The sequence below is a fragment of the Bradyrhizobium sp. UFLA05-112 genome, from assembly GCF_053572325.1.
On record NZ_JBANBK010000003.1, the window covers coordinates 170,043 to 214,642 of the forward strand.

The 44,600-nt window shown below is 65.8% G+C and carries 43 protein-coding genes and 3 riboswitches (1 of these 46 only partly in view); of the genes, 15 read left to right on the forward strand and 28 right to left on the reverse strand.

What is annotated here, in order from left to right; translation table 11 throughout:
- From SO180_RS03260 to SO180_RS03285, 6 genes are all read right to left on the reverse strand, one after another.
- Nucleotides 1-144: the beginning of an ABC transporter substrate-binding protein gene (locus SO180_RS03260; RefSeq protein WP_449377374.1), read on the reverse strand. The gene continues 1,143 nt to the left of window position 1, outside the view; 144 of the gene's 1,287 nt are visible here — the first part of the coding sequence; it begins with the start codon at nucleotides 142-144; its stop codon lies beyond the left edge, outside the window.
- A gap of 60 nt (nucleotides 145-204) precedes the next feature.
- A complete protein-coding gene (locus SO180_RS03265; protein ID WP_449377375.1) occupies nucleotides 205-1,377 on the reverse strand; it encodes an ROK family transcriptional regulator in 1,173 nt (390 codons plus the stop codon).
- A gap of 145 nt (nucleotides 1,378-1,522) precedes the next feature.
- Nucleotides 1,523-2,653, reverse strand: a complete 1,131-nt coding sequence (locus tag SO180_RS03270) for an iron-containing alcohol dehydrogenase (RefSeq protein ID WP_449377376.1) — start codon at nucleotides 2,651-2,653, stop codon at nucleotides 1,523-1,525.
- Nucleotides 2,654-2,670: 17 nt separating this feature from the next.
- A complete protein-coding gene (gene pdxA, locus SO180_RS03275) occupies nucleotides 2,671-3,702 on the reverse strand; it encodes a 4-hydroxythreonine-4-phosphate dehydrogenase PdxA (protein ID WP_449377377.1) in 1,032 nt (343 codons plus the stop codon).
- Nucleotides 3,699-4,814 (reverse strand): four-carbon acid sugar kinase family protein, encoded by a 1,116-nt coding sequence (locus SO180_RS03280; protein ID WP_449377378.1) that lies wholly within the window; start codon nucleotides 4,812-4,814, stop codon nucleotides 3,699-3,701. Before SO180_RS03280 ends, pdxA begins: the two co-directional genes overlap by 4 nt.
- Nucleotides 4,811-5,713, reverse strand: coding sequence for a dihydrodipicolinate synthase family protein (locus SO180_RS03285; protein ID WP_449377379.1), 903 nt, complete (start codon nucleotides 5,711-5,713; stop codon nucleotides 4,811-4,813). The genes SO180_RS03280 and SO180_RS03285 overlap by 4 nt, the downstream gene beginning before the upstream one ends.
- A 232-nt stretch (nucleotides 5,714-5,945) precedes the next feature.
- On the opposite strand from SO180_RS03285, the gene SO180_RS03290 reads away from it, so the two are divergent.
- The 6 genes from SO180_RS03290 to SO180_RS03315 all read left to right on the forward strand — a co-directional run bounded on the left by SO180_RS03290 (nucleotide 5,946) and on the right by SO180_RS03315 (nucleotide 12,849).
- Nucleotides 5,946-6,743: an IclR family transcriptional regulator gene (locus tag SO180_RS03290; RefSeq protein ID WP_449377380.1), complete on the forward strand. Its 798-nt coding sequence runs from the start codon at nucleotides 5,946-5,948 to the stop codon at nucleotides 6,741-6,743.
- A gap of 222 nt (nucleotides 6,744-6,965) precedes the next feature.
- Complete coding sequence (locus SO180_RS03295; RefSeq protein ID WP_449377381.1) at nucleotides 6,966-8,402, forward strand: sodium:solute symporter family protein; 1,437 nt, start codon at nucleotides 6,966-6,968, stop codon at nucleotides 8,400-8,402.
- Nucleotides 8,399-9,586 carry a sialidase family protein gene (locus tag SO180_RS03300; RefSeq protein WP_449377382.1) on the forward strand — a complete coding sequence of 396 codons (1,188 nt, stop codon included), beginning with the start codon at nucleotides 8,399-8,401 and terminating at the stop codon, nucleotides 9,584-9,586. Before SO180_RS03295 ends, SO180_RS03300 begins: the two co-directional genes overlap by 4 nt.
- 4 nt (nucleotides 9,587-9,590) lie before the next feature.
- On the forward strand, nucleotides 9,591-10,271 hold the full coding sequence (locus SO180_RS03305) for an SDR family NAD(P)-dependent oxidoreductase (protein ID WP_449377383.1): 681 nt from the start codon (nucleotides 9,591-9,593) through the stop codon (nucleotides 10,269-10,271).
- Nucleotides 10,272-10,352: 81 nt separating this feature from the next.
- On the forward strand, nucleotides 10,353-12,305 hold the full coding sequence (locus SO180_RS03310; RefSeq protein WP_449377384.1) for an alpha/beta hydrolase domain-containing protein: 1,953 nt from the start codon (nucleotides 10,353-10,355) through the stop codon (nucleotides 12,303-12,305).
- 118 nt (nucleotides 12,306-12,423) lie between these two features.
- Nucleotides 12,424-12,849: a response regulator transcription factor gene (locus tag SO180_RS03315; protein ID WP_449377385.1), complete on the forward strand. Its 426-nt coding sequence runs from the start codon at nucleotides 12,424-12,426 to the stop codon at nucleotides 12,847-12,849.
- 3 nt (nucleotides 12,850-12,852) lie between these two features.
- On the opposite strand, the gene SO180_RS03320 is transcribed toward SO180_RS03315, so the two are convergent.
- Nucleotides 12,853-13,515, reverse strand: coding sequence for a response regulator transcription factor (locus SO180_RS03320; RefSeq protein WP_449377386.1), 663 nt, complete (start codon nucleotides 13,513-13,515; stop codon nucleotides 12,853-12,855).
- Nucleotides 13,516-13,924: 409 nt separating this feature from the next.
- Nucleotides 13,925-14,809 carry a LysR family transcriptional regulator gene (locus SO180_RS03325; RefSeq protein WP_449377387.1) on the reverse strand — a complete coding sequence of 295 codons (885 nt, stop codon included), beginning with the start codon at nucleotides 14,807-14,809 and terminating at the stop codon, nucleotides 13,925-13,927.
- A 132-nt stretch (nucleotides 14,810-14,941) separates the two neighbouring features.
- Between SO180_RS03325 and SO180_RS03330 the strand changes: the two genes are divergently transcribed.
- Together SO180_RS03330 and SO180_RS03335 are read left to right on the forward strand one after the other, a co-directional pair.
- Entirely contained in the window at nucleotides 14,942-15,880 is a 939-nt protein-coding gene (locus SO180_RS03330; RefSeq protein WP_449377388.1) for a ring-cleaving dioxygenase, read from the forward strand.
- Nucleotides 15,880-16,533, forward strand: a complete 654-nt coding sequence (locus tag SO180_RS03335; RefSeq protein ID WP_449377389.1) for an alpha/beta hydrolase — start codon at nucleotides 15,880-15,882, stop codon at nucleotides 16,531-16,533. Before SO180_RS03330 ends, SO180_RS03335 begins: the two co-directional genes overlap by 1 nt.
- Nucleotides 16,534-16,539: 6 nt before the next feature.
- Here the strand turns inward: SO180_RS03335 and SO180_RS03340 are convergent, their stop codons facing one another.
- Both SO180_RS03340 and SO180_RS03345 read right to left on the reverse strand, forming a co-directional pair.
- On the reverse strand, nucleotides 16,540-17,988 hold the full coding sequence (locus SO180_RS03340; RefSeq protein ID WP_449377390.1) for a PepSY domain-containing protein: 1,449 nt from the start codon (nucleotides 17,986-17,988) through the stop codon (nucleotides 16,540-16,542).
- A gap of 12 nt (nucleotides 17,989-18,000) precedes the next feature.
- Nucleotides 18,001-20,367 (reverse strand): TonB-dependent receptor, encoded by a 2,367-nt coding sequence (locus SO180_RS03345; RefSeq protein ID WP_449377391.1) that lies wholly within the window; start codon nucleotides 20,365-20,367, stop codon nucleotides 18,001-18,003.
- Between the two features lie 117 nt (nucleotides 20,368-20,484).
- A riboswitch (cobalamin riboswitch) is annotated at nucleotides 20,485-20,684 on the reverse strand.
- Nucleotides 20,685-20,759: 75 nt separating this feature from the next.
- Here SO180_RS03345 and SO180_RS03350 point away from each other — a divergent pair.
- Nucleotides 20,760-21,332: a histidine phosphatase family protein gene (locus tag SO180_RS03350; protein ID WP_449377392.1), complete on the forward strand. Its 573-nt coding sequence runs from the start codon at nucleotides 20,760-20,762 to the stop codon at nucleotides 21,330-21,332.
- Nucleotides 21,333-21,338: 6 nt separating this feature from the next.
- Here SO180_RS03350 and cobT read toward each other — a convergent pair whose 3' ends face one another.
- The 8 genes from cobT to cbiE all read right to left on the reverse strand — a co-directional run bounded on the left by cobT (nucleotide 21,339) and on the right by cbiE (nucleotide 28,572).
- Nucleotides 21,339-22,397, reverse strand: coding sequence for a nicotinate-nucleotide--dimethylbenzimidazole phosphoribosyltransferase (gene cobT / locus SO180_RS03355; protein WP_449377393.1), 1,059 nt, complete (start codon nucleotides 22,395-22,397; stop codon nucleotides 21,339-21,341).
- 35 nt (nucleotides 22,398-22,432) lie between these two features.
- A complete protein-coding gene (gene cobF, locus SO180_RS03360; RefSeq protein ID WP_449377394.1) occupies nucleotides 22,433-23,182 on the reverse strand; it encodes a precorrin-6A synthase (deacetylating) in 750 nt (249 codons plus the stop codon).
- 46 nt (nucleotides 23,183-23,228) lie between these two features.
- Complete coding sequence (locus SO180_RS03365; RefSeq protein ID WP_449377395.1) at nucleotides 23,229-23,906, reverse strand: energy-coupling factor ABC transporter permease; 678 nt, start codon at nucleotides 23,904-23,906, stop codon at nucleotides 23,229-23,231.
- Between the two features lie 37 nt (nucleotides 23,907-23,943).
- Nucleotides 23,944-24,163: riboswitch (cobalamin riboswitch) on the reverse strand.
- Nucleotides 24,164-24,211: 48 nt separating this feature from the next.
- The gene (cobA, locus tag SO180_RS03370; RefSeq protein ID WP_449377396.1) at nucleotides 24,212-24,940 is read right to left on the reverse strand and encodes a uroporphyrinogen-III C-methyltransferase; all 729 of its coding nucleotides are present in this window, start codon (nucleotides 24,938-24,940) and stop codon (nucleotides 24,212-24,214) included.
- Nucleotides 24,937-26,247, reverse strand: coding sequence for a cobyrinic acid a,c-diamide synthase CobB (locus SO180_RS03375; RefSeq protein ID WP_449377397.1), 1,311 nt, complete (start codon nucleotides 26,245-26,247; stop codon nucleotides 24,937-24,939). Before SO180_RS03375 ends, cobA begins: the two co-directional genes overlap by 4 nt.
- On the reverse strand, nucleotides 26,247-27,029 hold the full coding sequence (gene cobM / locus SO180_RS03380; RefSeq protein ID WP_449377398.1) for a precorrin-4 C(11)-methyltransferase: 783 nt from the start codon (nucleotides 27,027-27,029) through the stop codon (nucleotides 26,247-26,249). The genes SO180_RS03375 and cobM overlap by 1 nt, the downstream gene beginning before the upstream one ends.
- A complete protein-coding gene (locus SO180_RS03385; RefSeq protein WP_449377399.1) occupies nucleotides 27,026-27,394 on the reverse strand; it encodes a cobalamin biosynthesis protein in 369 nt (122 codons plus the stop codon). The genes cobM and SO180_RS03385 overlap by 4 nt, the downstream gene beginning before the upstream one ends.
- Complete coding sequence (gene cbiE / locus SO180_RS03390) at nucleotides 27,391-28,572, reverse strand: precorrin-6y C5,15-methyltransferase (decarboxylating) subunit CbiE (RefSeq protein ID WP_449377400.1); 1,182 nt, start codon at nucleotides 28,570-28,572, stop codon at nucleotides 27,391-27,393. Before cbiE ends, SO180_RS03385 begins: the two co-directional genes overlap by 4 nt.
- Here cbiE and SO180_RS03395 point away from each other — a divergent pair.
- A complete protein-coding gene (locus tag SO180_RS03395; RefSeq protein ID WP_449377401.1) occupies nucleotides 28,571-29,317 on the forward strand; it encodes a cobalt-precorrin-6A reductase in 747 nt (248 codons plus the stop codon). The genes cbiE and SO180_RS03395 overlap by 2 nt on opposite strands.
- Here SO180_RS03395 and cobJ read toward each other — a convergent pair.
- The 7 genes from cobJ to SO180_RS03430 are packed head-to-tail and all read right to left on the reverse strand — an operon-like array spanning nucleotide 29,293 to nucleotide 37,215.
- On the reverse strand, nucleotides 29,293-30,027 hold the full coding sequence (gene cobJ / locus SO180_RS03400) for a precorrin-3B C(17)-methyltransferase (RefSeq protein WP_449377402.1): 735 nt from the start codon (nucleotides 30,025-30,027) through the stop codon (nucleotides 29,293-29,295). The two genes, SO180_RS03395 and cobJ, sit on opposite strands and share 25 nt — an antisense overlap.
- Nucleotides 30,024-30,755, reverse strand: coding sequence for a precorrin-2 C(20)-methyltransferase (locus SO180_RS03405; protein ID WP_449377403.1), 732 nt, complete (start codon nucleotides 30,753-30,755; stop codon nucleotides 30,024-30,026). Before SO180_RS03405 ends, cobJ begins: the two co-directional genes overlap by 4 nt.
- A gap of 2 nt (nucleotides 30,756-30,757) precedes the next feature.
- Complete coding sequence (locus tag SO180_RS03410) at nucleotides 30,758-31,387, reverse strand: precorrin-8X methylmutase (protein ID WP_449377404.1); 630 nt, start codon at nucleotides 31,385-31,387, stop codon at nucleotides 30,758-30,760.
- Nucleotides 31,387-32,550, reverse strand: a complete 1,164-nt coding sequence (gene cobG, locus SO180_RS03415; protein ID WP_449377405.1) for a precorrin-3B synthase — start codon at nucleotides 32,548-32,550, stop codon at nucleotides 31,387-31,389. The genes SO180_RS03410 and cobG overlap by 1 nt, the downstream gene beginning before the upstream one ends.
- Nucleotides 32,547-35,795, reverse strand: coding sequence for a cobaltochelatase subunit CobN (gene cobN / locus SO180_RS03420; RefSeq protein ID WP_449377406.1), 3,249 nt, complete (start codon nucleotides 35,793-35,795; stop codon nucleotides 32,547-32,549). Before cobN ends, cobG begins: the two co-directional genes overlap by 4 nt.
- Entirely contained in the window at nucleotides 35,795-36,844 is a 1,050-nt protein-coding gene (gene cobW, locus SO180_RS03425; RefSeq protein WP_449377407.1) for a cobalamin biosynthesis protein CobW, read from the reverse strand. Before cobW ends, cobN begins: the two co-directional genes overlap by 1 nt.
- Nucleotides 36,841-37,215, reverse strand: a complete 375-nt coding sequence (locus SO180_RS03430) for a DUF1636 family protein (RefSeq protein WP_449377408.1) — start codon at nucleotides 37,213-37,215, stop codon at nucleotides 36,841-36,843. The genes cobW and SO180_RS03430 overlap by 4 nt, the downstream gene beginning before the upstream one ends.
- A gap of 93 nt (nucleotides 37,216-37,308) precedes the next feature.
- A riboswitch (cobalamin riboswitch) is annotated at nucleotides 37,309-37,526 on the reverse strand.
- Nucleotides 37,527-37,566: 40 nt separating this feature from the next.
- Between SO180_RS03430 and cobO the strand changes: the two genes are divergently transcribed.
- Both cobO and SO180_RS03440 read left to right on the forward strand, forming a co-directional pair.
- Nucleotides 37,567-38,202, forward strand: coding sequence for a cob(I)yrinic acid a,c-diamide adenosyltransferase (gene cobO, locus SO180_RS03435; protein ID WP_449377409.1), 636 nt, complete (start codon nucleotides 37,567-37,569; stop codon nucleotides 38,200-38,202).
- Nucleotides 38,203-38,209: 7 nt separating this feature from the next.
- On the forward strand, nucleotides 38,210-39,658 hold the full coding sequence (locus tag SO180_RS03440; RefSeq protein WP_449377410.1) for a cobyric acid synthase: 1,449 nt from the start codon (nucleotides 38,210-38,212) through the stop codon (nucleotides 39,656-39,658).
- Between the two features lie 3 nt (nucleotides 39,659-39,661).
- On the opposite strand, the gene cobD is transcribed toward SO180_RS03440, so the two are convergent.
- Nucleotides 39,662-40,627: a threonine-phosphate decarboxylase CobD gene (cobD, locus tag SO180_RS03445; RefSeq protein WP_449377411.1), complete on the reverse strand. Its 966-nt coding sequence runs from the start codon at nucleotides 40,625-40,627 to the stop codon at nucleotides 39,662-39,664.
- Nucleotides 40,628-40,636: 9 nt separating this feature from the next.
- The gene (cbiB, locus tag SO180_RS03450) at nucleotides 40,637-41,575 is read right to left on the reverse strand and encodes an adenosylcobinamide-phosphate synthase CbiB (protein WP_449377412.1); all 939 of its coding nucleotides are present in this window, start codon (nucleotides 41,573-41,575) and stop codon (nucleotides 40,637-40,639) included.
- A 123-nt stretch (nucleotides 41,576-41,698) separates the two neighbouring features.
- On the opposite strand from cbiB, the gene cobU reads away from it, so the two are divergent.
- From cobU to bluB, 3 genes are read left to right on the forward strand one after another with little or no spacing between them, the layout of a single operon-like run.
- The gene (gene cobU / locus SO180_RS03455) at nucleotides 41,699-42,202 is read left to right on the forward strand and encodes a bifunctional adenosylcobinamide kinase/adenosylcobinamide-phosphate guanylyltransferase (protein ID WP_449377413.1); all 504 of its coding nucleotides are present in this window, start codon (nucleotides 41,699-41,701) and stop codon (nucleotides 42,200-42,202) included.
- Between the two features lie 4 nt (nucleotides 42,203-42,206).
- The gene (cobS, locus tag SO180_RS03460; RefSeq protein WP_449377414.1) at nucleotides 42,207-42,986 is read left to right on the forward strand and encodes an adenosylcobinamide-GDP ribazoletransferase; all 780 of its coding nucleotides are present in this window, start codon (nucleotides 42,207-42,209) and stop codon (nucleotides 42,984-42,986) included.
- Nucleotides 42,987-42,988: 2 nt separating this feature from the next.
- Complete coding sequence (bluB, locus tag SO180_RS03465) at nucleotides 42,989-43,621, forward strand: 5,6-dimethylbenzimidazole synthase (protein WP_449377426.1); 633 nt, start codon at nucleotides 42,989-42,991, stop codon at nucleotides 43,619-43,621.
- A gap of 9 nt (nucleotides 43,622-43,630) precedes the next feature.
- Here bluB and SO180_RS03470 read toward each other — a convergent pair.
- A partial coding sequence (locus tag SO180_RS03470; protein ID WP_449377415.1) for a LacI family DNA-binding transcriptional regulator occupies nucleotides 43,631-44,600 on the reverse strand: 970 nt, incomplete at its 5' end.

Here is a 44,600-nt window from a genome sequence, read left to right on the forward strand (position 1 = left end):
GGCCGCCCCATCGCTACCGGCGGACCATTGCGAGATCGCTGTCAGGCGCGGCTTGACCGCGCCTTGCGCACGAGCAAACGCCGGCAGGGCCAGCGCGGCAGCGGATCCAGCGAGCAGACGACGCCTTGTTGTTGTAATCGGCATAGCAAGTTCCTCCCGGGTGCGAACTTTTTTTGGCACGAGTGAGCCGTGGCTCAAGACATTTCAGGCAGCCTCCGTCGATGCGGCCGGCATGCCGCCGCGGCACGCGAGACAACAGGCGGCAAAGGCGAGCGCGGCATTCGGATCGCTTCCGTTCGAAGGCGGCACGAAAGCGAGTGACACCTCGGCGAGCTTGCGGCCGCCGAGCAGGCTGGTATCGATCCCGTCGATCACGGCCTTGCGATCGTCCTCGCTAAGAAGGGACGGCCAGCCACTGATGACGACGCCAGGACTGGGCTTCACGTTCAGCGTATTGCCGATCGCAAGGCCGAGCCGGAACAGCCGGCGGCGCAACTCCTGGCGCACGCGCGCGGGAAACGGGATTGCATTCATCCAGAGGTCGCCGAGTTGCAGCAAGTCGGATTCGCTGACACCAAGAAGCTCGGCCAGCGCAGGCAGCGAGGTATAGGCCTCGACACATCCATGATGGCCGCAACGACAGCGCGGACCGCCTTCGCCGAACACCATGTGGCCGAGCTCAACCGGCCGCGAGGCATTTGCCTCGATCGCGTCGTCCACCCACGCGCCTGCGACACCCTGGCCGACGAACACGAACAGATGGGCGCCTGTAAGCGGATAATCTTCGGTGCGGCAGCGATGAAACATCGCATGCGCCACGACCGAGTTCGTGAACTCGACAGTTGCGTCCGCGAACGTCTCGCTGAACATGTCGCGAACCATGGCGACGTCACAGGGAATGATCGGATTGTGCAACTCACTCAACCGGCCGAGCCCCGGAACCGAAACGCCGATCTGCGCGAGGCCGTCTCCTCGCCGCCGCGTCCAGTTCCGAAGCAGGTGCAGTGCGTCGCGAAAGACCCCGCCGACGGTGTCGGCGGTCAGCGCCTTCGGCAATGGCAGACGCTCGACGTAGCTGAGCTCGCCCGAAAGCGTGCCGACGCCGACGCTCAGCCGCTGTGTGGTCAGCTCGAAAGCCGCCAGCGCCACGGACCTGTCGAGCGACACCAGGCCGGTCGGGCCACCGAAGTAAGGCGCAGGTCGCCTCACTTCTTCGATCAAGCCTTCGGCCTTCAGGTCAAACAAGATGCGCGACAGGCTCGCCTCGGACAGGCGCACCGCCTTGGCCAGAGGAGGCCGAAACATGCCGCCCGACTTGAGCAGGTGCCCAAGAATGGCCGCACGCGTCTGCCGCCGACTTCGCGGCTGCTCCGACATTTCCGTCCCTGTCGTCATTCTTACTTAGTGTAAGAATGTGCGAGGAGCGTTTCGCCTGTCAAGGCGCCCGCTGGCTAGACGTTGGACTTAGTGTTGTGCGAGGCAGCAAAGTTTCAAGCAACGGACTCGTCTTCCCACGAAACAGTCAGAATGCCGCCTGGTACATCTTGAGGATCGCATCGCGGCCGAGATCGCGCGGATTGTTGTCGAGAAGACGGCGAATTGCGTGGGCCTCGTCGACCATCGCGCCAAGGTCATCCGCGGGCACGCCGAGCGCGGACAACTTCATCTCGATGCCGAGATCCGCGCAGAACTTGTAGGCCGCCTCGAACGCAGCCGCAGGGTTCCTGGTCGCGGGCGCACCGAGCCCCTCCAGCACGCCCTCCGTCTTTGCTTCCACCGCCGGCATGTTGAACGCCAGCGTATGCGGGAAGATCACCGCGCAGGCGAGGCCATGGGCGATGTGATGGCGGGTGCCGAGCGGATAGGCCACCGCGTGGCCCGCGGTGGTGTTGACTGGCCCAAGGCAGAAGCCGCCATAGAGCGATGCCAATGACAGCGCGGCGCGCGCCTCGCGATCCGCACCATCCTTGACCGCGCGCGCGAGATAGCGGCCGACGAGGCGGATGCCTTCGAGCGCATAGAGATCAATGGCCGGATGTGCCTTGCGGCTGGTGAAGGCTTCAGTGCAGTGCGCGAGCGCATCGACGCCCGTCGCGGCCGTTACCTGCGGGGGAACAGTCATGGTGAGGTCGGGATCGACGACCGCGAGATCGGCCAGCATGAAGCGGCTCTGCACGGCGAGCTTGTTGCGGGTCGCGGGATCCGTGACGAGTGCGCGGATGCCGCCCTCGCTGCCGGTGCCTGACGTGGTCGGCACCTGGATCAGCGCGACGGCGCGACCCGCCACCTTGTCCGGACCGACGACATCGGCAAGCTTCTGCTCGCCGGTGCTGAGCACGGCGACGAGCTTGGCGAGATCCATCGCGCTGCCGCCGCCGAAGCCGACCACGAGATCCGGCCGCGCCGCGTGGGCCACGCCGAGCGCCTTCTCCAGATTGGGAACGTCCGGCTCCGGCTTGACCTCGCCGAATACGGTCACCTCGCCCGGCAGCGCGAGCAGGTCGACGCGCGCCGCGTTGAAGGCATCGGCGACGACGAGCGGACGCCGCACGCCCTTCCCGCGTGCGAACCGCGCCACCGCGGCGATAGTGCCGGATCCAAACTCGATCACTTCAGGGCGAATGATTTCGATCGACGCAGAAAGGTTGGTCATGGTTCTCTTTCCCGGACTCAGGCGCGCGTCGCGCTGGCGGCAAGACGTTCGGCATATTCGATCGCCTCGATCAGGCTGCGCTCATTGGCGATGCCCTTGCCGGCGATGTCGAAGGCGGTGCCGTGGTCGACGGAGGTGCGGATGATCGGCAGGCCGAGCGTGATGTTGACGCCGGACAGCTCCTGCCAGCGGCCGGTGGCAGGATCAACCTCGAAGCCGAGCAGCTTGACCGGGATGTGTCCCTGGTCGTGATACATCGCGATCACGGCGTCGTACTGGCCGGCGCGCAGTTTCACGAACACGGTATCGCCCGGCACCGGGCCGACGATGTTCAGCCCATCGGCGACAGCCTTCGCGATCGTCGGCTCCGACACGTCAATGTCCTGGCGGCCGAACAATCCGCCCTCGCCGGCGTGCGGATTGAGCGCGGCCACGGCGATCTTCGGCTTGTCCAGGCCAAGGCCGCGCAGCGCCTTGTCGGTGAGATCGATGACATAGCGCAGGCGTTCCGGCGTCAGCCGCTTCGGCACGTCCTGAAGCGCGACATGGGTCGAGACATGGCTGACCCGCATGTTGCCATGGGCGAGCATCATCACCGATCCCTTGACGCCGGTAAGCTCGGCCAGCATCTCGGTATGGCCGGGATAGTGGTAGCCCGCCTTGTTGAGCGCTTCCTTGTTCAAGGGCGCGGTGACGATCCCGCCGATCCGCCCGGCCTGTGTCAGGCGCACGCCCTGCTCTACCGCCTTGAACGCGAAGCGGCCGCCGTCGGCCGTCAGAACGCCGGGCTTGATCGGCTCGCCTTCGTCATCGGCCTGGAGAAAGCACAGATTCGGCCAGTCCTTGTCGGACGTGTGCACCTCGGGGATATCGAGTTTCGCGGCCAGTTGCGCGGCCGCATTCTTCAATGCTGCGCCGCTGCCGATGATCAACAGCCGGAGATCACCTGCTTCGATCCGCGATCGCAGCTTCTCGCAGGCCTTGATGATGATCTCCGGACCGATCCCGGCGGGATCGCCCATGGTGATGGCGAGATGCGGATGGGTCATATGTCGTGTCTCTCGTTGATCAACTGATTGTCCTGCAACAGCGTGTGCCACAAGTTCGGCGCGCCGAAGGCGCCTGATTTCGAGATCACCGCAACGCCGTCCCAGCGGCCGCCGCGAATGATCGAGCACGGCAGGCCCGGCATGATGCGCCCAGTCACCTCTAACGCGTTTGCGTCCAGCGCAAGGCACAATGCCCGCAAGGTCTCGCCGCCCGCAACGATCAGCGTGCCCGGCGGCTCGAGCGCCGTGGTCACCGCCCCGAGTCCGCGCGCGATGCGGCGCGCCGCCTCATCGCGGGACAGACCGGGCGCGAGAGCGAACTTCACCAGCGCGACGCCTTCCGTACCGAGCTTGCGGCGAACCGGTCCGGCGTTGTCTTCACCAGTTTCCGCAAGCGCAATGACGGCATCACCGCAGGCTGCCAGCTGTGCGGCCGTCGCAGGTTGATCCGATCCGAACAGCCCGAGGACCGGCTTGCGCAGTACCGACGGCGCGGACGCATCGCTGCCGCGTGCGAGCGCGCCGGCGAGACCGCCGCTGCCGCACCACAGGACCGGCTGCGACGCGCGGCGTCCGATCGCGACGATGCGATCGAGATCATCCTCGCTCTCAGCGTCGAAGACGCTGATGCCGGCAGGCAGATCGGCGTCGAACCGTCCCGTCTGCGCGTCGAGGCCTTCGGCTGCGAGCTGCGCCAGCAGGTTGTCGCCGACCCGCGACCAGCTCCCGTCGTGCGCGCGCGCATATTGCTGGCCGCCAAAGGTGCGGCGTCCCTGATAGGCGAACGCCGGAGCCACGATGCAGGCCTTCCACGGCGCCGATCGCAGGCACGCCCCGAGCTCGGCAGCCCAGGCGCCGCGCAACAGGCTGTCGACCTTCTTGTAGGCGATCGCCCCATTGCGTAGCAGCGGCGCGAGGCGCTCGACGATCTGCGCGCTCTCGGCCTTGTCACGCTCCCGCGTTCCGGTATCGACCGCGAGACATGCAGGAAGCTGCGAGGGCAGTGCCTCCGCCCATGTCACCTGAAGTGGTCCGCACATACCGACGAACTCGGCGGCCGTGTCCAGCGCACCGGTCAGATCGTCGGCGAGAAGGCGGAGCGTCGGCTTCACGCCTGCTCCTTGACGAGCCCTGTGGCCAGCAGCTTGTCGGCGTTCTCCTGCGACAGCGGCAGCAGCGGCGGCCGCATCCGGCGCCAGCCGGCATGGCCGGTTTCCTGCGCCAGCAGCGTCTTCAGCGAAGCGATCTGCGGGAACACGGACACACGCTCGCGCGCCTTGACGATGCGGTTCTGCGCCGCTTCGAGCGCGGCGTCATCATCCTTGTAGTGACGGAACACGTAAGCGAGCTCGCGCCCCACCAGGTTCGAGGTTGCGGTGATGCAGCCCGCGCCGCCCTTCTTCAGCAGCGGCAGCAGCAGCGGATCGGCGCCTGCGAGCACGGCGAAGTCGGGGAATTTCTCGATCATCGCCGTCATGTTGGCGAAGTCACCGGAAGAATCCTTGATGCCGACGATGACGTCCGGATAGGCCGCGCGCAACCGCGCGACCACCGCATGCGGGATCGGCTGATGTGACATCTGGGGGATGTGATAGAGCACGACCTTGAGCCTGACATCAGCGACACGCTGAATGACCTCGCTGTAGGAGGCATACAGTCCCTCGTCCGTGACGTCCTTGTAGTAGAATGGCGGCAGCATCACGACGGTGGTGGCACCGAGCGAGAGGGCATGCCGCGTCAGCTCGACCGTCTCGGTCAACGCCGGCACGCCGGTTCCCGGCAGGAGCTTTGACGGCGCGATGCCGGCGCGGACGACGCTCTCGATCAGCGCCTTGCGTTCGCTCGCGGAAAACGAGTTGGCTTCGCCGGTCGTGCCCAGCAATGCGATGCCGTCACAACCTTCGCTCAGAAGATGGCGACAATGCTTGACGAAGACGGCATGATCCGGCGCAAGATCGGCATCCAGCGGCGTCAACGCCGCGCAAAACACGCCTTTGGGCTGAACGTCCACGACGAGAGCTCCTCCGTTGGCATCCGGCCGATCGATTGATCGGAATCCGAACAATTGTTGTCAATCCTTGAGGATGTGATTAGACTTCGCAGTCGCGGCCGTCAAGCGAGCAGCCCATGCCTTTTTATCCGGGAGGGCTCCCCTGCTTGCCAACGGGCCGAAGTAAAGCGCGGATTCGCGAGTGGTTCCAACTCTCTCGTGGACGACGCGCCGCCAGATGAAGGAACGAACATTGGCCAAGACCGCATCGCCAGCCGACAATCCCAAGAACTTTGTGAACTCGGTGGCCAAGGCCTTCGCAGTGTTGAAGAGCTTTTCGGCCGAAGAGTTCGAATTGACGATCACAGAGATTGCCGAGCGCGCCGAGATGGACCGCGGCACGGCGTTTCGCCTGGTGCAGACGCTGGTCAAACTCGGCTATCTCCACGCCAACGAGGCGTCGCGCCATTATCGCCTCAGCCTGAAGTGCCTCGATCTCGGATACACCGCGCTCTCCGCCGGCAACCTGCGCGGCCAGGCCGAACCGCTGCTCCGCGAACTGGTCCCGGCGCTCGGTGACGCCGCCTCGCTGGGTGTTCTCGACGGCAGCGACGTCGTCTATCTCGCGCGCGTCAGCGCCGGTCTCGACCGCCACAAGATCGACCGCAGGCCCGGCAGCCGGATCAAGGCCTATGCCGCGGCACTCGGCCACGTCATGCTGGCGGGTCTGCCGAAAAACGAGCAGATCGCGCGGCTCGAGGCCACCGAGCGGATCAAATTGTCGGAGCGCACGCTGACGGATCTGAAGGCGCTGCTCACGCGGCTCGATCAGGTGCGCAAGCAGGGTTATGCCGTCTCGGACGGCGAGAACGCCTATGGCCTGCGCACCCTCGCCGCACCCGTCTTCGGCCCCGACAAATCCATCGTGGCCGGCATCAGTCTCACCGTCGACGCCAACCGCATCGATATCAAGACGTTCGAGAAATCAGCGCTGCCGGAAGTGCTACGCGTCGCCAAACTCCTGACCAACGCAGTCCAGATGAGCGGCTGATCCCTCTTCCAACCGGGAACCTATTGAACCCCCTGCGGCAATGAACGCCAGACGTGGCGCATCGACCGCCGCGTCAACGCGTACGCTTGACGGAGGGCGCTCGGGCAGGTCTAATAGGCATTAACAACATTTGTTCGCATTCCGATCAAACAGAGTCGGAACGAAACCGGACATAGCGGGCTTCACAACACCGCGTCCGCGTCACCAGAGGAAACACCACTGATGCAAGCCATCCTCAATGGAGAGAGCACGCTCATCGTCACGATGATCGCCGCCTACATCGCCTTCACGTCGTGGCTCACGATCAAGCTGCGCAGCAGGACGAGCGATCAGTTCATGACCGGCGCGCGCGCCATGCCGGCCGTTGTCGTCGGCGTGCTCATGATGTCCGAATTCGTCGGCGCCAAGTCGACCGTCGGCACGGCGCAGGAAGCGTTTCAGTCCGGCATGGCCGCCGGATGGGCCGTGCTCGGCGCCTCGATCGGCTTCCTTCTGTTCGGGTTCTTGATGGTCAAGAAACTCTACAATTCCGGCGAATACACGATCTCGGCCGCGATCGCGCAGAAATTCGGCAAGTCGACCATGCTCACGGTCTCGGTGATCATGATCTACGCTCTGCTGCTCGTGAACGTCGGCAACTATGTCAGCGGCGCAGCCGCCATCGCCACCTCGCTGCATATCAGCCTGCCCGTTGCGATGTGCATCATCGCCGTGGTCTCTACGTTCTATTACGTGTTCGGCGGCCTGAAGGGCGTGGCCTGGGTCACGATCCTCCACAGCGCCATCAAGGTCGTCGGCATCCTCATCATCTTCGCGGTCGCAATGTCGTTGACCGGCGGGATCGCGCCGATCCAGGCGAAACTGCCGGCTTATTATTTCAGCTGGGACGGCAAGATCGGCTTCACGACCATCTTCGCCTGGACCTTCGGCACGGTCGGCGCGATCTTCTCGACACAGTTCATCGTGCAGGCGATCTCCTCGACGCCGAGCGCCGACGACGCCCGCAAGGCGACCCTCTACGCGGCCGCGTTCTGTCTCCCTCTCGGCTTCCTGCTCGCCCTGATCGGCGTTGCGGCAAAATTCCTCTACCCCGACATGAACAGCCTCTACGCGCTGCCGGTATTCCTGGAGAAGATGCCGCCTCTGGCCTCCGCCTTCGTGACGACTTCGCTGGTCGCCTCGATATTCGTCAGCGTCTGCACGGTCGCGCTCGCGATCGCCTCGCTCGTGGTGCGCGACTTCTATGTCCCCTACTGGAAGCCGACGCCGGAGCGCGAGTTGAAGATGACGCGCGTATTCTCGGTCGTGATCGGCATCGTGCCGCTGGTGTTCGTGTTCTTCGTTCCCGAGATCCTCAAGCTGTCGTTCTTCACGCGCGCGCTCAGGCTGTCGATCACCATCGTCGCCATGATGGGCTTCTATCTGCCGCTGTTTGCCAGCAACCGCGGTGCGACCACGGGACTGATCGGGGCCGCCGTCTCGACGACGGTGTGGTATCTGCTTGGCAATCCCTTCGGCATCGACAACATGTACATCGCAGCGGCGACGCCCCTGGTCGTGATGGCGATCGAGCGCCTCGTGCTCGGCCGCCCGCCCACTGAGCGCGCCGCGCCGGCGACCACGCAAACCAGTACTTTTGTGGAAAGGACTTCAGCATGATCGCGGACATCGAGATCGCCGACGGCGTCGTGCGACAGGCGGCCGGCGAACCCGACCGGTTCGACGCCTTCATTCCGTCGCCCTGCGTGCAGAACCACGCGGCCAATCTGATGCCGCTTGCCAATGGCGACCTTGGCTGCGTCTGGTTCGGCGGCACGCAGGAAGGCATGTCGGACATATCGGTCTATTTCTCGCGTCTTGCCCGCGGCGCGACGCAATGGTCGCCGGCCGAAAAGCTGTCCGACGATTCCAAGCGTTCCGAGCAGAACCCGGTGCTGTTCCCTGCCCCGGATGGCGCGCTCTGGCTGATGTGGACGGCGCAGCTTGCGGGAAACCAGGACACGGCCTTCGTTCGCAGGCGCCTATCGCGCGACCACGGCCGGACCTGGGGCCCGATCGAAACGCTGTTCCCGGAGCAGCGCGGTCGCGGCACCTTCATCCGCCAGCCGATCGTGGTGCTCGACAATGGCGACTGGCTTTTGCCCGTCTTCTATTGCCACAGCACGCCGGGACGGAAATGGAACGGCGACGAGGACACAAGCGCGGTGAAGATTTCCTCCGACGCAGGCGCGACCTGGCGCGACGTGGACGTGCCAGGAAGCCGCGGCTGCGTGCATATGTGCATCGAGCGTCTTGACGATGGCTCGCTGCTCGCACTGTTTCGAAGCCGCTGGGCGGACAACATCTATCAGAGCCGATCCACCGATCACGGCCGCACCTGGTCGGCGCCGGTTGCGACCATCCTTCCGAACAATAACTCCTCGATACAGTTCACGCGGCTTGCCGACGGACATCTCGCGCTCGTCTTCAACGACTCCAGCGCCAATGCCGCGACCGAGCGCCGTCTGTCGCTCTACGACGAGATCGAGGACGAGCTGCCGCCCGTGATCGCCGGCGACGGCAAGACACACGGACGCACCGCGTTCTGGGGCGCACCGAGAGCGCCGATGACGCTCGCCGTCTCGGCCGATGGCGGACGGAGCTGGACCAAGCGCGACGTCGAGACTGGCGACGGTTACTGCATGACCAATAATTCGCGCGACCAGACCAACCGCGAGCTGTCATATCCGTCGATCAAGCAGACCGCCGACGGCGCGCTTCACATGGCCTTCACCTTCCATCGGCGGGCGATCAAGCATGTGCGCGTGACGGAGCCATGGGTCACGCACGCCGTCGGGGACTAGGACGATGGGCGGGCGGCCCCACGCACTTGTGACAGGCGCAAGTTCCGGCATCGGCGCCGCGGTCGTCGAACGCCTGCTGCGCGATGGTTGGCGCGTCACCGGCATCAGCCGCCGCCCCGCACCTCTCGACCATCCGGCGTTTGATCACCTGTCGCTTGACCTCGGGAACGTCGATGCCATCGCGCCTGCTCTCGCAAGCATCGCACCGACGGCTCTCGTTCATGCCGCGGGCGTCCTTAGGGTCGGCCAACTCGGCGCGCTCAACCATGACGACGGCGCGGCGATGTGGCGGCTGCATGTCGATGTCGCCGAGCGCCTCGCCAATGCACTGGCGCCGCGTCTACCCGAGGGCGGGCGCATCGTTTTCATCGGCAGCCGGACCGCATCGGGCGCATCCGGCCGGGGACAATATGCTGCGACGAAAGCGGCGCTGGTTGCGCTCGCACGCTCATGGGCGGCTGAGCTCGCGCCCCGCGGCATCACGGTCAACGTCGTCGCGCCCGCCGCGACCGAAACGCCGATGCTGAACGACCCGACGCGCGCCAATGTGACGCCTAAACTGCCGCCGATCGGCCGCTTCATTCGTCCCGAGGAAGTCGCCGCCAGCGTGGCGTTCCTGCTCTCGGCGGAAGCTGGCGCAATCACCGGGCAGCAACTCGTGATCTGCGGCGGCAGCTCTCTCTGAGCGCGACGCTCGCGCACGGCTTGCCAGATCGATCCGGCCACGCTCTACTCATCATGTCCTGACTCTGGGAGGAGACACGACATGATACGCTACGCCGCTCTCTTGAGCGGGCTGATCGCCCTCGCCTGCTCCACGCCCGCCAGTGCAGAGATCACACGGTTCAACGTCCTCGATCGCACCACCTCCGCCCTGCAAGGCCGCAGCTTCGGGCCCGCCGGTCAGGTCGAGAGGATAACCGCGAGCGCCACCATCGCGCTCGATCCGGCCAATCCCCGCAACGCCGTCATCACCGATCTCGACCGTGCGCCGCGCAATGTTGACGGCAAGGTCGAGGCAACCAGCGACGTCGTCATCCTCCGTCCTGCGCATCCGAACGGCATCCTGCTGTTCGAAATACCGAACCGTGGGCGCAGGCTGATATCAGCCTGGTTCGACAACAGCTCGATCCAGGGTAGCATCCGTCTCGATCAAGCCGACGACGCCGGCCGCGGCTTCCTGCTGTCGCAGGGCTACACGCTGGTCTGGGCGGGCTGGCAGGCGGACGCACCCACAGGCGCCGGCATGCTTGGAATCCAGGTGCCGGTCGTCGCGGGCATCACCGGGCCCGTCCGCGAGGAATGGAGTTTTGGCGACACGACCAATCCGCATGGCGCGACACTGAGCTATCCCGTTGCGGACCGGGCAAGCGCACAATTGTCGGTGCATGCTCGCGCCGACGATCCGCGCCAAACTCCACCGGAGCTCAAGCTCAGCTTCATCGACGACAAGACGATCGAGATCACGCGCCCGGCCGGCTTCACCTCGGATGCGCTGTACGAGCTGACCTACACGGCGCGCGACCCGAAGCTGACCGGAATGGGTCTCGCCGCAATCCGCGACGTCGCCGCCTTCCTGAGGCGCGAGGGCGGCCCGACCAATCCGCTCGCGGCCGACGGCCAGAGCGGCATCTCGCGAGCGATCGGACTTGGCATCTCGCAGTCCGGCCGCGTGCTGCGCGACGTGCTTTATTTTGGGATGAACGAGGACGAAACCGGACGTCTCGTGTTCGAGGCGATGATGCCGATCATTCCCGGCGCGCGGCGCAGCTTCACCAATGACCGTTTTGCCGAGCCGGGTCGCAATCCTGGGCCTGAGTTCGACCGCCTCTATCCCGTGCTGCGTTTCCCCTTCACCTATGCCGTGACGGAGGATGCGTTCACTGGACGGCGCGACGGACTGTTGCTCCGCTGCAGCCTGACCAACACCTGTCCGCGCATCATGCAGATCGATTCCGAGTTCGAGTTCTGGGGGTCCGAAGCGAGCTTGCTCGTCACCGACACGCGCGGGCGCAATCTGGAACCGCCGCCTGAGGTGCGGCTCTACATGGTTGCAGGCAGCCCGCACGGCAATGTCGCGACTGCCGTCGTTACACACAGGCCGACCTGCACCCTGCCTCTCAATCCCGTGTATGGCGGCCCCGCCTTCCGCGCGCTGCTCACCGGCTTGCAGGCGTGGATCACCGAGGACGTGGCACCGCCGGCAAGCCGCTACCCGACACTGGCGCAGAATACGCTTGCAGCAGCCAGGGACGTCTATCCGGTGCCGATCCCGGGCCTTGGCTATCGCGCTCAGTATGCGCGCGCGGAGGCAATTGAACAGGCAGCTCCGTTGCCGAAGGTACACGGAGAATACCCGCTCTATCTGCCGCGCGCCGGCGCTGATGGCAACGCGCTGGCTGGCGTCCGGCTGCCATTGCTTGCTGCGGCTCGCGCGACCTACACGGGATGGAATGCGATCGCAGGGGCAGATGGCGGACAAACGCTGTGCACCCAGATGGGCGGCACGCTCGCCTTCGCCAGCACGCGCGCAGAGCGTCTTGCGGCCGGCGACCCCCGCCCCTCGATCGAGGAGCTTTATCCCACGCCGGATGCTTATGTTGCCGCGGTCAAGGCTGCAGCCGTGCGCATGGTCGACGATCGTCTGCTCCTTCCCGAGGATGCAGCCGATGCCGTCGCCGCGGCGCAAGCCGGCACGCTGGCCCGACTTGCGCCCTGACGGCGCGTGCGCGGGCGTATCGCCGGCAAGCCGACGGCGCCCGAGTATACATCTGTATAGTCGCCGCGGTTGGTCGTTGGACCTAAGCTTGCGTTAACGGTCTTATGCGGGATCATCATTGTCGTCTCGCGATTGCCCGTTTTCGGGATTACGGATCGTGCAAGTACCTCATGCAGGACGACTCGTTGCGATCGTAGACGACGACAACTCGGTTCGTACCGCGGTTCGCGGGCTGCTGCGCTCCATTGGTGTTTCTGCGGAGGTCTTTGCATCTGCGGAGGAGTTTCTGCGCTCCGCGAAGATGGATCAGGTTGGCTGCTTGGTCGTCGACGCCAATATGCCGAACATGAGCGGACTTGATCTGCACCAGACGCTGCTCAGCCAGGGAAATTCGATCCCCACGATCATCATAACCGCCTACCCGAGTGACCATGTCCGGGCTCGCGCACAGCAGAATGGCGTGCATTGCCTGCTCACCAAGCCGTTCAACGAGGACGATCTGCTCAGCGCCATTCGCAACGCTCTGGCTCGAGCGGGTCGGTGACCGTCAGGCCACCTTGCCGCTGTCGTTCGATTTTCCCAGCGCGAGAAGAACCCGGTCTGCCATGCGCGACAACTCGGGCAGCGACTTCGCACGCATCTTTCGCATCACCTGGCCGCGATGAACCTTGACGGTGATCTCGCTGAGGCCAAGCTCCGCCGCGATCTGCTTGTTCAGCCGCCCACTCACCACCAGCGCCATGACTTCGCGCTCCCGCGGCGTCAGCGTTTCGAAGCGGGCCTTCAGCTCAGCGCTGATCTTCTCCTGCTCGAGCCAGGCGCGGTCGCGGGCATGGCCAAGCTGGATCGCGTCGAGCAGGTCCTGCTCGCGAAATGGCTTCGTCAGGAATTCGATTGCGCCGCCCTTCATCGCCTGGACGGACATCGGGATGTCGGCATGGCCGGTGATGAAGATAATCGGCAACTGCCGCTTGCCGCTGCCGAGCTCGCGCTGCAGCTCGAGTCCGCTTTGTCCCGGGAGGCGCACATCCAGCACGAGGCAGGTCGGTCCTTCGGGCCGCCCCGCATCCAGAAACTCGCTGACCGAACCCATCAGGCTGACCCGGAATCCCGCCGACCGCAGCAGATTGCCAAGCGATTGCCGTATGCTCGGATCGTCGTCGATCACGACCACTGTCGCGGGTTGATCCTTGTCCTTGGGCTCCGTCACAAGCGCACCTTGACACGTGCTTCGACCAAGGAGTGTAGCGGGCACCCCAAGACGAGGGAAGCGGGCGATCAGCGCACATTGGCCGTCCATCCCCGACCTTCCGGTGACATAGACTGAACCATTCAGTACGCTCGGCTATGCCATCGTATAGCTAGCGAAGCGAAACGAATTCAGTAAGTTAGTAGCATGAGTAGCGAAACCATATCACTCGTGTTCCCGGCGCTCGGCGTTACGATGCCGATCGCCGCGATCGTCCTGCTCGCCGGCGTGTAACGCGCCTCGACGGAGCACCTTCCGGCAGACGCCAAGCGCAGGCAACCTCGGCAGTCATTGAGCAAACGTCAGCGCGCGCCCGCGGGTCTGCTACGAGCCATCCCCTGCTGCGTTGCATCGAAACCCGTCCGGCGTATCAACCCTCGAACCGTTCCACCAAAAAATCGATGAACAGACGCACCTTGAGTGCGAGATGGCGTGTCGGCGGATAAAGCGCGTAGAGCGTCAGTGGAGGCGCATGATAGTCATCGAGACAGGTCCGAAGACGCCCGGTCTGCAAAGCGTCCTCGCCGATGAAGACGGGGAGCAAGGCGATTCCCCGCCCGGCCACCGCTGCATCGCGCAGCACCTCGGCATTGTTGACGCACAGCGTCCAGGACGGCTGGATCCAGTGATCGCCGTCCTTGCCCGACAGCTTCCACTGGTTGCCGGTGGAGAGGAATCCGTAAGTGAGGCAGTTGTGATCGCGCAAATCGTTGGGATGCGATGGCACGCCGTGGCTTCTGAAGTAATCCGGTGAAGCACAGATCACACGGGCGATCGGCGCGATCTTGCGCGCGATCAGGCTCGAGGATTCCAGATCGGCAATGCGCAAGGTGACATCGAGACCGTCCTGGAGCGGATCGACATTCTCGTCGCTCAGCACGAGCTGGATGCGAAGCTCGGGATAACGCTGCATGAACTCGGCAATCGCCGGCCCGAGCCGAAGCGTACCGAACGACATCGGTGCATTGACCCGCAGCAATCCGCGCGGTGTAGCCTGCGACTGAGTGACGGCATGGTCCGCGGCCTCGAGCTCGCCGATGATGCCCAGCACGCGCTCAAAATAGGCTTGGCCGTTTTCGGTCGGGCTGACGCGGCGCGTGGTGCGGTTCAAGAGCTGCACGCCGAGCTCGTCCTCGAGTTCGCCGACATATTTGCTCACCGCGGATCGCGACAATCGCAGCGCCCGGCCCGCTTCGGAAAAGCTGCCGAGCTCGACCACCTTCGCAAAGGCCCGCAGGCCTGCCAGCTTGTCCATTCCGGCACCGTTTCAATTGTCGCCATTTCATAGACAGTGATGCCATGAAACGCCAGATTGTCTTTGAAATGGAGCGGAACGATATTTCCAGCATGACGAGCCGATAGGGCTCACACGCAATGGAGACAAGTTATGGCCGGCCTTCACCACGTCACCGCGATTTCCGGTAACCCGCTGGGGAACCTGAAGTTCTACAGAGAGCTTCTGGGCCTGCGGCTGGTCAAGAAGACCGTGAATTTCGACGATCCCGGCACCTATCACCTCTATTATGGCGACGAGAGCGGCACGCCCGGCACCATCCTCACCTTCTTCCCTTGGGAGCATGCGGCACCGGGCCGGGGCGGCGTCGGCCAAACCCAGCAAACCGCCTTCCGCGTACCCGCACGCTCGATCGGCTACTGGACCCATCGCTTCATCGAGAAGGGCGTCGCGCATGAGGCGCTGGAGAAGCGATTTGGCGAGAGCGTGCTGTCCTTCACCGACCCTGACGGCATGAGCCTCGCTTTGGTCGGCGTACCCGGTGCCGAGAACGAGCGCGCCTGGAGCAACGGCGACGTTCCGACCGAGCACGCGATGCGCGGCTTTCACGGTGTGACGCTGCTGCTCGATGATGCCGCCAAGACCGGCGCCATCCTCACCAATGTGCTCGGCTTCGAGGCGGCCGGCCGCGAGGGTTCGATCAGCCGCTATCGTTCGCCGAACTCAGCCGGCGGCATCGTCGATATCTATGAGGCCAAGGGCTTTCTGCCCGGCCGCATGGGTCGCGGCTCCGTGCATCATATCGCGTTCCGTGCCGCTGACGATGCGACTGAGGCGGAGATGGCGCGTAAGCTCGTGACCGAGCACGGCATGCAGCCGACCGAGCAGAAGGACCGCAACTACTTCCGCTCGATCTACTTCCGCGAGCCCGGCGGCATCCTGTTCGAGATCGCCACCGACATTCCGGGCTTTGCCGTGGACGAGCCGCTCGCAACGCTCGGCGAGGCCTTGAAGCTGCCGCCGTTCCTGGAGGCACATCGCAAGGACATCGAAGGCGTGCTGGCCCCGCTGGGCGATGAGGAGGCGGCGTGATGAGCCAGCTCTCTTTCATCCACCGCTTCGAGAAGGGCACGCGGCGCGATCTTGCGCCGCTGCTGCTCCTGCACGGCACGGGCGGCGACGAGAACGACCTGATCCCGCTCGGCCGCATGGTGGCCCCTGACCGTGCGCTGCTCTCGGCGCGCGGACAGGTGCTGGAAGGCGGCGCGCCGCGCTTCTTCCGGCGGCTTGCCGAGGGCGTGTTTGACGAGGCCGACGTGGTGCGCCGCGCGCATGACCTTGCCGACTTCGTCGATGCCACACGCAACGAGTACGGCATCGCGGCGCCGGTGGCGCTTGGCTATTCCAACGGCGCCAACATCGCGGCGGCCATCCTGCTGCTTCGACCGCAAACCCTGCGCGGTGCCGTGCTGCTGCGCGCGATGGCGCCGCTGGCAAGGCCGCCCCAGGCCGATCTTGCCGGCAAGTCGGTGCTGCTGCTTTCCGGCCAGCACGATCCGATCGTCCCTCCCGGCAATGTCGGAGGCCTTGCCAGGACTCTCGCTGCATCTGGCGCGCGCGTGGAGAGCCGCGTGTTGCCGGTCGGCCACCAACTCTCCCAGCTCGACGTCAATCTGGCGCGCGAGTGGCTGGCCGAGGAAGGATTGTCCGACGGCTCACGCCGCAACGAAGCCGCGAACGCGTGAGGTCTGTCACGGCCGCAAGATCCCGGCGCCGATTGTGTAACGCAATCGGCGCCAGCCGATGACAATGCCGGTGAGCGAGAACACGAAGCCGAGGGCACACAAGCCGACGATCAGAACGCTGCGCACGTGCGCATGCGCCAGCAGGATGGGAAAATCCAGCGTGTGCAGGGCACTGTAGAGCCAACGATAGACCCGTCGCGACGAATCCAGCTTTTGCAGCACTACGCCGTTCGAACCGTCGATGTCGAACCAGACGTCGCCGCATCGCGTGCGGTAGACGGGTCCACCCGGCAGCAAAGACGATGCAGGATACTCATCGGTCGCACTGACCGGTGTTGGAACGCCACAACCGTCCCAAAGACGCTCGGTCACTCCTGAGATATCGCGGGGATTCAGGAATGGCTGTTGCTCGTCCGGTTTCGAATCCCCTGCCCTGACCAGGATCTGCCTGTCGAGACCGACGCGGTCGCGCCGGTAGAAGCTGCCGTTGAAGGCGAACCACTCGACCTCGCGGGCCGATGGTGAGATCGGCGGCCAGTTCACGGTCGCAAGCGCGGACCAGTCGGGCACCGCAGAGGCGATATTCGCTTCGGCTTGCGTCAACTGCCCGCGTGAGAACAAGCGTCCGTGGTCCATGGACAGCCAGCCACTGAAGATCAGGGTCAGCACGAAGGTCGTCGCCAAGAGCCCGATGACGTGATGCAGGGCATGCCAGCCGCGATAGGGTGAGCGCATTCGCCCTTTTTCAAGCCTGATCCGCGCGATGCCCAGCGCAGCGCCAAGCACGGCTGCGATCAATGCGAACAGCGAGAGGCTCCAGACGACCCCGTCCCACAGCGACCAGTTGCGCCTCAGCACAGTCGGATAGATCCAGTGCACGACGCTGCCGATGAAATTCCATCCGCGCTCGCGCCGCATCGTATCCAGGACGATCTCGCCCGTGACCGACGATACGTAAAGCTCCGTCCCATCAGCGTCGGCGAGTGCCACGCGGAACAGCGGCCGATGCCGATCGAAGCCGTTTGGCACGCTCCATTGATCGTACTCGGCAAGCGCGACGATCGACGCGCGGGCAACATCAAGCCCGCGCCGTCGCGCATGATCGGTCGCGATGGCAAGTGCAACGTCCGGCGATGTCACGGCGGCGTCGGCGCCGTCCGTTGCGCGGATTGCATGCGACCGCGAAGGCCCCATGACGACGTAGACGGGACCGTCGCTCCGCCGGATCAGCCGCACGCGCGCAGCGTCGGACAGTCCGCTCGCCGCGACGGCGTCCGACGGCCCAATCCCCGCAGCCACGTTTCCCAGTGGTGCGAGACTTTCGACGCGTTCCGCTTCACTCAATGAAGGAAACGGAACGAAGTGCATCACGATTCCGCTTGCGAACCACATCGCAAACAGCAGGCAGAACGCAATTCCAAGCCAGCGGTGCAGCAGGATCGTCGCGCCCATCATGCGATCATCACCTTACCACTTGAACGCGGCGGAGATCTCATAGGTGCGCGGCGCGCCCAGCAGAACCTGATCGGGGTAGAACGGATCGCCCCAGACCGCATAGCGCTTGTCGGTGATATTGCGCACGCGGAACGTCAGACGCGTCTGCTCGACGGCGAAGACCGATTTCGGGATGTCGACGAATGCGTAGACGTCTGCGATCGTGTAGGCGTTCAGCGTCACGGTGTTCGCATCGGTGTTGTAGCGATCGCCGACGTGACGTCCGACGACGCCGAGCTCCACCGGCCAAGGTGTGAGGAAAGGTGTGAAGAAGCGATAGGATGCGCCGGCATTGGCGACGATGCGCGGCACGTTTGGCGGCGTATTGCCGGAGAACGAGCCACCGGCAAAATTGTAGTCGGCATAGCGTGCATCGACATAGGCGATATTGCCCCACAGCCGCATGGCGTCCGTCACGCGCACGGCACCGGCGAGCTCCACGCCCTTGGACTCCTGTCGCCCGGCAATGTTGAGCTGCATGCCGCCGGCGGCTGCATAGACGTTCTTGCGCAGGATGTCGTAGGCCGAGAACGACCATTCTGCCCGATTGTCCCAGAACAGATGCTTGACGCCGGTCTCGTAGGTGCGCGAGGTCGTCAGGTCGAGCGGCTGCGTTGGTGCGAGCAGGAAGATGTTGTTGGCCGAGACGTCGGCGCCGGTCGCATACTGGCTATAGAAGGTCAGGCCGGGCACCGCTTCCCAGGTGTAGCCGATGCGGCCGGTCACCGGCGCCCAGTCCTTCGAGAACGGGAAGCCCGCCTTCTCAAGACCGCCGACGTTGGTCGAATTGCGGTCGAGCCCGATATGCTCGACGCGCAGGCCGCCGATCAGCGCGAAGCTTCGGGTGATCTTCAGCCGGTCCTCGAACGACAATGCTTCGTTGTCGATGCGCGCCGTCTGCTGCTGCGTCGTGAGCGGGCCATAGTAACCACGCGCGGGATCGACCAGCGTGACGAGATCATGCGGGAAATTCGCCGCGCCCGGCCGGACGAAATCGAGATCGCTCGCGGCGAAGGTCGTCACCAGGCGATTGTCAAAACCTGCGATATTCGCATCCCAGGTCAGGTCGGTGACGTTGCCGACCAGCCGCTGGCTGTGCGCCACATAGAAGCGCTCGCGATCGACCAGGTTTGAATTGGCGTTGAACGCCTCGACCTCGTTGTTGAACCACGTACGCTCGGCACCATAGCCATAGGTCTGGCTCTTCAAGGTGAGGCCCTGCGCGAGCTTGAGCTCGAAGCCGCCACGCAGCCACACCTCCTGCGCCGCGTTGCGATTGTCGAGCACATTGTAGTTGGTGTTGAAGGTGCGGTCGTCGATCGTGACGGGGCCGAGATTCGACCCGTTGTAGTTCGAGACGTAGCTGCCGGAGACGATGCCGGCTGTGGCGTGCGACCCGCTGTAGGCGATCGGCACCAGCGGAACGCCCCAATAGCCCTTTGAGCGATCCTCCCTGTATTCGATCGCGCCCCAGAGCTTGAGATTGTCCGAGACGCGATAGTTGAGCTGGCTCGATACATCGAGCGTCTTGGTGCTGGTGTCGTCGGCAAAGCCATTGAGCGAGGAGCGGCTGACGTCGAACCGATAATCGAGACCCTGCACATTGGTGCTGCCACCGGAGCCGTAATAGCTGCGGTACGAGTTCAGCGAGTCGTACGAAAAGAATGCCTCGTTCTGGACCGGCCCGGTGTGCGGCTGCTTGGTCACGAAATTGACCGCGCCGCCGCTGGCGCCCTCGCCTGACATCAGCGAGGCCGGCCCCTTCAGAAACTCCACCGCTTCCAGATTGGCCGTGTCCATGATGCGCGAGGTCATGTTCTGCGGGCCGATCTTGATGCCGTTGTAGAGAGTATTGATCTGACTGTTGGTGAAGCCGCGCATCGAGAAGGCCGAAGGCTCCGCCGGATTGTCGCCGGCGGTCACGCCGACCGTGCCCTGCGCGACGTCCGAAACGGTCCGGTAGCCCTGCTCGCGAATCGTCTCGGCCGAGATCACCTCGACGGTCGCGGGCACCTCACGCGCAGTGAGGCCGAGACGCGAAGCGCTTTCGGCCACCGCATTCGTGTTGAGTGGTGTCTGCGTCGCGTTCTGAACGGCCGGCTTTTGCGAGGTCACGGCGGTCGCCGTTCTGTTCGGCGCCGCGCGCCGGGCGCTTCGCTCATTGCGTCCGCCCGGCTTGGCCGGCTTGCGGCTTTGGTCGGCCTGGCGGACCTCGACCGGCGGCAATTGCTCGCGGACTTGCTGCGCAACGGCTGCGGATATATCGACGAAGATGAACGGCGTGAGAATGCTGGACGCGCGCAGGAATTTGCGCGGGTAGCCGGTGCGGGCGGAAGACATGGTTCGGACCTCGGTATGACGTCAGTGGCACGTCACAGCGAACCAAGTCTCAACCTTCGGCGCAGTTCTCGCCTCCAGCTAAGCCAAATGTCTGTACTCCCCGACCGACATCTTCGCGTGTGACCACGGCTGACGGCAGGTCTCCTGGCTCGCGGGTCGTGACCTCTTCGCCGCCTTCCCGGGACCGAGAGCCCAGTGGCTTGTGACGAAGGATTCTCCGCTTACAGTTGCGGGGGCAGCTACGGCATTGGGGAAAATCCCCGCACCGCATTCCCTTTTCATCCCCGGATGGGGAAACCGTCGCGAGCATCTATGATTAGGAGCGACAGAGAGTCAATGTGCTGGCCGCGGCATTCTTGTCGCAGCGGTGCAAACGTCTGTGGAGATGCTGAATGGAGGGGGACACCTTCCTCTGGTTGGTGAGACATGCGGTCGTCGATGGCGTCGCGGGGACGATCCACGCCATGGATGCGCAGGCCGACCTCAGCGACCGGACGCGTTTGGACGCGTTGCGACGGTGCCTGCCGCAGGGGGCCGCGAGCTACGCGAGCCCGGCACGACGGACCGTCGACACGGCGCACGCGCTCGGGCTCGATCCGATCCTCGTGCCCGGGTTCAGCGAGCAGGATTTTGGCGAATGGACCGGACGACGTCACGACGATCTCGCCGCCTCGGGCGGCGAGCCCTACGCGCAGTTCTGGGCCAATCCAGCGCACGCGAGGCCGCCGGGCGGCGAAAGTTTTGAAGATCAGATCGCCAGAACCCGTGAAGGCCTTCACCGCATCGAAAGAGGACCGGCGGTCCTCGTCGTCCATTCCGGCACCATCCGCGCTGTGCTGTGCATCGCGCTCGACCTCGCCCCGGAGGCGGCGCTGCGCTTTGCGATCGAGCCACTCTCGCTCACCCGCATCGATCGGCTCGCGAACGGCTGGCGGATCGTGTCGGTCAATCAGACGATCGCTTGAGCCGTCTCAGGCCGGACGATCCGGAACATTGGCCTGCGCGAACGTCGCCATGCCATTGTGCAGGGCGCAGGCGAGCCGCACCAGCGGCAGCGCGATCGCGGCGCCCGATCCCTCCCCGAGCCTGAGATCGAGGCTGACCAGCGGCTGAACGTTGAGCGCGCGAAGCACCAGGCGATGACCCAGCTCCGCCGACTGGTGCGACGGCAGCAGGAACGGTTGACATGACGGATTGAGGCGCGCGGCCGCCAGCGCAGCAACCGACACGATGAAGCCGTCGATCAGGGTTGGAACACGCCGCTGTGCAGCCGCGATGATTGCGCCGCAGATCGCCGCGATTTCGAGGCCGCCGACTGCGCGCAGGACCTCCTCCGCAGACGCGCCCGTCTTCGTCAGGCCATGCCGTGCAAGCGCAGCGTCGATCACGCGCGCCTTGCGTGCACGCCCTACGGCATCGACACCGGTGCCGCTGCCGGCGATCTCGTCGGCGCTCACGCCGAGCAGGCTCGCCGCGATCGCCGCCGACGCCGTGGTATTGCCGATGCCCATCTCGCCGAGGATGAGGAGATCAGGCTGCTTCGCCGCCGCACGCGTCACAGCGCGCTGTCCGCATTCGAACGCAAACACCAGCTCCGCCGGCTCCAGCGCAGCTTCCACGCTGAAATCGCGCGTGCCACAGCGCGGCTTGTCCGCGACAATCCCCGCGCCCTCCGACTGTGCCAGCGAGCCGGCATCGACGACCTCGAGACTTAAGCCCAATTCACGCGCCAGCACCGAAATCGCAGCACCGCCGGCGGCGAAATTCGACATCATCGCGATCGTGACTTCCTGCGGATAGGCGGAGACGCCCTGGGCGACGATGCCGTGATCGCCGGCAAAGACGATGATCGGCACGCGCGCGGCGCGCGGCTGCTCCGTCTCCTGCAGGCCCGCAAGGTCGATCGCGACCTGCTCGAGCCGACCGAGCGCACCGGTCGGCTTGGTCAGTTGCGCCTGCCGCGCCATCGCCGCCTCGCGGTGCGAGGTCGAGATACCCGGGCATTTCTCGTAAACCCAATTGGGGAGCATGTCGTCCTGCCTCCGTTCACGCGACTGCGGTCGCGTCACACGCTGCGTTTGAGAATGTAGCTGTCCATGATCCAGCCGTGCCGTTCGCGCGCCTCCTGCCGTGCGGCGACGATGCGCGGACCGATCTCGGCCAACGCACCCGACATGACGACCTGATCGGGCATGCCGAGATAGGCGCCCCACCAGATCTGCAGGCCTTGCGGATCGAGCGACTGAAACGCCGTGCCGCCATCGAGCATCACCACCACGGTGTCGGCTCCGTCAGGCCAGCCGCCTTCGCGCAGTCGCCGCCCTGTCGTGACCAGGAAAGGCGCGCCGATATCGTTCAGCGGCAGCGCATGCGCCGCGCACAGCGCCTGGATCGACGTGATGCCGGGGATGACTTCGATCGCGGGCAAAGGATCAAGCCGTCGCGCGATCCTCAGGGACGAGTCATAGAGCGACGGGTCGCCCCAGATCAGCAACGCAACGCGGCCATCATGTACGAGATGGCCCGCGATCGCCTGCGACCAGGTCGCAGCGACCGCATCATGCCAGTCGTCGACGCCCTTGCGGTAGTCAGCCTCGCCGGCGTCACGCACCGGCAAGTCGAACTCCGCGATACGCGTCTCTTTGTTGGTGAGCACATCGGCGCAAATCGTCCGCCGCAGGTCGGCGAGATCGGACTTCTGCGTCCCCTTGCGCGGAATCAGCACGAGATCTGCCGCATTGATGGCACGGATCGCGGCAAGCGTGAGCTGCTCGGGATCGCCGCAACCGATACCTATCAGGGAGAGCGTGACCATCACGAGTGTGAAGGGCGACCATGAACGGCCGCCCCTCAGCTCATCTCTACGCCGCGTTGTGCAGGCGCGGGGTGACGAGGCCGGGCGCGGTGACGCCACGCAGCGATTTTGCCAGCGCCAGCACGGCGAGATCGGCCAGCGGCTCGATCACGATGACCAGCGCATAGGACGCGGCGAAGGTCGCGATGTTGGCGAGGTTCGCAGCGCCAAAGCCCGCGCCATAGATCGCCCAGAACGCAACCCAGGCGATGATGCCCGACTGATACGCCGTCGAGAGCGCCAGCGCCTGACGATACTGCAGGTCGACATAGGCCGTGTCGCGGGGGATGATGCGGGTCGCGAGCGCCTGGATCGCGAACAGCGGCACCAGCAGCGTGGTGACGTTCATGCCGTATTGCGGCAGGTCGGTCGGCACGAAGAACAAGCCTTGCAGCAAGAGACCAAGCGCGAGACCAAGGGCCGCCGGCGCCGCGCCGAACAGCAGGAACAGGGTCGAACCGAGGATGAAGTGCACCTCGGAAACCCCGACCGGGAAGTGCGGCAGGATCTCGAAGAAGGTGAAGACCAGCGCGGTGGTCGCAGCCGTCCGTACCGCAAACGAGCTGACGCCCTGCTCGCGCACGGTCTCCGCCGTAAGCTTCAGCGCAACGCCGCCAGTGGCGATGCCGGTTGCGTAACTCAACACGAGCTTGGCGCCCGTCACGATTCCTGGTTCGATATGCATGGTTCAAGTCCTTCCTGCCGTCACACCCGACGGCCTTGGCGTCCAAACGTGCAGGGCCGGTCTCCTGGCTCGCGGATCGAAGGGGATCTCCGGCCTTCCCGAGCCTTGCGGCCCAGTGGCGGATCGGAGCCCCTCACCGCTTACAGTCGCGGGGGCGGCTGGGGTTTGGGGCGCCGCAACTGGGTCCGCCCACCCCCATTCCCGATTATGCTCCGGCGCTTTGCGCCGCATCGAGCACCATGCCCCTCTTGTGTGCCTCTTTCGCAAGCCGGGCGTCAAGGGTCGAACGGCAACTGCGGACATCATCACGACGATTCTCCCGCTAGTGCGCCAAACAGGATGACGGCGGCGGTGGTCGCGGGCACGGCCTGCGCGAGCTCTTCGGCGAGCTTTGCGATCGTGGTGCGGACGAGCCGCTCGTCGGCGCGGCCCAGGGATTCCGCAAACAGCGCGGGCGTTTCCGGCGAAAGACCCTGCGCAATCAGCTTGGTGGCCAGTTCCGGGAACGTGCGCCGGCCCATATAGATCACCGTCGTCGCATCCGGGTCGGCCAGCGCCGCCCAGTTCAGATTTTGCGGAAGCTGCCCGGTCACATCGGCCCCGGTGACGAACTGCACCCGGCGCGCGGTATTCCGCCGGGTCAGCGGGATGCCGGCTTGCGCCGCCGCGACGCAGGCCGAGGTGACGCCGGGCACGATCTCGTAGCCGATCCCCGACGCCCGAAGCGTCTCGATCTCTTCCTCGAGCCGGCCGAAGATGCCGGCATCGCCGGATTTCAGCCGCACCACGCGCGCGCCGGTCGCCGCATAATCGACCAGCAGGCGGTTGACATGCTGCTGCTTGGTCGAGGGCCGGCCGGCGCGTTTTCCGACTGCCACCAGATTGGCGCCGGGTCGGGCAAGCTCGAGAATCGTGCCGGAAGCGAGATCGTCATAGAGCACGACGTCGGCCTCGCGCAGCCGCGCCGCGCCCTTGAGCGTCAAAAGCTCGGGATCGCCGGGACCGGCGGAGATGAAGGAGACGAAGCCGCTCACCGGTCCTCCGCAATCAAATGAAAGAAGGTGCCCGTCGCATATCCGCGTCGCGATCCGGTCTCCGCGACGGTTGCGCCCGTCGCGTCACGCACGATCGCAAGCGATACATCAGGCTGCGCGAGAATCGTCGAATAGTGGAATTCATGACCGCGCAGGCGCGCGCCGGGCTGATGTCCCGACATTGGCGCTGCGAGCTCGGCAAGACGGTAGCCAAGGTGCATGCGGCGCTTGGCAAAGCTCGTCTCCAGGCCCAAGAGGCCAAGCATCTCGTGCCGCGCGCCGTCGGCATCGGTCAAGGCCGCGCCCATCACCATGTAGCCGCCGCATTCGCCGTGGACCGGCCGCGTCTCGGCGAAGGCGCGCAAGCGCTCGCGAAAGCGCGCATTCGCGGCGATACGGCCGGCGTGCAGTTCCGGATAGCCGCCGGGCAGCCAGCACACATCGGCGCTTGCATCGGGTCCCTCATCGGCGAGCGGCGAGAACGGCAGGATCTCCGCACCGGCAGCACGCCAAGCCTCGAGCATATGCGGATAGACAAAGGAGAACGCGGCGTCGCGCGCTAGCGCAATGCGCTGGCCTGGCGGCGTGACGTTAACCCGGTTCGTGATTGCCCGCGATGTCCATGCAGATGCCGCGCCGAGCACGGCGTCGAGATCGACGTGCTCGCCGACGAAGCGCGCGGCCTCATCGATCAGGCGACCGATCTCCGTCTGCTCCTCCGCCTGCACCAGGCCGAGATGCCGTTTCGGCACGCTGATCTCGGCGTGGCGCGGCAGCGCGCCGAACACGGCAATGCCCGCATTGGCCAAAGCGCGGCGCACGAGGTCCTCATGCCGCGGGCTCGCGACGCGGTTGAGCACGACGCCGGCGAGACCCACCCCGCTGCGGAAATCCCGCAAGCCCGTCGCAATCGCGGCCGCCGTCTGGGCCTGGCCGGACGGATCGATCACCAGCAGCACCGGCCAGCCCATCATCTCCGCGATGTCGGCGGTGGCGCCCGTCCCCGAGACGCCGCGCGCGGCGACGCCGTCGAACAGGCCCATCGAACCCTCGGCCAGCACGAGATCGGCGTTCGCACCGCGGCTGACGAGATGCTCGATCGTCGCGCGATCCATCGCCCAGCTATCGATGTTGACGGAGGCACGCCCCGTGGCCGCGGCATGAAAAGCAGGATCGATGTAATCGGGGCCGCTCTTGAAGCACTGCACAGTGAGTCCGCGATCGCGATAGGCGCGCGCGAGCGCTAACGTCAGCGTCGTCTTGCCGACACCGGAAGCCGGCGCCGAGATGACGAAACCCGCAGGCATCACGACTCCTCCGGAAAACGCGGCGCCGGCCCGACCGGCCGGTAGCGGCGGTCATAGTCCGCGGCGTAAAGGCGGCTCTCTGAGAATTCCTCCGAGCCGAGTGTCCGGCCGACCAGGATGAGCGCGGTGCGCCCGAGCTCGGCGCCGACAGCCGCATCGAGCGTGGCAAGCGTCGCGCGCACGATGCGCTGGTCCGGCCAGCTCGCGCGCCAGACGATCGCCACCGGACAATCCGCGCCATAATGCGGCGTCAGCTCCGCAATCACCTTGTCGAGCAAATGGATCGACAGATGAATGGCAAGCACCGAGCCGGTCGCGGCGAACGCAGCAAGCTTCTCGCCCTCCGGCATCGCGCTCGCCCGGCCTGGCGTACGCGTCAGCACCACAGATTGCGTAAGCCCCGGCAAGGTCAGCTCGGCTTCCAGCGCTGCGGCGGCCGCCGAGAAGGACGGCACGCCCGGCGTGACGGTGAAGGGAATGCCGAGCGCGCGCAGGCGGCGCAATTGCTCACCCATCGCCGACCAAATCGAAACATCGCCCGAATGCAGCCGCGCGACATCCTTGCCTTCCGCGTGCGCGTTGGCAATCTCGGCGATGATCTCGTCGAGCGACAATGGCGCCGTGTTGACGATCCGGGCGCCCTTCGGGCAGTGCACCAGAACGCCTTCGGGCACGAGCGAGCCCGCATAAAGGCAAACCAGTGAGGCTGCGATCAGGTCGCGCCCGCGCAAGGTGAGGAGATCGGCGGCGCCCGGCCCTGCTCCAATGAAATGCACGGTCATTCGCCGTCTCCCTCCGCAATCGCCGCGGTCGCGGTCCGGTCCTGCGAGACCACGCGCGTCGCAATCAGGCGCGCATCACGGCCCGCTGCCGCGAGCGCGACGGCTTCCGCCACCGATCCGGTGCCGAATTTTTCCTTGATGAGGCCTGACTGCGTCGGCGTCGTAATGCCCACGAGCTTATTGGCGGAAATGGCCTTGATCGGCACGTTGAATTCGACCGCGAGCAGCTTCAGCGCGGCGCTGTCCGCCTTGTCGCTGACGGTTGCGACAGCCGCTAAACCTTCCACACCGCCGGCGGCGAGAAGCGCCTCGCGCAGCGCGGCAAGCGTGACGTCGCTCCTGAAGCCGAGCCCTGCGACCCTCATCGCACCGCGCTCCATTGCACGACCGGCCGCGCCACCTCCCAGGAGCGATAGCGCCCCAACGAGCCCGCATGTGCGATCTCGACCCGCATCAAGTCGCCGCCATGGCGCTGGTGAAGCTCCACCAGCAACGTTTCCGTCTCCAGCGTCACGGCATGGGCCACCAGCCGCGTACCTGACCCAATGCGAGACCAGATAGCATCGAACATCGCGGCGTCGAGACCACCGCCGATGAACACGGCGTCCGGCGCCGCCAGACCTACCAGTGCACCGGGCGCAGGTTCGGCGATGACGGTGATCTTGTGTGCAAGTCCGAGTGCCGTGGCATTGCGCCGGATGTTTACAACGCGGTCCTCGCGCGCCTCGACCGCAATCGCCGAACCGCCGCACAAGGCCCATTCGACCGAGATCGAGCCGGAGCCCGCGCCGATGTCCCAGAGGCATTCACCGGGTCGAGGCGCCAGCGCGGACAAGGCCAGCGCGCGCATCGGCCGCTTTGTGATCTGGCCGTCATGCGCGAAGAGATCGTCGGCAAGTCCGGAACTGCGCGGAATGCCATTCAGGCCCCTTGTCTCTAGCGCGACCGCGATCAGGCTGTCGCCGGCTTCCGCCGTGAAACCGTCTGCACGATGCGCTCTGATGTTTTCTCGCGGGCCGCCGAGCGCGGTGAGAGTCCACAGTGCTGAAGCACCCCAGCCCCGTTCCGTCAGCCACTTCGCGAGATCGCCGGCGGCCTTGCCGTCGCGCACAAGGCAAATAATCCGCGCACCATTGGCGAGATGCGGCACCAGGCGTTCGAACGGCGCGGCGTGCAATCCGAGACAGACGACATTCTCCAGCCGCCAGCCCAGCCTCGCCGCGGCAAGCGAGAACGTCGACGGCGCGGAATGCGCGATCCACTCACCGGCCTGAAGCCTCTCTGCGAGGCTGGCGCCGGCGCCGTGCCAGAACGGATCACCGGACGCGAGCACCGCGGTGGGCCGGCCGCGGCAGCCCAGCACGACATCCGCATCGAACGGCACTGGCCACGGGCGGCCACGATCGGTTATGCCTGCCAGCGCAAGATGGCGCTCGCCGCCGAACACGGTCTCGGCCCTGGCAAGCGCCTTTCGGCTTGCCTCGGAGAGGCCGGCAAGGCCATCTTCGCCGATACCGATGATGGTCAGCCAGGGATCAGCCATGATGCGCGCCCTCATTCTGGGCGGAACGAGTGATGCGAATGCGCTCGCCACGGAGATCGCGCGCGCCGGCGTCGATGCGATCTATTCCTATGGCGGTCGCACCCGCGTGCCTGCCGGACAGCCCCTGCCGATCCGCACCGGCGGCTTTGGCGGCGTGAGCGGACTTGCGGATTACATCCGGCAAGAAGGCGTCACGCACGTCATTGACGCCACGCATCCCTTTGCCGCTGAGATGAGCCGCAATGCGGCCCTGGCCTGCGAGGAAACGCAAACACCGCTGATCGCGCTCGAACGCGCGCCCTGGATGAAAGCGCCGCGCGACAACTGGATCGAGGTCGAGGATCTCGCCGCCGCTGTCGCGGCGCTGCCCGAGGAGGCGGCGCGCGTTTTCCTCGCGATCGGCCGGCAGCATATCGCCCCGTTTGGCGAGAGACCGCAGCACACCTACACATTGCGCTTCGTCGATCCTTCCGAGGCGACGCTGCCGTTCGAAGCCGAAATCATCGTGTCGCGTGGGCCGTTCACCTTCGAGGGCGAGGTTGAGCTGCTGCGGTCGCGTGGCATCGCATGGATCGTCGCCCGCAATTCCGGCGGCGAAGGCGCGCGCGCCAAGATCGACGCGGCCCGCGCCCTTAGCCTGCCCGTCATCATGATCGCACGGCCGCGACTTCCCGAGCGGCTGCGGGTAGAAAGCGTAGCCGAAGTCATGGCGTGGCTCGGTCATCGGGCCTGCCTCGGTGCATAGACCCAACGGCCGACACGGCGCGTCTGCGAATTGCCGACGATCACGAGCGTGCGCATATCGGCCATCTCCGGTGTCGCCTCGTTCAGCGCGACCGTCTCGATCCGCTCGTCCGGCGCGCTGATCGCGCGGGCGAAGATCACCAGCCTCTCGCCGCAGCCCGCCTCCTTCAGCACCGCGAGCGCGCGGCCAAAGCCTTCCGGCCGGCTCGCCGAGCGCGGATTGTAGAGCGCAATGGCGAAATCGGCCTCCGCCGCGAGTCGCAGGCGCTTCTCGATCAATGGCCATGGCTTGAGATTGTCAGAGAGATTGATCGCGCAAAAATCATGGCCGAGCGGCGCGCCCGCGCGCGCGGCGGCGGCCAGCATCGCGGTCACGCCGGGCAGCACGCGGATCGGCAGTTCCCGCCATTCTGGAGTCTGTTCAAGCGCCTCGAATACGGCCGACGCCATCGCGAACACGCCGGGATCGCCGGACGACACCACGACCACCTGCCGTCCTTCCGCTGCAAGCCGCAGCGCTTCGCTCGCGCGCTGAAGCTCCACGCGATTGTCCGAGGGGTGCAGCGTCAGGCCATCGCGGGGCGCAACACGCGCGACATAGGGAGCATAGCCCACGACGTCGGTCGCAGCCGCGAGCGCAGCAGAAACCTCCCGCGTCACCAAGGCCTCGTCGCCGGGCCCAAGCCCCGCGATGGTCAGCGTTCCCGTCATTCGCCGGCGTCCATGCGCCGTCCCCGCCCGTGCACCAGCACGATTGCAAAATAAGGACAGTCGGATTCGTCGATATCGGCGAGCCGCGCAACGCGCTCACCAGGCATGGTGCCGCGCTCGACCAGCCAGGCATCATCGAGCCTGCCGGCGGAGGCGAGCGCGCGACGCACTTTTCGCAGATTGCGACCGGTCTTCATGATGACGAGCGCATCGGAATTGCACATGCGCTGCTCAAGCTCGTCCTCGGCCAGCGTGCCCATCAGGACCGTCGTCACGTCATCGCCGAGCGCGATCGGCTGGCCGACCGCGTTCCAGCAGCCGGCCATGCCGGGAATGCCGGCAATGACCTCGATCTCGACGCGCCCCTGCAAACGTGCGTGCAGGTGCATGAAGGAGCCGTAGAAGTAAGGATCGCCTTCGCAGAGCACGACGACGTCGACCGCGCGCGCCAGCCGCGCCAGCCGCTCGGCCCATTCGTCGTAGAAGCCGGCGAGCAGGCGCACATATTCCAGGCTGTCGAAGGCGATCTCCGTCGTGACCGGATATTCCATCGGATATTCGGTGACGTCGCCTGCGAGCATGCCCTCGACGATGCGCCGCGCCTGGCCGGGACGCCCTTTCTTGCGGAAATATGCAACGTGCTTGGCCGTGCGCACCTCGCGATCGGCGCGCACACTCATCAGATCGGGATCGCCGGGCCCAAGGCCGCAGCAGATGATACGCCCCATCTCTATTCGCTCCGGCTCGCCAGCGCATTCACGGCGGCAACGGTAATCGCCGAGCCGCCGAGGCGCCCGTCGACCGCCAATGCCGGCGCCGGCGGATTCGCCATCAGGGCTGCCTTGGATTCGGCCGCGCCGACGAAGCCGACCGGACAGCCGATGATCGCCGCCGGACGTGGACAGTTTTCGTCCTCCAGCATGTTCAGCAGGTGAAACAGCGCGGTCGGCGCGTTGCCGATCGCAACGATCGCACCGTTCAGATGCGGCCGCCAAAGCTCGAGCGCCGCCGCCGAGCGCGTGTTGCGCATGGTTTCGGCGAGCGCGAGCACGGCAGGATCGCCGAGCGTGCAGATGACGGCATTGTTCGCCGGCAGCCGCGCGCGCGTAATTCCTTCCGACACCATGCGCGCATCGCACAGGATCGGCGCGCCGCTCTCGAGCGCCGCGCGCGCGGTGCGCGCCATGCCGGGCGTGAAGCGGACATTCACCTCGAGCCCAACCATCCCAGCGGCATGGATCATGCGCACGACGACCTGCTCTTCGTCCGGCGTGAAGCGCGCGAGGTCGGCCTCGGCACGGATGGTCGCAAAGGATTGCCGATAGATCGCCGCGCCGTCGGTCTCGTACACGTGCGGCATCAGCGCCCTCCCATTAGCACGGAGGGATTTTTGACGATCTCGGCGCCGCTCAGACCACGCCGCACAGGCATATCGCGGGTCGAGCCGCAACGGACGAGATCAAATCCGTCACGAGTTGCAACGAGCGTAAGCGTTGCCGGTCCCGAATGCGCGCAACCCTTGGCGCAGCCGGAGACGTGAAGCCGCGCATCAGGCGCGATGTGAGGCGCGAGCGCGGCAGCAAGCGCGCGGGTGTCGGCATGTGCCTCACGGCAACGCGGCGCGCCGCTACAGGCGATCACGCGCAGCGCGGGATCATCGGCCCGGGTGATGAGGCCTTCACCGCCCGGCAACTCGCGCATGCCCTCCGCCAAAATCATCCGCCACGGCGTCATGCGCAGCGCCGACGCGCAAGAGGCAAGATGAGTGAGCGCCGAATGCGGCAACTGCCCAAAGGCCGCACCAATCATCGCGCCTTGCGGGTAAAGATCGGGACGGGCTGCAGCTGCCGTGACGGCAGGCTCGACCCCGCCACGCAAGGCGTCAGGCAATTTCGCGCCGGCAGCGATATGCGCTGCCATCCGCCCTCGCCTGACCTTGGCGTCACGGGATGCCACGAACCACTCTGCCAGCGCGAGCGCCGCGGTCACAACTTCTCGCCGCGTAACCGCGCGCCCAAGTTGCGCGCCATCGGCACGCACCATGAGCGCCCCCGTACGGTCGCGCTCGATCCGGATGTCCGCGGATGCGCTCGTCAGCACACGCTCACGACCGTCATCAATGGCAAAGCCGAACTTGGTCGGAAGATCGAGCGCGCTACCCGCAAGAGCCTGCTCGAGCTCGTCGGCGAGCAGGCAGGTGTCGTCGCCGGCGTTCCAGAATGGCGTCACCAGAATATTGCGTCGTGATTCGGTCTCCGGATCGGGATCGAGCAGGCCCAATTGCGCGAGGCCGTCGAGGAGAGGCAGATGCGCCGCCTCGGTCACGCCCCTCACTTGAAGATTGGCCCGGCTGGTCACGTCGATCAAACCGTTGCCATACCGCGCGGCAAGCTCCGCAATGCCTGCCGCCTGCGCCGCCGCCAGCCGGCCGCCATGCGGGCGCACGCGGACCACGAGGCCGTCACCCGACAGCATCGGCCGCAGCGCGCCGGGACACCAGCCCTTGATCGCGACCGCGCTCATGAGGCCTCCTTCAGCGCCGCCGCGATCGAGTTGCGGCGGGTCTTCCAGAGGGCGGCTTCGTGCAGGCGAGCGAAGCAGATTTCGATCGCAGCCAAGGCGGCCGGATTTTCCCGCGCCATGAACGACCGGACATCGTCGTTGCCTAGGGTCGCATCATAATAGACATCGAACAGATGCGGCGGCACGGCGCCCGCCAGATGCGCGAATGCGGCCATGTGCTCGAGCGTCGCAGTGATCTCGGCAGCGCCGCGAAAACCATGGCGCATCATGCCTGCGATCCAGTCCGGGTTGGCGGCGCGGGCGCGAACGACGCGCGAAATCTCTTCCGTAAGCGCGCGCGCCTGCGGCTGGTCGGGCCGCGTCGCGTCGAGGTGATAGAGCGACGGCGCGGCCACGCCTAGCTTTGCCGCCGCAGCCGCAACGCCCGCCTCATGCGCGGCATAGTCGGCGGCGAGCAGCAGGTCTGTCTCTGGCAGATCCTGCACATGGACGAAGGCGTTGGCGCTGGCGAGCCTCGTCTCGATGCCGGCGCGATCGGGCCGCATCTCGCCGTCTGAAGACAACGCCCAGGATGACGCCGACAGCCAGGCCTCGCCGGCCGCCTCACGCGAACCTTCAGTGAAGACATCCGGTATCGAGGAGAGGCCGACGCCATATTGTCCGGGACGTGGCCCGAACACGCGCGCGGCGCGCGTGCGATAGGGATTTTCGTTACCCTCGTCTTCGCGGGTCGAGAGTGCCTCGCTGGCTGCCTCGAACAATTGGGCGAGACCCGCGAAGACGTCGCGGAACAGTCCCGACACGCGAAGTGTGACGTCGATGCGAGGACGGCCGAGCTCGGCCAGCGCGATCATGTCGTAGCCAGTCACGCGTCCTGATGCGTGATCCCAGCGCGGCGCGAGCCCGGCCAGATGCAACGCCATCGCAAACTCCTCACCCGCCGTGCGCATGGTCGCGGACCCCCAGAGATCGACGACGAGCCCCTTCGGCCAGTCGCCGTGATCCTGCAAGTGGCGGCGCAACAGTTCTTCGGCGAGCTTCACACCTTGCGCATGCGCCGACGGCGTCGGCACGGCGCGCGGATCGACGGCGAACAGGTTGCGCCCGGTCGGCAGCACGTCCTGGCGCCCGCGATAGGGCGAGCCCGCTGGCCCGGGGGCGACGCGCCTGCCGGACAGCGCCGCAATGAGCGCGTCCCTCTCCGCTTCGCCGCAAATCCCCCGACCGAACACATGCAGGCCATCGCCGAACTGGCTTTCCTTGAGATCGCAGACGAAACGGTCGATGCGTGGAATCGCTTCGGCAGATAGCGCCGATGCGGCAAGGCCGAGGTCGGCGTCGAGGCCGGCCGCGTGCGCCTCGTCGCGGATAGCGGCAATGAGCCGGTGCCGGCGCGCGGGATCGAGGCCGTCGGCGGTCGAATATTCGTCGAGCAGCTGCTCGAGCCGGCGCAAGCCCTCCGGCACCGCGGACTTCGCCAGCGCCGGTGGCAGATGGCCGATCGTCACCGCACCGGTGCGCCGCTTGGCCTGCGCGGCCTCGCCGGGGTCGTTGACGATGAAGGGATAGACGACAGGCAGACCGCCGATCAGCGCCTCGGGCCAGCAGGACGACGACAACGCCACGGATTTCCCCGGCAGCCATTCCAGCGTGCCATGCGCGCCCATGTGCACGACGGCGTCCATGCCCTGCTGCCGGAGCCAGAGATAGAACGCGACATAGGCATGGCGCGGGGTGCGCGAAAGATCGTGATAGTCGGCGTCGCGGTGACTGACATAGCCACGTTCCGGCTGCACCGCGATGATAGCCTTGCCGCTTCTGATCGCCGCGAAATGAAATGCGCCGCCGCGGCAGCTCGGATCATTCTCCGGCGGCCCCCAGGCGCGGGCCAGATCGTCCTGCAATGCCTGCGGAAGGCGGCAAAGCGCCGCGCGATAATCGGCTGCGCTCCACGTCAATTCCTGTTTCAGCAAGTGATCGCCGAGAGCACTCTGTGGTTCAACATCGAAGCCAGCTTCGCTGAGATCAGAGAGCAGCGCCTCGACGGACGCAAGCGCATCGAGCCCGACCGCGTGGGCGATCTGGTGCGGCCGACCGGGATAGTTGGAGAGCACGATCGCCAGCCGCTTCTCGCTTGCCGGCTTCTCCGCGAGCCGCTGCCAGGCCGCCACGCGCGCAACGACGGCGGCAATGCGCTCTTCGTCCGGCCGATGGGCGAGATGCGCGAATTGCAGATCAGGATCGCGCTCGCCAGCCGACTTGAAGCTCACCACGCCCGCAAACACGCGGCCGTCGACCTCCGGCAGCACGACGTGCATCGCAAGATCGCCCGGCGAGAGACCGCGGAGCGACTCGGCCCAGTCCTCACGACGTGCCGTGGAGAGCGCGACCTGGAAGACCGGGCATGACGCAGCATCGAACGGCGTCGTGCCGTCATCGCCAAGCGCAGAGAACGCCGTCGCGTTGACGATGGCCGCTGGCAGACATTGTGCAAACAGTGCGCGTAGCCAATCCGCCACGCCGGGCGCTTTCAACGATGTAACGAAGACACCAAAGGCTTCGAAACCTCTCTCGCGCAGCGCTGCGATCAGCGCATCGACGGGCGCAGTATCGGCGGCCGTGAGATAAGAGCGATAGAAGGTCACGATCGCGCGAGGTTTTCCGCCGGGGTCGGGCAGCGCCCCGACAACGCCGCTTCCCGGCTCGTAAAATCCAATCTCGGGAACCTCGATCTCACCTACCACCGGTCCCGCATAGAGACCCGAGGCCAGCGCAAGCTGCGCGATCGCGGCTTGTGCGGCGACCGGTCCGCCCTTGTCGCAGAGCACTTTCAGCCGTCTGAGCGTCGAGACCGGCAAGGTCGAGAACGCATCCAGCCGTTCATCGTCGCGACCATCCGCTGGCAACACGGCAAGCGCGATGCCGCGGTCCTTCGCCAGTTGCTGCAGGGCTGCAAGCCCATACGCCCAATAGGACTCGCCGCCGATCAGGCGCAGCAGAATGCCGCGCGCTTGCGACAGCGTCCGCTCGATATAGGTGTCGACCGACAACGGATGACGCAGCTCGGCGAGATTCGCCAGCCGCAGCGACGGCAGGCTCGCGCACCCTCGCCGCCAACCAGCCGCGAACGCGGCGAGATCTGAGTCCGAGAACGAGAGCACCACGAGATCGGCCGGATCCTGGCCGATGTCCCTTGGCGTCGCAGTCTCTTCCAGACCACGGCTCTCGCGGAAGACGACGTGCATCAGATCCCAAGCCCTGAGATACCAAGTCCTGCCTTGATCGCGGTCTCGTCGATGTCGCCATGCTCGCCGATCACGACCAGCTTGGATTGCCGGGGACGCACGCCCCAGGGCTGATCGAACTGGTGCCGCACGCGTTCGCCGACCGATTGCAGCAACAGCCGCATCGGTTTGCCCTTGACCGCGATATAGCCCTTTGCGCGCAGCACGTTCTGCTCGCGCGCCAGCCGTTGCACCGAGGCGATCAGCGCCTCGACGTCGACGACCTCAGGCAGATCGATCACGACGGAGTTGAAATCATTGTGCTCGTGATCGTCCTCGCCGTCGTGATGCGAGGGGCGCGCGGCGAGATCATCTTCGGCCGCCGCCTCAAGACCGAGGATCACGCGCAAGTCCACCGCGCCGTCGACGACCGGCAGCATTGGAACGGGGCGCGGCATTTCCGCCGCGATCGCCGCCTTCGCTGCTTCGAGTCCCGCCGCGCCGGCAAGATCGGCCTTGGTCAGGAGCACGATATCGGCGCAGGCGATCTGGTCCTCGAACACCTCCGACAGCGGCGTCTCGTGATCGAGATTCTCATCCGCCGCGCGCTGCGCCTCCACCGCAGCCGGATCGGGCGCGAAGCGTCCGGCCGCGACAGCCTCGGCGTCGGCGAGCGCAATCACGCCGTCGACCGTGATGCGTGAGCGGATCTCCGGCCAGTCGAACGCTTTCAGCAGCGGCTTCGGCAAGGCCAGCCCCGACGTTTCGATCAGAATATGATCCGGCCTCACCCGACGTGCGAGCAGTTGCTCCATCGCCGGAATGAAATCGTCGGCCACGGTGCAGCAGATGCAGCCATTGGCGAGTTCGACGATGTTTTCCTCCGGGCAATTGGCATCTGCGCAGGATTTCAGGATCTCGCCGTCAACACCTTCGCTGCCGAATTCGTTGACGAGCACCGCGAGCTTCTTGCCGTTGGCATTGCTGATCAGATGCTGGATCAGCGTCGTCTTGCCTGATCCCAGAAAACCCGTGACGACCGTGACCGGGACTTTTGCGAGCGTGTTCATTCGGCGGCCTCCGGCACGACGGCGATGGGGGGAATGCGGGCAAGCGATTGCTTGCGGAAGATTTCGGGGCGGCTGCGCCATGGCACGATGCCGTCGGGCGCAGCCGCGTAAGCCGAAGCGCCTGCGATCACATCGTTCGCATTGGCATCCGACAGGCGGCCGTAGACGTAGGACCATCGGCCCGGCGCGCTGAGTGCGACCGAGCAGCCCTGGCTACACGCCGAGAGGCATTCGACGGGAACCAGGTTGACGCCTTCGGGCACGCCGGCCTCGAGGATCGCGGCATGCAGCCGTGCGCCGGGCGTGGCTTCACCTTCGCCGGGTGTCTGCCCGGCGCGGCAGGTGATACAAACGTGAAGTGTGACGGCCATCGCCCCTTCCAGGATATCTGCGGGAGGCGATGAGGCGCACGAACCGCTCGAAAGAGGGTCCGTTTCCCCGTCGCGGAACACCCCGTCCGCCGGTCCAAAACAGTCGCGCTGGCAGGTCTCCCGGCTTGCGGAGCAGGGTATTTCCCTTCGATCCCCGCCTTCCCGATCCCATGGGATCAGTGGCTTCGGGCATCTCTCCGGTCACGGTCGCGGGGGCGGCTGCTTTTCGAACACGAATCTTGCCGATTCGAGCCCTATCGCATTCCCTCTTCGCCTGTCGTAGGACAGGAACCAACACTGGCCCACCATTTGCCCATGGCCGCCACTTGTCAAGCCGAAGGACCATTTCAGATGACGCCTGAACCGGATACCCCAGCGGTGCAAGACACCGACGCCCGGCATGCCACGAAAATGGCGAAGAAGAAGGTTGCCCGCGACAAGATCATGGCGACCAAGAGCGGCGAAAAGGGGCTGATCATCGTCCATACCGGCGCGGGCAAGGGCAAGTCCTCCTCCGCCTTCGGCATGATCGTTCGTTGCGTCGCGCATGGCTTCCCTTGCGCGGTCGTCCAGTTCATCAAGGGCGCCTGGGATACCGGCGAGCGCCGCCTGCTCACCGGGCATTTTGGCGATCTCTGCCAGTTCCACGCCATGGGCGAAGGTTTTACCTGGGAGACGCAGGACCGCGCCCGCGACATCGCCGCGGCGAAGGCCGGCTGGGAGAAGGCGAAGGAGCTGATCCTCGACCCCAATTTGCGCATGGTCGTGCTCGACGAGATCAACATCGCAATGCGCTACGACTATCTCGATATTGCCGAGGTCGTCGACTTCCTGAAAACGCAGAAGCCGCCGCTGACGCATGTCGTCCTCACCGGACGCAACGCCAAGGACGAGCTGATCGAGATCGCCGATCTCGTCACCGAGATGACGCTGGTGAAACATCCGTTCCGCTCCGGCATCAAGGCACAAGCCGGCGTCGAGTTCTGAGACTTCGATGGCGCGCGCATTGATGATCCAGGGAGCGGGCTCGGACGTGGGCAAGTCGCTCGTCGTCGCGGGCCTTGCGCGTGCCGCAAAGCGCCGCGGCCTGCGCGTGCTTCCCTTCAAGCCGCAGAACATGTCGAACAATGCGGCGGTGACCGTCGATGGCGGAGAGATCGGCCGCGCGCAGGCGCTCCAGGCGCTCGCCGCCGGCGTCGAGCCGCACACCGACATGAATCCCGTGCTGCTCAAGCCCGAGACCGATGTCGGCGCGCAAGTCATCGTCCAAGGCAAGCGCATCGCCACCGCGCGCGCCCGCGACTACGCGGCGATGAAGCCGACGCTGATGGGCGCCGTGCTCGAAAGCTTCGAACGGCTGAAGACGCGCGCCGATCTCGTGCTGGTCGAAGGCGCCGGCAGCCCGGCCGAAGTCAATCTGCGCAAGGCCGACATCGCCAATATGGGCTTTGCCCGCAAGGCTGATGTTCCGGTGGTGCTGGTCGGCGACATCGACCGCGGCGGCGTCATCGCGCAGCTCGTCGGCATCAAGACCGTGATCGATCCTGACGATGCCGCGATGATCCAGGGGTTCGTCATCAACAAGTTCCGCGGTGATCCCACGCTGTTCGACGACGGCTACCGGCTGATCCAGGACAAGACATCCTGGCGCGGCTTTGGCGTGCTGCCCTGGTTTAACCGCGCCGGCGAATTGCCGGCCGAGGATGCACTGGGATTGGGCGACGCGCGAAGGCCCGGCAGATGCAAGATCGCGTTTCTGGCGCTGTCGCGGATCGCCAATTTCGACGATCTCGATCCGCTCAAGCTCGAACCAAACGTTGACCTCGTGATGGTCCGTCCCGGCGAAGCCATCGCGGGCGACGTACAGCTCGTCATCATCCCTGGCTCGAAATCGACGCGCGGCGACCTCGCCTTCCTGCGCGCGCAAGGCTGGGACATCGATCTCCTCGCACATCACCGCCGCGGCGGGCACGTGCTGGGTGTCTGCGGCGGCTACCAGATGCTCGGCCGCAGCGTGGATGATCCCGAAGGCATCGAGGGCTCGACCGGCGCGACAGCCGGCCTCGGCCTTCTTGAGGTGACGACGGTGATGTCGCCGCAAAAAACGCTGACGCGCGTCACCGCGCGCCATGCCGGGACCAGCGAGCCGATTGACGCTTACGAGATTCACATTGGCCGCACCGATGGGCCGGATCGCGCGCGTCCCTTCGCGATGCTCGATGGTGCACCGGAGGGCGCCATCTCCAGCGATGGGCGCGTGCACGGCAGTTATCTGCATGGGCTGTTCACGTCGGACGGTTTCCGCAAGGCGTTCCTCGCGCAGCTCGATATTCCCACGACAGACCAGCCATACGGCGCAAGGGTCGAGAGCGCGCTCGACGCACTCGCCGATCACATCGAGGCCCATCTCGACGTCGAAGGCCTGCTCGCGCTGGCGCGCTGAAGGTCAACTGGAGAGCGTTGACGCAAGACGCGCCCATTCCCTCTCGTCGCCCGGCAGGCCCAGGCGCAGCCAATTCGGCTGCTGGCTGAAGACGCGCGACCAGATCCGGCCGCGCGCGAGCTTATCCTGCGCGGCAAGCGCATCACCGACATCGTACAGACGAAACAGTGGCGTGCCGCCGATCAGCCGCCATCCTTGCGCAGTCGCCATGGCATCGAGACGTGCGCAGTCTTGGCCGAGCCGCGCCGTCGTTGCGCTGGCCCATTCGCGATCGAGCAGCGCGCGCCGACCGACGGCGATCGCAGCGCCTGAGACCGGCCACGGCCCCGCCATCGCTACGAGCGTTGCAATGTCCGCTTCCGCGCCGAGCACAAAGCCAAGGCGCAAGCCTGCCAATCCGTAAAACTTGCCAAACGAGCGCAGGATCAGGAGGCCGCCCTGGCCAGCTTCGGGCGCGAGCGAGAGTTCGGGCAGCGCATCGGCAAAACTCTCATCGATCACGAGGCGACCGACGCGCGGCAAGATTGCAAGCAGATCGGCCTTGTCATGCTGCCGACCGTCGGGATTGTTGGGATTGACGACGACGGCGAGATCGGCACCAGCGAGCGCGTCGAGATTGGAGACCTCGGCAACGTCCCAGCCGACCGGAGAAAGCACCGCGGCATATTCATTGTAGGTCGGCGCGAGAATGCGCGCGCGGCCCTTGCGCGACAAACTCGGCAGACACTGGATCGCCGCCTGCGCGCCGGCCATGGCGAGCAGCGGCGCCTGCGTTGCATAGGCCTGCCGCGCGGCCTCGTGCAGCGCTTCAATCTCGGATCGCGACGGCAGCGCACGCCATGCGTGCTGTTCGATCTCGCCCACCGCGTAAGGCTGCCGATTGATGCCGGTCGACAGATCGATCCAGTCCTTGATGCGCCCGCCGAAACGCTGCATCGCGGAGTCGAGATTGCCACCATGCTCGCGCATCGCCGCCCCTCAAACCAATGCCAATGCTACGAGTAAGCCGCCCAGCAGCAGCATCGCGCGAACGTAGAGTTTCAGGCCCAACCGGATGTCAGCGCCAAGCGGATCGCGCGCGCCCGCGTTCAGCCAGGGCTCCTCGGTCACAGCGCCGTGATAGCTGCGCGGCCCGCTCAGGCGCACGCCGAGCGCACCCGCCATTGCCGCTTCCGGCCAGCCGGCATTCGGCGAGCGATGGCGATTTGCATCGCGCGACATGCAGGACAAGGGCGCCCAAGGGTGCGCCGTCACCAGCGCGAACAACAGGCCCGTCAGCCGCGCCGGAATGAAATTGGCGACGTCGTCGATGCGCGCGGCTGCCCAGCCGAACCAGAGGTGACGCTCGGAGCGATGACCGATCATGGAATCAAGCGTGTTGATCGCCTTGTAGCCAAGGATGCCGGGCAGGCCGAGCAGCGCGCCCCAAAACACCGGCGCCACGATGCCGTCGGAAGCATTCTCTGCGAGGCTCTCGAGCGCCGCACGCGCAATCCCGGCCTCATCGAGGGACGCGGGATCGCGGCCGACGATCTCTGCGACCGCAAGCCGCGCCGCGTCGATATCGCCCGACTGCAGGCGCTGCGCGACGGCAGCGACGTGATCGTGGAGCGAGCGCAGTGCGACCAGCGGCCAGGCCAGAACCCCAAGCAGGACGGCGCTCCACCCGGGAACGAGCCAGCTCTGCACGATCCAGCCGATGCCGGCGCACAACGCGATCACCAGAAGTGCGGCGGCGACGCCGGCCATGCGCCGCGCCTCGGGCGCATCTTTGGACCTGTTCCAGTTGCGATCGAGCAGAGCGATCAACCTGCCGATCCAGGTCACGGGATGGCCGATCCGCGCGAACAATGCGGCGGGCCATCCCCAGATGGCATCCACAGTCATCGCTACCGCCATCGCACCGGCAAATCCCACGTCACATCTCCTCGCATGCCCTGATGCGCAAGATTTGGGTCACAGCGCAAGCCCCTCCTCGCCGATTTCGGCTTTGTCTTTGCACCCGTTTGGTGGTTAGTGCGGGTCAGAACGGGAGGTTTCATGGCGGTTGTCCTGATCACGGGAGGGGCGAGGTCCGGGAAAAGCCGTCGCGCCGAGGCGCGCGTCCGCAGCTTTCCCGGCCGGCCCGTCTACATCGCGACCGCGGAGGCGCTCGATGCGGAGATGGCGGAGCGGATCGCGCACCATCGCGCCCGCCGCGGCGACGAGTGGATCGAGCGCGAGACGCCGCTCGATCTCGTGGCGGCGCTCGATGCGACCGACGGCGGCGGGGCACGGCTCGTCGACTGCCTGACGCTGTGGCTCTCCAACCTGCTCCATGCCGGCCGCGACTGGTCGAACGAGGCAGCGCTGCTCGCCGCTGCACTTCGCAGGCAACAGAGCCCGGTGATCCTCGTGACCAACGAGGTCGGCCTCGGCATCGTGCCCGACAATGCGCTGGCGCGCAGGTTTCGCGATGCCGCAGGCCTGCTGAACCAGGCGGTTGCCGAAGTCGCCGACGAGGTCGAGCTCGTGGTTTCGGGCCTGCCGATGAAGGTCAAGTGAAGCTATGACCAACCGCACGCAACTCACCGCCATCGTCACGGATTTGCGGATCGGCGTGTCGCTCGCCACCATCCTGCCGCTCGGCCCGTCGACGCCGGTCGGCGATGGCGACATTGCGCGTGCGGGCTGGACACTGCCGGTCGCGGGATTGCTGATCGGTCTCCTCAGTGCCGGCGTGTACGGAAGCGCACATGCGCTCGGCGTGACGCCCGGTCCCGCCGCGATGCTGGCGCTTGCGAGCACGATCATCATCACCGGAGCACTGCACGAGGACGGGCTCGCGGACGCCGCCGACGGTCTCGGTGGTTCGACGCGCGCGCGAAAACTCGAGATCATGCGCGACAGCCGGATCGGCAGTTTTGGCGTGTGCGCGCTCATTGTCTCGCTAACACTGCGCTGGAGCGCTCTCGCCGCCATCGCCGCCCCGCGCTCGATCCTCATCGCTCTATTGCTAGCGCATGTCGCCGCGCGCGCAGGCCTGCCGCTGTTCATGGCGCTGGTGCCGCCGGCGCGAACGGATGGATTGTCCGCGGGCGCCGGCCGGCCCGCAGGGCCAAACGCCGCCATTGCGCTCGGCCTCGGTGCCATCGTACTCGCGATCGGCTTTGGGCCGGGCAAGGCAATCCTGGCCGTGATCCTCCTCGCCTTTCTCGGCCTGCTGATCGCCTGGCTCGCGATCAGGCAGCTCGGGGGACAGACCGGTGATATACTCGGTGCTTACGAGCAAGTCGCCGAGACCGCCATCCTGCTGATGGCCGCCTCGCTGTTTCATGCGGCCGCCTGATGATGGTCTCTTTTGACGACGATTTCCGCCGGCAATTGCGCGAGCTCTTCGTCTGGCGGCGCGACGTGCGGCGCTTCCGGAGAGACCCGCTGCCCGAGGGCACGCTGGAGCGGCTGATCGACATCGCGTGTCTCTCGCCATCGGTCGGGCTCAGCCAGCCCTGGCGCTTCGTGATCGTCGAGGATCCGGCGCGGCGCGGCGCCATCATCGACGACTTCAAGATCTGCAACGCGGACGCGCTCAAAACCTATTCCGGCGAGCGCGCCGCGCGCTATGCCGCCCTCAAGCTCGCCGGCCTCGAAGAGGCACCCGGACATCTGGCGGTGTTTTCAGAAAAAACGTGCGAGACCGGGCACGGCCTCGGCCGCGCGACGATGCCGGAGACCCTCGACTATTCAGTCGTCGCCGCAATCGTCTCGGCCTGGCTCGCTGCGCGCGCCGACGGCATCGGCATCGGCTGGGTGTCGATCCTTAACCCCGCCCGCGTGCGCGAGATTCTCGACGTGCCCGTCAACTGGAAATTCATCGGCTATCTCTGCATCGGCTATCCCGAGGCCGAGCTCGATCGTCCCGAGCTCGAGCGGGTCGACTGGGAACACCGGCGGCCGTCGACGGACGTCACGATCCGGCGCTGAGGCGCTCTGTCACGGCAGATTGTCCCGCAAGAAGATATCGATGCGGATACGCTCCTGGTCAGCACTGATCGGCTCGCCCGAGCAATGCGCGAGCAACACGCGCGCGGCGGAGCGCGCCTCGTGGCCGGGATCCTGGTTGATGATCGCATCGATGGTGCCGCGCACCAGAAAGCGCCCCGTGAACTGGGTGAGCTCGTGGGCGATCCAGACCACATCGCGGGCACGACCCGAGGCTTCCAACGCCTCCGCGATGCCGCGATTGCCCGCTCCGCAGGAGTAGATGCCAAGCAGATCGGACCGTCGCGACAAGAGCTCTGTGGTCAGTACGCGCGTGCGCTTGCTGTCGTCGCGCCCCTCCAGCACCGGCAGCACAACCAGATCCGGATATTCGCTCGTCAGAATCTGGTGGAAGCCAAATTGTCGCTCGGTGTGATCGCGTAGCGACAGCGAGCCGGCGATGACGGCCACGCTGCCTGTGCGTCCCGAAAGGAAGCGTCCCATCAGGGTCGCAGCCGTGCGACCGGCGGCCGGATTGTCGATACCGACATAGTGCAGGCGCCGCGCGCTCGGCGCGTCCGAGACCAGCGTCACCACGGCAACCCCGCGGGCCGCGAGATCGTCGATCGCAGCACGCACGCGCGGATGATCGAGCGCGATGACGGCGACACCGTGATAGGCCGTCGACAGCTCTTCCAGGGTGCGGGCCAGCACGTCCGGGTCGAACACGTCGACGTGCAGGATATCGATGAATCCGCGCTGGCTCGCGAGCCATTCAGCCGTACGTTGCACTTGCTCGGTCAGGTTGGTCATGAAGCTGTTGCTGCCGGTCGGCAGCACGAAGGCGAAGCGGAACGTCTGGCCACGAGCGAGCCGGGCGGCGGCGACATCGGCGCGATAGCCAAGCTTTGCGACCGCCGCCTCCACGCGCGCCACAGTTTTGGCACGCACGCCTTCGCGACGGTTGACGACCCGATCGACA

Coding starts and splice junctions, on each gene's coding strand:
- SO180_RS03325 (WP_449377387.1), bottom strand. CDS start 14,809: ATGGACAAGCTGGCAGGCCTGCGGGCCTTTGCGAAGGTGGTCGAGCTC.
- SO180_RS03300 (WP_449377382.1), top strand. CDS start 8,399: ATGATCGCGGACATCGAGATCGCCGACGGCGTCGTGCGACAGGCGGCC.
- cobU (WP_449377413.1), top strand. CDS start 41,699: ATGGCGGTTGTCCTGATCACGGGAGGGGCGAGGTCCGGGAAAAGCCGT.
- cobM (WP_449377398.1), bottom strand. CDS start 27,029: ATGACCGTGCATTTCATTGGAGCAGGGCCGGGCGCCGCCGATCTCCTC.
- SO180_RS03265 (WP_449377375.1), bottom strand. CDS start 1,377: ATGTCGGAGCAGCCGCGAAGTCGGCGGCAGACGCGTGCGGCCATTCTT.
- bluB (WP_449377426.1), top strand. CDS start 42,989: ATGGTCTCTTTTGACGACGATTTCCGCCGGCAATTGCGCGAGCTCTTC.
- cobS (WP_449377414.1), top strand. CDS start 42,207: ATGACCAACCGCACGCAACTCACCGCCATCGTCACGGATTTGCGGATC.
- SO180_RS03375 (WP_449377397.1), bottom strand. CDS start 26,247: ATGCCTGCGGGTTTCGTCATCTCGGCGCCGGCTTCCGGTGTCGGCAAG.
- cobF (WP_449377394.1), bottom strand. CDS start 23,182: ATGGTCACGCTCTCCCTGATAGGTATCGGTTGCGGCGATCCCGAGCAG.
- cobD (WP_449377411.1), bottom strand. CDS start 40,627: ATGCGCGAGCATGGTGGCAATCTCGACTCCGCGATGCAGCGTTTCGGC.
- SO180_RS03350 (WP_449377392.1), top strand. CDS start 20,760: ATGGAGGGGGACACCTTCCTCTGGTTGGTGAGACATGCGGTCGTCGAT.
- SO180_RS03345 (WP_449377391.1), bottom strand. CDS start 20,367: ATGTCTTCCGCCCGCACCGGCTACCCGCGCAAATTCCTGCGCGCGTCC.
- SO180_RS03385 (WP_449377399.1), bottom strand. CDS start 27,394: ATGAGGGTCGCAGGGCTCGGCTTCAGGAGCGACGTCACGCTTGCCGCG.
- cobW (WP_449377407.1), bottom strand. CDS start 36,844: ATGAACACGCTCGCAAAAGTCCCGGTCACGGTCGTCACGGGTTTTCTG.
- cobN (WP_449377406.1), bottom strand. CDS start 35,795: ATGCACGTCGTCTTCCGCGAGAGCCGTGGTCTGGAAGAGACTGCGACG.
- pdxA (WP_449377377.1), bottom strand. CDS start 3,702: ATGACCCATCCGCATCTCGCCATCACCATGGGCGATCCCGCCGGGATC.
- SO180_RS03410 (WP_449377404.1), bottom strand. CDS start 31,387: ATGCCGCACGTGTACGAGACCGACGGCGCGGCGATCTATCGGCAATCC.
- SO180_RS03430 (WP_449377408.1), bottom strand. CDS start 37,215: ATGGCCGTCACACTTCACGTTTGTATCACCTGCCGCGCCGGGCAGACA.
- SO180_RS03330 (WP_449377388.1), top strand. CDS start 14,942: ATGGCCGGCCTTCACCACGTCACCGCGATTTCCGGTAACCCGCTGGGG.
- SO180_RS03405 (WP_449377403.1), bottom strand. CDS start 30,755: ATGGGGCGTATCATCTGCTGCGGCCTTGGGCCCGGCGATCCCGATCTG.
- SO180_RS03270 (WP_449377376.1), bottom strand. CDS start 2,653: ATGACCAACCTTTCTGCGTCGATCGAAATCATTCGCCCTGAAGTGATC.
- SO180_RS03440 (WP_449377410.1), top strand. CDS start 38,210: ATGGCGCGCGCATTGATGATCCAGGGAGCGGGCTCGGACGTGGGCAAG.
- cobO (WP_449377409.1), top strand. CDS start 37,567: ATGACGCCTGAACCGGATACCCCAGCGGTGCAAGACACCGACGCCCGG.
- SO180_RS03335 (WP_449377389.1), top strand. CDS start 15,880: ATGAGCCAGCTCTCTTTCATCCACCGCTTCGAGAAGGGCACGCGGCGC.
- SO180_RS03310 (WP_449377384.1), top strand. CDS start 10,353: ATGATACGCTACGCCGCTCTCTTGAGCGGGCTGATCGCCCTCGCCTGC.
- SO180_RS03295 (WP_449377381.1), top strand. CDS start 6,966: ATGCAAGCCATCCTCAATGGAGAGAGCACGCTCATCGTCACGATGATC.
- cobT (WP_449377393.1), bottom strand. CDS start 22,397: ATGCTCCCCAATTGGGTTTACGAGAAATGCCCGGGTATCTCGACCTCG.
- SO180_RS03340 (WP_449377390.1), bottom strand. CDS start 17,988: ATGATGGGCGCGACGATCCTGCTGCACCGCTGGCTTGGAATTGCGTTC.
- SO180_RS03395 (WP_449377401.1), top strand. CDS start 28,571: ATGATGCGCGCCCTCATTCTGGGCGGAACGAGTGATGCGAATGCGCTC.
- SO180_RS03365 (WP_449377395.1), bottom strand. CDS start 23,906: ATGCATATCGAACCAGGAATCGTGACGGGCGCCAAGCTCGTGTTGAGT.
- SO180_RS03305 (WP_449377383.1), top strand. CDS start 9,591: ATGGGCGGGCGGCCCCACGCACTTGTGACAGGCGCAAGTTCCGGCATC.
- cobJ (WP_449377402.1), bottom strand. CDS start 30,027: ATGACGGGAACGCTGACCATCGCGGGGCTTGGGCCCGGCGACGAGGCC.
- cbiE (WP_449377400.1), bottom strand. CDS start 28,572: ATGGCTGATCCCTGGCTGACCATCATCGGTATCGGCGAAGATGGCCTT.
- cobG (WP_449377405.1), bottom strand. CDS start 32,550: ATGAGCGCGGTCGCGATCAAGGGCTGGTGTCCCGGCGCGCTGCGGCCG.